The organism is Streptomyces sp. NPDC006309, assembly GCF_040613095.1.
Taxonomy (GTDB): Bacteria; Actinomycetota; Actinomycetes; order Streptomycetales; family Streptomycetaceae; genus Streptomyces.
Genome location: NZ_JBEXRO010000033.1, coordinates 1 through 56,381 on the forward strand (window position 1 = coordinate 1; position 56,381 = coordinate 56,381).

A 56,381-nucleotide genomic window follows, 5' to 3' on the forward strand; every position below is an offset into this window, starting at 1 on the left:
ACTCTCGTACTGGACGTACTCGGGTCGGGGCCCGGTGCGGCGAGAGTGCGTGCATGGCGTCGTGGAGCAGGCGGGAGTTCGACGACACGGCCTAGCCGGGCGCGCCTCCGGCGGCGGACCACTGGTGGCCAGCGACAGAATCGTGTTCACCATCGAGGCCACGGAGGCGAGGGCCGTATCGAGGCACTCGCCCCGGAGGTCCTCCCCGGACCGGGCGGCGCCCGCGCCGGGCCGCTCTCCGGCCGCGGGCTGCGGCAGGTCGTCCCGGGCCGGGCGGACCTCTGCGGCCCAACCCCGGCCGCGGCACGCGCGGCGCGACGGCACTTCGTACCCTCCGTCCTTCCGCCCACCTGAACCGGTCTTCCGTGTCAGCGGCTCCACCATGCCTCCACAGTGCCGAAGTTCGCCTGTACACAGATTCCAACGGGTGACTGGGAACCTTCTGGAGCATCGGTCGCCGTTCGGTCATCGGCAGCGAAGACCGCTGCCGTGACCGGTAATCGGTGACACCGCCGGAGCTGATGGGCCGGACGAATGCGGCCGTCCGCAGAGTCGTGCGGGGCACGCTGCCGCTCGGTGGCGTCCTGGGCGCTCGGCACCCTGATCCGGGTGCGGCCCGCCCGCTGGCTGGCGCTCATCGGTTCCTGGGCGGCCGGCTGGTGCGTGCTCTTCTCCTCGCTCCGTCAGATGCGCGATGGCCACACACACCCGCGTGCCCGTGCCGGTGTCCGTCATCGATGAGCCGCGCGGCGAACTGTGTCATCGACGAGCCGCACGGCGAGCTGATCACGCCGGATACGCATCGGCCCGCTTTGCGCGGTTGCGGAAACATAACCGTCTTCGGGGGCGCGGCGCCCGGCGCGGTGCCGGGCACCCGCAACGGCGGCCGGCTGCCCCTTTGCATCCGAATTCCCTGCTGCCGGTGTGCGAGGAGAAGGAGTGGGTAGGTGGGCCGACCGGATGCTTCCGCCCGTCACCGCAAGGGCTCACATCACGCGATGTTTCCGATCGCGACCCAGAGTGGCGGGCCAGCAAGGAGGAGATCATGAAGTTGACGCGACGGATCGCGGTCGCAGGCGCTTGTGCCGCGATCGCCGGAGGCGCTCTGCTGGCCGGCGGCAGCCCGGCGCTGGCGGCTGCTCCGCGGACGGCCGGGCACCTCCCGGTCCACGGCACCGCTGGGGACACCTGCCGTCACCACACGGCCCGGCAGGCCACCGACCCGTGGATCGCGGACCAGCTGGCCACTTTCTATCCCTCGTCCACCCAGCGGGCAGCCGTGTTCGACCCCTGGGTGAAGGACCAGCTGGCCCTGTTCCCTCCCGCCTCTCGGTAAGTCCCGCCGCATGAGCAGGGTGGTGCTCTCATGGTGACCCTGTGCGGGAGGCGGTACAGCCTGTGACGGTCCGGCGGCGGTCCGGTAGGACGGTGCCCATCTGTCCACGACATCGGCGACTGTCCGAGGCCTTACGGGATATCAGCAGGTCATGACGTTGTTTACCGCAGTGCGTGACATGGACCGTCGTCTGACCAAGCGGGTGGCCGCCTGGCAAGATCCCCGCCTCCACCGGACACTCTCGGCGGTGGAGGAAGCCGCGGAGAGCTCCAAGCTGTGGTGCGGTGCGGCTGTGGTGATGGCCTGCACCGGCGGACGGCGGGGCCGTATGGCCGCGGTCTCGGGTCTGACGGCTCTCGCTCTGGCACAGCTGGTGTCCAACGGTGTGTGCAAGCAGGTGGCCGGCCGGCCGCGTCCGCCCAAGGAGTGGATCCCGCACGACGAGGTCGAGGACCGGCCCGATTCCTCGTCGTTCCCGTCCGGGCACACCGCGGCCGCGGTGGCCTTCACCGCTGCGCTGATCCCCTCGTGGCCACAGGCCGGAGCCGCGTGCGCGGTGCCGGCCGCCGTGGTCGCCGTCGAGCGGGTGCAGTCAGGCGCCCACTACCCCAGCGATGTAGCCGCCGGTGCCGCCATCGGGCTCGGCAGTGCCTGGCTGGTCCGGCGCCTTCCGTGGCTGGCGGTACGCGTGGGGCGGTGACAGGGAGGGGATCGGCTGGGTCGGCGGGGAAGGCTCAGGCGGCATCGGGGCGACGGCCGCCGGGGTCGGCAGCCGTCGTGCTCAGCGTCCGTCCTCTGCCAGGACGGCGGCCAGGAGTCCCGGGAAGCGGGCGTCGAGGTCGGCCCGGCGCAGGGTCATCAGCCGGGCCTTTCCCGCTCGGCGGGTCTGTGTGATCCCGGCCTCGCGCAGGATGCGCCAGTGATTGGACAAGGTCGATCTGGGTACCTCCACGCCGTCCGGGCTGCACGTGCTCTCGCCGGTCTCGGCCATCCGGCGGACCAGCGCCAGCCGGACCGGGTCGCCCAAGGCATGGAGCACTGCTGCCAGGTCCGGATCGGCATGTTCGGACTGTCCCACCGGCTCTCCTCGTCCTCATCCGTGTACTGACCGTAGTATGCAGATCACTTCGACGTTTCGGGAAACACGGAATGATCTAGGAGATGACCGTGCCGGTGCTCGCCACGTTCGCCCGCGTCTACGTCGACGACCTGGACGCGGCTCTGCCGACGTTCGTCGAGCTCACCGGGGAGCAGCCACGGCTGCGGTTCACCTACCGCGGCCTGGACCTCGCGACTGTCGGCGGCTACCTGCTTCTCGCGGGTTCGGAGGAGGCCCTCGCTCCCTACCGCGGCACCCACGCCACCACGGTCGTCGAGTCCGTCGACCACATCCTGCGGATCACCGAGCAGCACGGCGGAGAGATCCTCGACGGGCCCAACGAGGTCCCCACCGGACGCAACCTGACCGTGCGGCATCCCGGAGGCGCGACCATCGAGTACGTGCAGTTCCACCCCACCGCACGATCTACGCTCGCGTGAGTCGGCCGGGAGGCCGGGAGGCCGTGCCGGCCCAGGGCGGCCCGGTCGGCCCAGAACCTCTACACCCGGCGATGCCGTCATGAGCTGTGCCGAGCGATCTACTGCCACGTTCGCGTGATCCGGCCGGGTTCCGCTGACGGTCGCGGGCGGCGGGATGGATGGTGCACTCGTCGGTGAGGTCTCGTGGCGTCGAAGGACGCTCTGGACGGACGGGTGTGGTGTTCGGTGGATGTCGTGCGGCGGTCTGCGGCGGCAGGCCGGGTGGTGGTGTGGGAGGAGTCGGCCCGTGACGGGGCGCAGGCCAAGACGCTCATGACACCTGAGTCCCGGGTGCGGCCGGCCCGCGAGACGGGCCGGGTCTTCGGCGCGGACGGCCCCCGGCACGTGGTGTTCGCCGCCGGCTTCCCCGCGGTCTGCGGTGAGGAGTTCGAGGCCGTACGCCGCGTCGCGGTGGAGGCCGAGGGCGCCGTCGGTGTCGCGACGGTGTGCCGGGGGGCGCGGCCGGATGTGGAGCAGGCCCTCGTGTCGGTGCGGGGCAGCCGGCACGCGCGGGTGATGGTGGTGGTGCCCGCGTCCGATGCGATGGCCCACGCCATGGTTCACCGTACGGCCGCCGAGGCGTTGCAGACCGGCGTGGGCCTGGTGAAACAGGCGCGCGACCAGGACGACGCCGGTGGCGGTCGACGTGTGCCTGAACGGACGCCTCCCGTGCCGATGCCGCCCTCATGGCCCGCTTCGCCCGGACCGCGACGGACGCGGGCGCGGGCCTGATCGTGCTGGCCGACACCGTCGGCGCTCAGTTACCGGACGACTGCGGCCGGATGTTCGCCCAGGTGCGGTCCGCGGCCGGTGAGGACGTGGTGCTCGCCTCCCACCTGCACAACGACCTCGGGCTCGCGCCGGCCAACACCCTCCAGGCGCTGTCCGCCGGAGTCCGGGTGGTCGCGAGCTCGTGGCTCGGCATCGCCGAGCGGGCCGGCATGGTCGCCACCGAACAGCTGCTGTTCCTCCTCGCCCGCCATCCCGACCGGTTCCTCGACGGGGACGCCACACCCTGGTGGACGGCCCCCGGCCTGACCCGTCTGCCGGGCATCGCCCGGATGGTGGCCGCCGCGACCGGGGTTCCGTTGAGCGTCACCACACCCATCGTCGGCACCGGGGTGGGCGCCATCTCCACCGGCACACCCTTCGTCCACCCCGAGTTGTTCCAGCCGTTCGACCCTCACGGCGTCCTGGGCATCGAGCCGCACGTGCTTCTCACCCAGCTGGCCAGCGCCCGTGTCGTGACCGCGGTCGCCGCCCGCCTCGGCCACACCCTCGACGGGGACCAGGCCCGCGCGGCGATGTCCTGGGCGAAGGCCCGTGCCTTCCGCACCGGCCGAGCCGTCATCGAGGACGCCGCGTTCGCCGACTACCTGGACGGCCTCACCCGCGCCACTTCGAGCACCTCGTGACCGCCGCCGGCACCCCGCCGAGGCGCACACCCGTCCCGCTCCAGGAGGCCCGGCGAGCCCTGCGGGACGGGGCGGCGGTCGTCCTGCCCAATCCGGCGCCGCTCACCCACGTCGTCACCGCCTGCCGGGCCCGCGCCGTCAACGAGGCCAAGGGCCGGCCCGCCGGCCAGCCGGCGCCCTGTGGGCCCACCGCCCCGACACCCTGCGCGCCCTCGGCCACGTCTGGGATCTCGGTCCCGGCCAAGGAGCGATGGCGCGGTGGCTGCTCGCCCACGAACACCTCACCGTCCTGGTACGGGTGCGCGACACCGAGGCTGCCCCCGCCTGGACGGGACCTGCTCTGAAAGACGGCTGGATGCTGCTGTTCGGCGCCCGCTGGCAGCCGCTGCGGCCCCTGCTCGACGAGCACCCGGTGCTGTACGTCAGCAGCGCCGACCGCACCGGCCAGCCGCCCGCCGCCACCACGGACGAGGCACTGGACATGTTCCCCGCCGGCGTCCCCGTCCTCGCAACGCCGGAACCGGACGGGCCGCACACGGCGGCGGCCGGGACGGCCCGACGGGCGACGACCACCGTGCGCCTCCATCCCGGGGGCCGCCTGGAGTTGCACCGTCCTGGCGCCCAGGACCAGGGCCGCGCCCGGACGACTACCTGCCGGAGCTGCGTTCGCGTTACGCGGCAGCCCTGGCGAGGGGCGGCGCAGATGAGGCGGCCACCCGGTCTCGCACCGGCGGATCGTGAACGCGGTACGGTCGCGGACGCCGCCGAGCCCGTCGCCAAGGCCCGTAGCCCCGCGCCGACATGCGGGAGCCGCGTGGTCGTTCGCCCCTCCCCGGACACCGGCGTGGTACGGCCGCGGCGGGAACGTCTGTCCTGCGGATCCCCCGATCGGTGATTCGCGCCTCGGCCGGGGCGGACCGTCCTCATCCTGGTAGCGAGACCGGGCCTGACACCCCGGCGGCACCAGCCCGGCCCCCACACCTTCACCGGACCCGCTCGCGCAGGGCGTCTGCGGCCCGAGAGCGTGAGCGGGCGGGCCGAGGGCCACTCCCCCACGACCTCCGGAGTACGACACGTGACCCACCGTACGCGCGCCGCGCTGTCCGCCCTGGCGCTGACGCTGACCGCCTCGCTCACCCCGGCCGCCGCAGCGACGGCCGCACCCGACCACGACCGCCGCACTGCGGCCACGGAGACCCGCCCGGACCCCTGCACCGGCGAGTACCAGGACGACGCCCGCCTGGGTCCGAAGCACCTGCCGCGCCCCTGGGAAGCCCCGGTCGGACCGCTGCTGAGGAACTACCGGCGCACCGGAGGCATTTCCGCCGGGGCGTTCCTGGCCAGGTACTGGAAGGACGAGGACCCGCAGGGGCCGGCCGGGTGGAAGTACCCGCCCGACGACGGATTCGCCGAGACCAACGGCCACGTCGACAAGCACGTGGAGGTGCTGGAGCGCGGGGAGGATCTGGACCGCTTCGGCTCCGAGTACGGCTCCTACCTCGCCCCCGCCGGCGATCCCTACGCCGAGCGGGCCCTGCCTCCGCAGAACCTCAACACCCGCGACCCGGAGTACCCCTGCGACTACCACCGTTACACCGTCGAGGAGCCCTTCCGCGTCTGGCAGGGCCGCATCGCCCCCTGGTTCGGGCAGCCCGGCGGCGGCCGGCAGATCAAGCTGGACCCCGCCCTGCTCAACCCGGGCGAGGGCCGGCGCCTGAACGTCAAATGGCTCCTGGACAACGGCTATCTCGCTCCCGCCGCGGCCTGAACACCGCCGCCGGTGAACCGCCACACCCTGGTGACCGTCCTGCGCGCCCTCGGCGTGCAGGACGGTCACTACTATCTCGAAGACGTCCATGAACCCGTTCCCCCGCCCACCGACTTCCTCTACCTGCGCCGCTCCCCCGCCGACCCCGACCGGTGGGACGTCGGCGCCTGCGAGCGCGGTGCCTGGGAGACGATCAGCCTGCACCTGCGCGAAGAAGACGCCTGCACACACCTGTTGCGCCTCCTGACCGGGAACTGAGCGAGGGGCCAAGGCACTTCGGCGTGGTGCACCGCTTGGCCGGCGCGTGACCGCGGCGCCCTTCGGTGCCTGTTCCTGAACCTTCTTCCGGCCTGGTCAGGGTCAGGGTCCGTCTCGGCTCCCCGGGCGCGAGGGGCTGCCGTTCGGTGGACAGTCACCGTGACCGGTTGCCCGAACGGCTCATCGGTCGCGATGGTCACGAGCTGCCGCCGACGAAGCGGCCGGTCCGAGTAGCCCCGGACCGGCCGCTTCCTGGCGAGGGTCAGCACAGTGGTGGACGCTGTCCTGCTTGCGTGCGGCAGAAGTGTGGCCGCCTCCGCACCAGGCGGATCTCGGCCTCCGGCAGGTCCTGCGCGAAGGCACGCGCGCCGTCAGGGCCGAAGATGAGGTCCTCGACTCCCCATACAGCTGGGAGCGGGACGCGGCTGTCCCGAAAGTACACGTGCACCTGCGGGTAGAGGGCGGGTCGGTGGCGTAGTCACGGAAGAGGGCGGGCTGTACGAGGTGGTTGCCGGGGCGGCTGATGTCACGGTGGTCGGCCGTCCAGGTGTCGGGGTCGACCAGGTGTCGGGGTCGACCAGTTCGGGGCGGTCCACCCCGTGGAGGTACTGCCGGCGGACGGCGTCCGGGCCGAGAGCGGTGCGGACCGCCGGTTCCGTCCCGGGCCCTGAGTCCTTCGCGTAGGCCCACACGGGCGCCCAGAACTCAGGGACGAAGCCATCCTCGTAGGCGTTTCCGTTCTGGCTGATCACCGCGGTGATGGCCTCAGGGTTGCGCAGCGCGAGCCGCCACCCGACGGGAGCGCCGTAGTCCTGTACGTGAATGGAGCAGCTGGTGACACCGAGGCCGGCCAGGAGTGCCTCCGTGGTGTGAACGGCGCGTTTCCGCGGTTCGGTGCCGGGGGTGAGACCACTCCGTTGTGCTGGTGCGGGCCGCACCCATGTGGTTATCTGGCTCCATGACCGTGCTCGTGACCCGCCGCCACGTCGATTACGTGCGTGTCACCACCACGGGTTGTCCCACCGAGAGCTGACGTCCGCGCCTCCGGCCCCGATCAGCCTCCTTCTCACCGCTCCGCCCCCGCCGCTGCTGCCTCACCCGGCTCCAAGAGCCCCGGCGGCGCGGTCCGTTCACCTCCCCGGAGTTTCCGCACCCGGAGCGGCCCGGGCCCCGCACCGCCCCTTTCCCGCACCCGTTTTCCGCAGCCCGCGCATTTTCCTCTTCTGCACACCGAGCACCGCCGCACCCGCGCAAGGGAGAACCATGAGCCAGCCGATCGACTCCGTCACCGCCGGCCACACCCCCGACGACGAACCCGCCGGCCCCGACACGTCGGCGTGGTCGTTCGAGACCAAGCAGATCCACGCCGGTGCCGTGCCGGATCCGACGACCGGCGCCCGGGCCACGCCCATCTACCAGACGACGTCGTTCGTGTTCCGGGACACGCAGCACGCCGCCGACCTGTTCTCGCTGGCCGAGCCGGGCAACATCTACACCCGCATCCACAACCCCACCCAGGACGTCTTCGAGCAGCGCGTCGCCGCTCTGGAGGGCGGTGTCGCGGCCGTGGCACTGTCTTCCGGGCAGGCGGCCGAGACCCTGGCGATCCTCACTCTGGCGGGCTCCGGCGACCACGTCGTGTCGAGCACGTCGCTGTACGGCGGCACGTACAACCTGTTCCGGCACACGCTGCCGAGGCTGGGCATCGAAGTCTCTTTCGTCGACGACCCGGACGACGCCGAGGCATGGCGGGCGGCGGTCCGGCCGAACACGAAGGCGCTGTTCGCGGAGACGCTCGGCAATCCGCGCGGCAACGTGCTCGACGTGCGGGCCGTCGCGGACGTCGCCCACGAGGCGGGCGTGCCGCTGATCGTGGACAACACCGTGCCCACCCCCTATCTCCTGCGGCCCCTGGAGCACGGCGCGGACATCGTCGTCCACTCGGCGACCAAGTTCCTGGGCGGGCACGGCACGGCCGTCGCGGGTGTCGTGGTCGACGGCGGTACGTTCGACTTCGGGGCGCACGCCGACCGGTTCCCCGACTTCACCGAGCCCGATCCGAGCTACCACGGCCTCAGTTACTGGCCCGCGCTCGGCCCGGGCGCCTTCGCGATCAAGCTACGTGTCCAGCTGCTCCGCGACCTCGGGCCCGCCCTCTCGCCGCACTCCGCGTTCCTGCTGCTCCAGGGCGTGGAAACGCTCAGCCTGCGCATCGAACGGCACTCCGCGAACGCCCAGGCCCTGGCCGAATGGCTGGAGCAGCGCGACGAGGTCGCGGCCGTGCACTACCCGGGCCTGCCGTCCAACCGCTGGTACGACGCGGCGCGGCGCTACCTGCCGCGCGGTGCGGGCGCGGTGCTGTCCTTCGAGCTGCGGGACGGCGTCGAGGCCGGCAAACGGTTCGTGGACGGCGTCGAGCTGTTCAGTCACCTCGCCAACATCGGTGACGTGCGCAGCCTGATCATCCATCCGGCGTCCACCACGCACAGCCAGCTCGACGAGCAGCAGCTCGCGGCCACCGGCACCTCCCCCGGCCTGGTGCGGCTGTCGGTCGGCCTCGAGAACCTCGCCGACCTCAAGGCGGACCTGGAGGCCGGGTTCCGCGCGGCGAAGGGCGCGGCCGTGGGCGCTGCCAGGGGCGCGTCCTGAGCACCGTACTGACACCCTCGGAGGTTCCCCTCCCGCCGGCCACCGGAGCCTGGCGGGAGGGGGACCCGCCGGGGCGTCGCCAGTGGTACGTGCGCGGGACGCCCCTTCCCCTGGAGGCGGGCGGCGAACTTCCGGACGTACGGCTCGCGTTCGAGACGTGGGGACGGCTGGCACCGGACCGTTCCAACGCCGTTCTCGTGCTTCACGCCCTCACCGGCGACAGCCATGTCGCCGGCCCCGCCGAGCCCGGGCATCCCGCTCCCGGCTGGTGGGACGGGCTCGTCGGACCCGGGCGCGCGCTCGACACCGACCGCTGGTTCGTCGTCGCGCCGAACGTGCTCGGCGGCTGCCAGGGCAGCACCGGGCCGTCCTCCCCGCGTCCGGACGGGCGGGCCTGGGGCGGTGGCTTCCCGTTCCTGACGCAGCGCGACCAGGTCGCGGCCGAGGCCGGCCTGGCCGACGCGCTGGGCATCGACCGCTGGGCGCTGGTGGCCGGCGGCTCGATGGGCGGCATGCGGGCGCTGGAGTGGGCCGTGACGTATCCGGAGCGGACGGACGCGCTGCTGCTGCTCGCCACGACCGCCGCGGCGAGTGCCGAGCAGATCGCCTGGGCCGGCATCCAGCTCCACGCCATCCGTTCCGACCCGCACTGGCAGGGCGGCCACTATCACGGCACCGGTCACGGACCGCACGCCGGCCTCGGACTGGCCCGCCGGCTCGCCCACGTCACCTACCGCAGCGAGCCGGAGCTCCAGGTCCGCTTCGGCCGTGCCGCACAGGACGCGGAGGACCCGTGGGACGGCGGCCGGTACCGGGTCGAGTCCTACCTGGACCACCACGCGGCCAAGCTGGTACGCCGTTTCGACGCCGGCAGCTACGTCGTGCTGTCCGAGGCGATGAACAGCCATGACGTCGGCCGTGGTCGCGGCGGTGTGCGGGCCGCGCTGCGCCGGGTGACCGCCAGGACCGTCGTCGCCGCGATCGATACCGACCGTCTCTATCCGCCGTCGCAGCAGGCGGAGCTGGCGGCGGGAATCACCGGCGCGGACCGGCTCCGGACGGTCGGATCCCCGTACGGCCACGACGGTTTCCTCATCGAGGCGGAGCAGGTCGCCGCGCTGGTGGGCGAACTCCTGCCGTAGGCCCCGCCGGCCGGCCGGGGGTCGCGGTCCGGGCGGGGCGGGCCGGCGGGGGCGCGGGTGCGCTCGGCGCGGAGGCGGGAGCGGCCGGTGCCGCGGGCCAGGACCGAGTGGGTGCCTTCCGGCGTGCCGAACGGTGTCCTGCCGCCGCCGTACGCGCGCCGCCTCCTAGCCTCGGGCGCATGCTGGGGCTTCCTGCTCACGTCCGTGCCTGCCTGTCCGACCTCGACGGGGTGCTCACCGGGACCGCGAAAGTACACGCGGCGCCCTGGGAACCGTCCGACGGCTGTCTCCGCGAGCGCGCCACCCGTGGGGGGACCGCGTGCGCGCCCTTCGACACGGTGGACGACCATGACGCGTACGTGGCCGGGCTCCGGGAGACGCGGTGATCACCCATCCCAGTTTCACGGTCGAGCCGTGGTGCCTGCGCGAGACCGAGCTGAATCTCGACCTGCTCGCCCAGAGCGAGTCGGTGTTCGCCTTGTCCAACGGGCACCTGGGGTGGCGCGGGAACCTCGACGAGGGCGAACCGCACGGTCTGCCCGGCGCGTATCTCAACGGCGTGTACGAGCGGCATCCGCTGCCGTACGCGGAAGCGGGCTACGGCTATCCCGAGTCCGGCCAGACGATGATCAACGTCACCGACGGCAAGATCATCCGGCTGCTGGTCGACGACCACCCGTGCGATCTGCGGTACGGCCGGCTGGTGGCGCACGAACGGGTCCTGGACTTCCGCTCCGGAGTGCTCAGCCGCACCGCGCGGTGGACCTCGCCCGGCGGTCGCACGGTCCGGATCTCCTCACACCGGCTCGTGTCCTTCACCCAGCGCGCGGTCGCCGCGATCGTGTACGAGGTGGAGCCGGCCGACGGGGCGGCCTCGGTGGCCGTTCAGTCCGAGCTGGTCGCCAACGAGCAGCTGCCCCGCTTCACCGGTGACCCGCGCGTCGCCGCGGTGACCGAGTCACCACTGGTCCCCGAGGAGCATTTCGCACAGGAGACCCGGCTGCGGCTCGTGCACCGCACCACCCACAGCGGGCTGCGGGTGGCGGCGGCGGCCGACCACCTGGTGGAGGGACCCGGGAGCACGCGGTGGACGGCGCAGAGCGAGCCCGACGTCAGCCGTCTGACGGTGACCGCCGACCTGGTGCCCGGCCGGCCGTTGCGGCTGGTCAAGTTCGTGGCCTACGGCTGGTCCGGGGAGCGTTCGCTGCCGGCCGTGCACGATCAGGTGGACGCGGCGGTGGCTGCCGCGGTCAGCACCGGCTGGGACGGGCTGCTCGCCGAGCAACGGGCGTACCTGGACCGCTTCTGGGCCGGTGCGGACGTCGAGGTGGAGGGTGACGCCGAGATCCAGCAGGCGGTGCGGTTCGCCCTCTTCCATGTGCTCCAGGCGGCGGCCCGGGGCGAGAACCGGGCGATCCCGGCGAAGGGTCTGACCGGCACCGGGTACGACGGGCACTCGTTCTGGGACACCGAGTCCTACGTGCTGCCGGTCCTGACGTTCACCGCCCCGGAGGCCGTCGCGCCGGCGCTGAGATGGCGGCACCGGACGCTGCCGGCGGCGCGGGAACGTGCGCGGCAACTGGGGCTGTCCGGGGCGACGTTCCCCTGGCGGACCATCGACGGCGCCGAGTGCTCCGCCTACTGGCCCGCCGGGACTGCCGCCTTCCATGTCAACGCGGACATCGCCATGGCCGTCGTCCGGTACGTGACGGTGACCGGGGACGAGGAGTTCGAGCGTGCCGAGGGACTCGATCTCCTCGTGCACACCGCCCGGTTGTGGCACTCCCTCGGGCACCACGACGCGGAGGGCGTCTTCCACATCGACGGGGTCACCGGCCCGGACGAGTACAGCGCCTTCTCCCGGGACAACCTGTACACCAACCTGATGGCCCGGCGGAATCTGCTCGACGCGGCGGACGCGGCCGTGCGCCATCCGGACCGGGCCGCGGAACTCGAGGTCGACGAGGAGGAGTCCGCGAGGTGGCGGGACGCCGCCGCCCGCATGGCGGTGCCGTACAACGAGTCCCTCGGCGTCCACGAGCAGTCGGCCGGTTTCACCACCTTCCAGCGCTGGGACTTCGAGGCCACCCCGCCCGACGCCTATCCCCTGCTGCTGCACTACCCCTACTTCGACCTGTACCGCAAACAGGTGGTGAAGCAGGCCGACCTGGTGCTGGCGATGATGGAGTGCCCGGACGCCTTCACCAAGGAGCAGAAGGCACGCAACTTCGCCTACTACGAGGCGCTCACCGTCCGCGACTCCTCCCTGTCCGCGAGCTGCCAGGCGGTGCTCGCCGCCGAGACCGGGCACCTGCGGCTGGCCTACGCCTATCTGGGCGAGGCCGCGCTCATGGACCTGGACGATCTGGAGCACAACACCCGTGACGGGCTGCACATCGCCTCGCTCGCCGGGACGTGGATCGCTCTGGTGGGGGGTTTCGGGGGCCTGCGCCGGTACGCCGGCGAGGACGGGAAGCCGGCCCGGCTGGCGTTCACGCCGCGCCTGCCGGAGGCGCTGTCCAGGGTGGCGTTCACCGTGCTGGTACGCGGACGCAGGCTGAAGGTCGACGTCGGCCGGTCGCACACGCGGTACCGGCTGGTGGAAGGGGAACCGCTGGTCGTACTGCACCACGGGGAGCCGGTGACCGTGTCCGCCGACGCGCCGGTGGTCTGCCGGATGCCGCCGGTGCCGGCCCGGCCCGAGCCCCAGCAGCCGCCGGGACGCCGTCCGGTGGGCGTGTCCGCCGGGGAGGAGTCCCGGGCGGGGACGCCCGAGTAGGACGGCGGAGCGTGTCACGCGTGCCGGGAGCGCCCAGCGTCCTGCGCTGTGCGCCCCACTCCTTCGAGACGTCACCGGCGGGACGGGGCCAGCAGATGAGTACGGACGACCGCGCGGCGGTGACGACCGGGACCGCACGGCTGTGCGCGTCACCCGCGCTCGCCGGTCCCGGCCGGCTCCGGCTGGGCCCGGTTCCGCACCCACGTGCGGACCGGGTCGGCCTGATGGTCCCGGCAGGCCGTACGGCACCGGCAACCGGGCCGGCGTCGCCGCCGGTGGTGTCCGGGGGCGTCGGTGGCCCGTGGAGGGAAGGACGGTGCTGTCGATGACCGACCGCACGCCGGGATCCCGGACCGGGATCCGTGGCTTTCGCCCGGGCGACGGCCCGCACCTGGTCGAGGCGTGGCGCCGGAGCGCGCCGGCCGACCCCATCAGTCCCGACCGGTTCCGCTCCCTGGTGCTGCTCGACGCCAACTTCGACCCGGAGGGGCTCCGGGTCGCCGTCGACGGTGACCGTGTCGTCGGCGCCGCCTACGCGGTGCGCCGTCTGACGCCGATGGCCGGCACCGACCTGGAACCGGAGCAGGGCTGGATCCCGTTCTTCTTCGTCGCCCCGGCCGCCCGCGGGCGGGGTCTCGGCCGCCGGCTGCTGACCGACGCCCTCGACTGGCTGCACGGCCACGGCCGCACCCGGGTGGACTTCTCCTCGTACACCCCGAACTACCACCTGCCCGGCCTGGACGCCGAGGCGTATCCGGAAGCGGCCGGACTCCTCGGGTCCCTGGGCTTCCGTACGCTGTACGAGGCGGTGGCGATGGACCGCAGCCTGGTCGGCTATCGCTTCCCGCAGGAGGTCGCGGCCCGTCTCGAGGGGCTGACGGCGCGGGGGTACCGGTTCGCCACCCCGTGCGACGACGACCTGGTGGAACTGGTAGCGCTCGCCGGGAACCACTTCAGCCCGGACTGGGCGCGCGCGATCCGGGAGTGCCTGGCGGCGGGCACACCGCTCGACCGGATCGTGGCCGTCCGGGATCCTTCGGGGCGCATGGTGGGCTGGGCGATGCACGGCGCGTACGAGTCGGTGGACGAGCGGTTCGGCCCGTTCGGTGTGCTGGAGGAGATGCGCGGCACCGGGATCGGCAGGATCCTGCTCCACCTGGTCCTGGAGCGGATGCGGGCGCGCGGCGCGCACGGCGCGTGGTTCCTGTGGACCGGTGAGCGGTCCCCGGCGGGCCACCTGTACCGCGGGACCGGTTTCACCACGAGCCGGGTGTTCCGGGTGATGCGCCGGGAGGCCGCCCGGTGAGGCCGGTACGCCGCACGGGCGGCCCGAGCCGGCGCCGCTTCGCGCTCGCGCTGCCCTCGGCGCTGCTGGCCTGCGGGTGCGCCGCGCCCCGCCGGGGCGCCGGCCGGCCCGGGGACCCGATCGTGCTCACTCTGCTCTCGCACTACGCGAGCGGGGCGCTCAAGGACGCCCTGCAAGGCCCGGTCGACGAGTGGAACGCCACCCACGACCGGGTCAAGGTGCGGACGGAGGCCGTGGAGTTCAGTGATCTGCTGACCACCCTGATGGTCCGGCAGGCCGCAGGCCAGGGGGCCGACATCATCCACCCGTACTGCCTGTGGACCGGCCAGCTCGTCCGGGCCGGCGTGCTGCGGCCCGCGCCGCCCGAGCACGCCGGGGAGATCACGCGCGGCTACGGCGCCGCCGCGGTCGGTGCCGCGTCGGTGGGCGGCACGGTCTACGGTTACCCGACCGAGGTGCAGACGTACGCCCTCTACTACAACAAGCGGCTGCTGCGCGCGGCGGGCGTCGACGGCCCGCCGCGCACCTGGCGGGAGCTGGAGGAGGCGGCCCACCGCACCACCAGGCGTGACCGGTACGGCAACACGCTGGTGCAGGGCTTCGGGCTGTCCACCATCGACGACTCGACCACGGTCGGGCAGACCCTCGCCCTGCTCAGCGCGGCCGGGGGGACGTTCGTCTCCGCGGACGGCCGGGGCACCGCCATCGACTCGCCGGCCGGCCGGGCCGTGTTCGACCTGGAGCGCCGGCTGGTCGCCGCCGGTGCGAGCGCACCCGGAGTCAACGTGTACAAGGCGTTCCCGTCCGGGCAGGCGGCCATGGTGGTCGGCGCGGGCTGGTGGACGGCGGACCTGAAGACCCTGATGGGCGCGGCCTACCGCGATGTCGGAGTCGCACCGCTGCCCCTCCGCGCGCCGCACGACGCGCGCGCCACGCTCGCCACCGGCTTCCTGCTGGGCGTCAACACCGCCAGTGAACACCCGCGTGAGGCCTGGGAGTTCCTGCGCTGGCTCAACACCGGGAAGGTGCGGGTGCCGAGCGCCGGGAAGGACGCGACAGCGACCCGGATGAGCCTGCTCCAGGTGTCCGTCGGCTCCCTGACCGGCCGGGCCGAGGACATGCGGGCGCTCCTGGGCCAGGGCAGCGACCCGAACCTGCGCCCGTTCCGGGAGGCGCTCGCGTACGCGGTGCCGGAGCCGAACGTACCGGGGGCGCAGCAGGCCAAGTCGCTGCTGCGCAAGAACATCGAGGCGTTGTGGACGGGTCAGCTGTCGACCGACGAGGCCCTGCGCGCGATCCGCCGTCAGGTCGGTCAGGAGGTGGCGCGCTCATGGTGAACACCCTGGCGCCGGAGGCGACCGAGCGGCCGGACGGCCCGCGGGCCACCGGGCCCACGCGTGGCGGCCGTGGCCGGACCTGGCACCCGCGCCGCCGCCAGGCCGCCGTCGCCTATCTCTTCCTGGCGCCCGCACTGCTGTTCTTCGCCGTCCTCCTGGTCCTCCCGCTGGGTTTCGCGCTGCTGCTGTCGACGTCCCGGTGGGCGGGATTCGACCTCGGCGACATCCGTCCGGTGGGCCTCGACAACTTCGCCGGCCTCTTCGCGGACGGTTCGACGTTCCTGGTGCCGATCCTCACCAACACGCTGCTGTTCGCCCTGGGCACGGTGGCCCTCGCGCTCGCCGGGTCCGTGCTCGTCGCGACGTGCATCGACAAGCTGCGGTTCCAGGGGCTGTGGCGCACCCTGTACTTCCTGCCGATCGTCACGACCGTCGTCGCCGTGGGCAACGTGTGGAAGTACATGTACGAGCCGGGCGGGCTGGTCAACGGCGTCCTGAACGCCTGCGGGCTCGCTTCGGTGGCGTTCCTCCAGGACCCGGACACCGCGCTGCCCTCGGTCGTGGTCGTACAGGCCTGGGCGTCGGCGGGCTCGGCGATCCTCGTGCTGACCGCCGGGCTGAAGTCGGTTCCCCAGTCGTACTACGAGGCCGCCGCGCTCGACGGCGCCGGGCCGGCCACCGTTTTCTGGCGGATCACCCTGCCGTTGCTGCGGCCGTCCCTGCTGTTCGTGTGCATCACCCAGTTCCTCACCGGTCTCCAGTCGTTCGCGCTGATCATCGTGATGACCAAGGGCGGGCCGGGTGACGCGACGAACGTGGCCGCGCTGGAGATGTACCGGCAGGCCTTCACGTACGGCGACTGGGGCACGGCGAGCGCCGCTGCGTTCGTCCTGTTCCTGGTGGTCCTCGTGGTCACCCTGACCCAGTTGTGGATCTTCCGGCGCAAGGGGGAGGACGCGTGATCCGACGCCGTGTCCCGTGGCTGTCGTATCTGGTGGTCGTGGCCGGTGCCGTGCTGACGGTGGTGCCGTTCCTCGACATGGTGATGACGTCCTTCAAAGGGCCCGGCGAGTCCGGCACCCTGCCGTACCGGTTCCTGCCCGAGGCGTTCGACCTGTCCAACTACCGGGCGGCGGTGGCGCAGCTGGACCTGCCGGTGCTCTTCCGCAACAGCGTCGTCGCCACCGCCCTGATCACCGGATCGGTGCTGCTCACGTCGTCACTCGCCGGCTACGCACTGGCCAAACTCAGCTTTCCCGGGCGGGAGTTCGTCTTTCGCCTGGTGCTGTCGACGATGATGTTCCCGCCCTTCCTCTTCTTCATCCCGCACTTCCTGATCCTGGTGCACTGGCCACTGGCGGGCGGCAACGACCTGTTCGGACGCGGTGGCGCGGGCCTGACCGTCAGCATCGTCGCGCTCGCCGTGCCCTTCCTCGTCAACGGGTTCGGTATCTTCCTGACGCGTCAGTTCATGATCTCGATCCCCGACGAGGTCCTGGAGGCCGCGCGCATCGACGGGGCCGGCGAGTTGGCCGTGTGGTGGCGGATCGTGGTGCCGCAGACCAAACCGGTCCTGGTGACGCTCGGCCTGCTGACCTTCGTCGACGCGTGGAACGAGTACATCTGGGCGCTGCTCGTCTCGACCGCCGACCCGGATGTGATGACCCTGCCCGTCGGTATCCAGCTCCTCCAGGACCACGTCGACCCGGCCCGCACGATGCCCGTCGTCATGGCCGGCCTCGTCCTGAGCATTCTGCCGGTCCTGGTCCTCTTCCTGCTGCTCCAGAAGTACTACATCCGCGGCGTCATGCTCAGCGGGCTGAAGTGACGAGCGGGCGGCCCTTCACCGCCATCGGGCGGAGGAATTCCAGGAGTTCGCGGGAGGCGACAGGCGTCCGTCCGGACCGGGCGGGCAGCGCGGCATCGACGAAGACCGAGTGGGTGACCGGACGGTCGAGGCCCGAGCGGACCGCCGGGACGAACAAGCCGGCGTTGCTGTGTGCCACCAGCGTGACGGGGCTGCCGGCCGGGGTCTGCCGGAGATCGTCGCGGACCGCGTCGACCACGCGCGGCCAGAACGGCGGCGCACCGTCGGCGATGTGCAGCAGGGACGGCACGCGTACCCGGTGTCCGGCCGCTGTCAGGTGCTGGGCCACCGGGTGCCAGGTCGAGGGGCCTACGGACGGGCTGTGCACGAGAACGAAGACCGGATCCATGTGACGATGTCTGCCCCCGTTCCCGCGACGGCGCGACGGCCTTGGCCCACAGCAGAACGCTGCGTGGCGGAAAAATCTTCCGGTGTGTCGTTGCACGGATAACGCGGCGGGTTCGGGGTAGATCCACTGTGGCTCCTGTTGTCGGGAGCCGGAGCGGGCCCGTCCGTAGGGCCTTCTCCCGGGTATGAACGAAGGATCAACTGATGGCCAGCGGTACCGTGAAGTGGTTCAACGCAGAGAAGGGCTTCGGCTTCATCTCCCAGGACGGAGGGGGCCCGGACGTCTTCGCCCACTACTCCGAGATCCAGGGCAGCGGCTACCGGGAGCTCACCGAAGGGGAACACGTCACCTTCGACATCGGGCAGGGGCAGAAGGGTCCGCAGGCTCAGAACATCGTCCGCGGCTGACCGGGCGCAGCGAGCGGGAATGAGGCGGCTGCCGGTACGGGCAGCCGCTTCGTCATGGTGTCAGCGGGGCGCGGGGCGATCGCCCGCGCGGAGCGTGACGTGGGGGCTTCAGACGCGGTGGCCCTGGGCCGCCAGCCATCTGTGGACGCTCTCCTTGTCCGCCGGTGTGATGCGGGCCGGGCCGTCGACCTCCGGTCCCTCGTCGTCGTTGAAACCGGTGTCGGTGATCCGTGCGGTCACCCACGTGGCCAGGTCCTGCGCGGTGTCCTCGGTCAGCGAACCGCCCTCCCAGTCCTTCCGCACCCGCTGGGCGGCACCCGGATCATGGCGTTCCATCTCCTCCAGCCAGACCGGCAGCAGCCGGTCGACGGTCTGCCGGTCGGACCGAGAAGAGTCCTGTCCCTCATGTGCTGTCATGCGAGGCCGGGTTTCCCCGCGGCTTCGTGTGACACCTGTGTGCCGTGAGCACCGGCGTCCGGCGGTCGCCTTACGAGCCGGGGACCCGGTCGGTGCCGGAGTCCTCCTTGTACGTCAGGACGGGTGACCACCCGGTGGCCGGATCGGCCCGCTCCTGCGCGGCCGTGACCGCCGAACCGGCCCCGGCGATGGCGACCAGCCGCTTGTCCAGCGGATCCAGCTGCGAGCTTTAGCCGCGCCCCCGTTTACGCGAAGTAGCTGATGAGGGAGGACTCCTGCGCTGCCTCGCTCAGCGCCGACAGGTCACGGTCGCCCTCGTTCCACTACCGTGCCCCCCTTGTCCCCCTTCGCGGCACCTGTCGGGGCCTGTACGCGAGGGCGCGGACCGGAAGCGTATGGCCAGGGGCGCCTGTCGGGTGGCCGGCCGGGCTCGGTGCCGCGTTCTCAGTCCCAGCCCCCTGCGGCCCGGGGGCCCTTCCGGCCGCGGAAGTGTGCAAGGGTGGAAGGGAACGAACCAGCCTTGTTCTGTCGCTGAGGCTTCGGAGACTCTACGCACGGGCCCGGCACGCCCTACCTGGTGCCACCGCGGCTTCAAGGCCGGACTTCGCACGGCATCTGCCGTGCGCTTGACAGTGATCTCGATCGTTGGCGAGGGCTGCCACCCCTGACATCGGGGTAGGGCCTGTGAACAAGCCGTACAGCACACACCTGGCTGTGTGGGGCGGCACCGCCGTACTCACCGTGTGCCGCGTCCGGCGCGCCTGGGGACCTCACCACTCCGAGCTGGCCCTGCGGTACGCCCTGACCAGCCTGCCCGACGGGGCCGACGTGATCGTGCTCGACCTCGATCACGGCCCCCGCGACACCCACGACTGCGACCGCGTGCTGGGCATCGTGCACGGGTACGCCGTGGAGCATGCCCTGCATCTGGTGTCCATCGGCGCACCACGCCTGACGGAACCGTCGGTCCTGCGTCACACACCACACCTGACCGGGATCGGACACGGGTCGGGCGACAGCGCGGAACTCGCCCTGTCCCAGGCCCTGGCCACCGCCGCACTCGTCCAGCGGGCCGAGGGGATCCGCATGGCCCGCCGGGGTTCCCACCCCTGCCGGCCCTGAGCCCAGCGCGAACCGCCGCGCCCCGGCCGGCCCGGTGACCGGCGTCGCTCAATCTCCGGGGCCCCCATGAGCCGTGATCGCGCCTGTACTCTCGGTGCATGGCTGAAGGCGACACCGGGGGGCGGCCCGAGCCGGACGGCGGCGACGCCCCACAGGACGACGGCACTCCCGCTGACCCCCGGTCGCCCCCGCCCTCCTGGGCCGAGCTGGGCAGAATCGTGGGAGCGTCCATCACCGTTCTGGCGGCCCTGGGCGGTCTGGTCCTCGGGGTCAGGGCGGAGCAGCGGGCCGACCGGGCCGAGCGCCAGGCGACGGAGGCGGGACGGAGAAGTTTCGCCGAGCAGGTCGACTTCTACCAGACCACGTCCGATGTGGTCGTCACGAACGGCGATCCGAACGTCGTGTACGTACGTCTGCTCCTTCCCGGGAGGAAGCTGTGGTGGCGGCTGGGCGGACTGCCGCCGTGCAGACAGGTCTCGGTCCCTCGTGCTTCCCTGCGCGCCGGTATGCGGGCCCGGTTCCCGTCCACGCAGCTCACGGATGCGGACCTGTCGTCACTGGTGCTGGAGTTCACGGACCCTGGCAACAGATCCTGGATCCGCGGCCGCGGGGGCGCCCTGGGTCCGTCCCAGGGGGGACCGGCGGTGCGCGGACCCGGGATGGTGGACCTGGGAGAGTCCTGGAACAGATCGACACAGGCCGCCCCCGTGTGCGGTGCCCCCTGAGCCCGTACACCCCCCGGAAAACGGTTCGACGGTTGTGCGGAGCACTGGCACAGTGGCGCACCATGACGGGCTTCGAGCGGGTGACCGCCGCGGACCTGCGGCTCATGCAGGCCCTGGCGCAGCGGGTCACCGCGATCCGCCCGGACCTGATCAGCGCCGGCGCGTCGTACGGGGAGCTGGCCTGGACCTGGGGTCGGGGACACGCAGCCCACGGCGCGACCTGGCCGCGGCGGCTGTGGTTCTCCGGCGGGGAACCGGTCGCGTGGGGCTGGGCCTGCCTGCCGCACCGGGTGAGGCGCGGCGACGGGACCGTGAAGGACGTCACCGGCACCTCGCTGACGTATCAGGTCCATCCCGGCCATGCCGGGCTGGTCGACGAAGTGATCGACTGGTACGACGGTGTGGCGGCCGGCCCCGAGCACCGGGTGGTACCGAGCGCCGCCGATGGGTTCGCCGTGGAACGATGGGCGGCGCACGGCTATCGGCCCGACCGGGCCTCGCTCGGCGACACCGGCGACTGGACCCAGTTGAACGAGCGGGACCTGACCGATGTGGAGCAGCCGGTGCTGCCGGACGGATTCCGGTTCCGCACCGCCGACGAGGTGGGGCCACAGGCGGCGGTCCGGGCCCATGTGGACGCCTGGGCTCCCTCGTCGTACACGGCACAGGGCTACGAGGGCGTCCGGCGGACGGCGGCCTACCGCGGCGACCTGCACCTCCTGGTGCAGGCACCCGACGGGACAATGGCGTCCTCTACGATCATGTGGCTGGACGAGGTGAACAGGAGCGCCGAGTTCGAGCCGGTCGGGACGCATCCGGACTATCGGCGGCTCGGGCTGGCGAGGGCGATGCTGCTGCACGGGATGCACCGGGCGCGGGCGGCCGGGGCCACGCACGCGACGGTCGCCTGCCTGGGCGCGCCGGGGCATCCCGAGGCGCGCGGGCTCTACTACGGCCTCGGATTCCGGGAGCTTTCGCGGGACGCACCGCTCATCAGGACGAAGGCCGGCACCGCGGGCTGAGGACCGGTCGTCGCGCTCAGGCCGCGCTCCTCTTCCGGCGGCGCCCGCTGTGGGCGAGGGCGTCGATGAGGTCCTGGCGGCTCATCCTCGACCGGCCGGCAACGTCCTGCCGGGTCGCCCGCTGGTACAGCTCCGCCTTGCTCAGCTGCTGCAACCCGCTGCCCGTGCCGCCGTGTCCGCGGGCCCGCGCCGATGCGGCGCCGGCCTTCCTGGGCGGAGCCGAGAGCGACCCGTCGTACACCGCCCCTGCGCACGCCCTCCGGAAGGCCTCGTTCAGGGCCGCGAACGGCTCGCGGGTCGCTGCCGTCCCTGGGCGGCACGAGCGCGGACACCACCACGTCCGCGCCCCTGACCGCATCCGCCACCTGCTCCGGAGCGCTCGCGTCCACGGCCGCGCCCGTGAGCAGGGCATGGTCCAGCGGCGCCGCACCGGAGCGGGAGGCGGCCACCACGTGGTGACCGCGGCGCACGGCCTCGGCGGCGATACGGCGTCCGATCATGGCGGCCGGGAAGGGCGGGCAGCGTTGCGGACACGATCCGGACACGTTTCGGGGTCCGGACAGCGCCCGCACTCGGGCACACGGCCAAGCTATGAGCTGGGAAGACGTCGAGCCGGGTACGGTGACGACCGATGATGGTCAAAAACGGACAGCATGGGAGCGGAACCGGAAGAGAGATTCGTGAGGTTCCCTTCACGGCCCCCGCGGGAGTCCCCTCCGGCGTGGAGGTCATGTCCTTCGCGCTGCTGCGGTCGCGTCTGCCGGCGCGGAGTCTGACCGGGCCGCAACGCCCCTCCTTCCACCATCTGCTCGCCCCCACGCGTGGCGTACTGCGGCACTCGGTCGACTTCACCGGTTATGTGATGAGGCCGGGCACCTGGCTGTGGGTGCGCCCCGGCCAGGTCCAGCAGTGGCACGCCATGGACGCGACCGAGGGCACGGCCGTGCTGTTCGAGGCCTCGTTCCTCGACGCGGCCACGGCCGCCGCCGCCCGCCTGGACGATCCGTACGCGGCGGTCGCCCTCGAGCCCGACGCCCGGGAAGGCCGCCGGCTGGACATGGCCCGCGACCATCTGAGAGTGGAGTTCGAGGCCTTCGGCCGCCTGCCGCTCAGCGTGCACACCGCCGCGCTGCGGCATCTGCTCGCCGTCCTCGTCCTGCGCCTGTCCCACCTCGGCCCGCCGGCGGGCGGCCCGCGGACCGAGCCCGACGAGACGTTCCTGCGCTTCCGTGACGCCGTGGAGGAGGACTTCTCCCGCACCCGGCGGGTGGAGGACTACGCCCGCCGCCTCGGCTACTCGGCGCGCACGCTGACCCGCGCGTCCCTGGCCGCCACCGGCGTCGGCGCCAAGGAGTTCATCGACCGCCGCCTCGTACTGGAGGCCAAACGCCTCCTGGCCCACGGCGATCAGAGCGCCGTACGGATATCCCGGCAGCTGGGGTTCTCCAGCGCCACCAACTTCAGCAAGTACTTCCAGGAGCGGACCGGACAGAGCCCCATCGCTTTCCGCACCACCATCCGCGGCCTCCCGCCCGCAGACGGCTGACGAGCGGCGCCGCTGCCCGTCGCGGTGACGGCTGGCCGGAACGTGTCGTTTCTCCGCCGGCGGCCCCTCGTTGTAGATGCCATGTACGTCCGTCCGCGGCGTCAGGCCGTTCAGGAGGTAGCCGCACCGTGCTGAAGCTCGTGGAACGCGAGGGTGTCCCGCTCGCCCTCACCCGGCGTCCGGGTTCGGGCAGGCCGTTGCTGATCGTGCCGGGTGTCATGGCCGACGCCGCCGCGTGGCAGCCGGTCGTGGACGCACTGGACGTGGCGGGACCGGTCTATGTGCTGAACCGGCGGGGGCGCGAGCCCAGCGGCGCGCTCGGCCCGGGCTACTCGATGCGCACCGAGATCGACGACCTGGTCCGCGTCCTGGAGGAACTGGTCGCCGCCGAGGACGCGGACCGGGGGGTGGATCTGTTCGGCTGGAGCTTCGGTGGACTGCTCGCGCTGGAGGCGGCGGCGCGGCACCCGCGGACCGTCCACTCGCTCGCCCTCTACGAACCGGTCGTACGGCCCTTCGGGCGGGGTGCGCTGGCGGCGTTGCGGAGGGCGGCCGAGGCGAACGATCTGGACCGCGCCGTGGAGATCGTGAACCGGGACGTGTCCGGGTTCTCGGAGGAGTACGTGACGCGACTGCGCCGGAGCACCGCCTGGCAGACCCTCAAACCGCTGGCCGCCCCGTTGGCCAGTGAACTGACCGCTCTCAACGACCACCCTGTCGACCTGTCGGCGTTCGGCGCCCTGGACCTCCCCGTCACGCTGCTGCAGGGAGGCGAGAACGCGGGCGTGCCGCCGTACGGGGACGTGTTCGCCGTGATCGCCTCGGCTCTGCCCCGTGCCCGCGTCGTCACCATGCCGGGTCAGGGCCACCTCGCGCACGCGCAGGATCCGGAGGGTCTGGCCCGTCACATCGAGCAGGCACTCCGGCGGGCCGGCCGCCCCGGCTCGGGAGCCGGTTGGTCGGGAGCCGGTCTGCCGGAGGCCGGTCTACCGAAGACCGGTCTGCCGGAGGCCGGTCCGGCGTGACCGGGCGGATGCCGTGCGCCCGCGGGGACGACGGCGTCGCGCGGCCGGCCCGCGGACGCGGACGCCGCCGTGTCGACCCCGCGGCGTCCGCGCGTACCGCAGCGCCGGAACATCCGTACCGTGTCGTGGAGCGGCGCGCGGAGGTGGCCGGTCTCAGCCCGCCGGGCCGCCCGCTCCCCCGTCGGCCACCAGGGGGCCGCGGGGTGGTGTCGCCGGGGGCCCGGTGGTCAGCGAGGGCAGCGTGGCCTGCCAGAAGCGGTCGAGCACCTGGGGCATGTCCCGTGCCGCACCCGGCTGGCGGGAGAGGATCTGCACGCCGATGGTGACGGCGAGAACGGTGGCGACGATGCCGTCGACTGCGACACCCGGCGCGAGGCTTCCGTCGCTCCGGGCGTCCTCCAGCAGCCGCAGCAGGAGAGCGGCCAGTCGCCGGCGCAGGACCGGAACATCTCCTTCCGCCCGGTCGCAGCTGACCTGGAAACCGGCCCGTACGACCACGTCCCGGCTGAGCAGGCCGGCGAGTTCGCGGGTGGTGTCCACCAGGACCGCCAGCGCCGGGCCGGCCCCGCCCGCCGACGCGGTCGCGAGCCGGTCGAGCGCCCGCTGCGCCTCCTGCTCCAGCGCGGAGGCCAGCGTGTCCTTGTCGGCGAAGTGGAAGTAGACCGCGCCGACGGAGAGGCCGGCCGCCTCGCTCACCTTGGCGAGAGTCGCGGCCTTCAGACCGTGGCGGTCCACCACCAGGGCCGCGGCCCGGATGATGGAGTCGCGTGATCGGATGGCGCGTTGCTGTCGTGGCACGGGAGGTCAGTTTCCTCTCCTGCCGAGCGGACGGTCCGCCGCCTCGGAGGCGAGCGGACCGGGTCGGGTGTCGGACGGAGCCGCCAGCACGGCGGCACCGATGAGCAGTGCGGCTCCGGCCGCGGCCGGAGCCTGGTGGCTCGCCGTCTCCCCCGTCAGCGCGCCCAGGGCGAGCGCGCCCAGCACCTGGCCGGTGATCATCCCGAGCCCCGCGGCCAGAACGCCGATGCGGCGCACGGTGAGCACCGCGGTCAGGACGACCACGCAGCCCAGCAGGCCGCCGGTGTAGTGCCACGGCGGGCCGGGCTGGGGCCGGTGCAGCCGGGACAACACCGCGAGTGCCGCCACGGCGGCCGCCATCAGGGCGGTGCCGGCGGCGAAGCTGAGGAGGACGGCCGGATAGGGGTGCTGCCCCGCGGCTTCGTCCACCCGGCCGTTCACCGCCATCTGCCAGGACAGGGCGCAGCCCGCGAGGAACGGCAGTACGGCGAGCGCGAGCGTGCGGTGCGCGTCCGGGGTGGCCAGCGCCGGAAGGGCGACGGCGCACACGGCGAGCAGACCGCCCGCGAGCCGGCGCGCGCTGGCACGGCGTGGGCCGCCCGGGCCCAGGCCGAGGTGGTCCATCGCCACTCCGCACAGCGTCTGGCCCGAGACGAGCGCGAGCGTGTAGGAGGCGGGGCCCAGCGCGGCGGCGGTCAGCGCCTGCGTGAGGACCATGCTGCCGCCCGCGACGCCGCCCAGGCAGTGCCACGGCCGCAGGGTGCGGGAGCGCAGCGCGGCGAGCAGGGCGGTGAACGCCGGCCGCAGTCCTGACAGGACGCACGCCGCCGCGGCGGCGACGCACAGGCTGAGCGTGTTGGACCAGGCGGCCGCGGCCACGGGCCCGGCGTGCTCCCCGAGCCTGCCGTTGACCACGGACTCCAGCGCGAGCGCACCGCCCCCGGCGACGGCCCCCGCCAGCGGCAGGGCGCCGGTGCGGGCCGCGCTCCGCGGGGGCACGGTCCCCTCGCGCGTCGGGGGCGGGGGTCCCGCGTCGCCGTGGTGGGTCCGGGCGCGCGATGTACTCGATGGCGGCATGGGACTCCCGGTGATGAGGATCGGCGGGTGACTCGCGTTCGGCGTCTGGCGTCGGCCGCCGGAGGTCTCCCCTCGGAGACCTCCGCGCCCGGGGCGCGGGTCAGCCGGGCGGCGGAAAGGCCTCCAGGGCCCGGCCGATGTCGCGGCGCGAGACGTCGCGGTGCGTGATCATGCGGACGCCGTCGTCGGTGGGCACGGTGAGCACACCGCGCCCGGCGAGCACCGAGACGGTGTGCACCGGGTCGTCGGCCGGCAGCATGACGATGTTGGTCTGCGGGGTGTCCGTCTTCCACCCGCGGTCGGCCAGCCCGGCGGCGAGCAGCCGGGCGTGTTCGTGGTCCTCGGCGAGGCGGCCGGCGCGCTCCAGGGCGACGAGGCCGGCCGCCGCCAGGATGCCGCCCTGCCGGACGCCGCCCCCGAACATCTTGCGGACCCTGCGCGCCTCCCGTACGAACTCCGTGCCGCCCGCCAGCACGGAACCCACCGGTGCGCCGAGGCCCTTGCTCAGACAGACCTGGACGGTGTCCGCGCCGGCGGCCAGTTCCGCGGGGGGCACGTCGAGGGCCACCGCGGCGTTCCAGAGGCGGGCGCCGTCGAGGTGGACGAGCAGCCCGGCCTCGTGGGCGGTGTCGGTCAGCCGGCGGTGCTGCGCCGGCGTGGTGACCGTGCCCCCCGCCGCGTTGTGGGTGTTCTCCAGGCACAGCAGCCGGTCCCGCAGGGCGAAGTACGGTCCGCCGCGGCTGACCGCCCGGGTGATGTCGGACGGGCCGGGCACTCCGGGGCCGGCGGTCCAGGGCAGTGCGCGGGGCATGCCTCCGGCGAGCCACGCGGCCGTACCGACCTCCTGGTCCAGGATGTGCGCGCGGTCGGGGGCGAGGAAGCGGTCGCCGCGTTCGAGGTGCACGCACAGCGCGATCAGGTTGCCCATCGAGCCGCTGGGCACCCACAGCGCGTCCTCGGTGTTGAGGATCGCCGCGACCCGCTCCTCCAGGGCCCGCATGGTGGGGTCGCCGTCGAGGACGTCGTCGCCGACCTCGGCGCGGGCCATGGCCTCGCGCATCCGGGCGTCGGGCCGGGTGACGGTGTCGGACCGCAGGTCGACGGGCGGTCCGGCCGGTGATGGTGTCATGGATGCCTCCGGTAGGGGGTGCGGCGGGCACCGGGTCGCGGGCCCCGGCGGCTACTGGGGCCGGGTGACGCGGTACCGGGTCATGAGCAGGGCGGCGCACACGCTGAAGCCGGCGCCGAGGAACATCACCGCGGACGGGCCGGACGCGTCCACGAACCAGCCGCCGGCCAGCGCGCCCAGCGCGATGGAGACGTTGAAGGCGCAGATGTACAGCGAGGTCGCCGCCTCGGGAGCCTTGGGCGCGCTGGCGAAGACGAGGGTCTGGAGGCAGACGGGGAGCGCCGTGTATGCGATGCCCCACACCAGGAGCAGGATCACGGTGCCCGGATGCCACCGGCCGTTGACCACCAGCAGGACGACGGCCGCGGCCAGCAGCAGGATGCAGGTGAGCGTGGTGGCGCGCAGCGCCCGCCCCGCCGCGGCGCCGCCCGCGAAGTTGCCGACGACACCGGCCACGCCGTACAGGAGCAGCAGTGCGCTGACCCAGTGGGAGGGGATGCCGGCGTCCTGTTCGAGGAACGGTGTGACGTAGGTGTAGGCGGCGAAGTGGCCGATCACCATGGCGGCCGTGACGAGGGTGGCGATGCGGAGGTTGCCGTCCCGCAGCAGCCGGGGAAGTTCGGCCAGGCGCACCACGGCGCGCGGCGCGAGGGGCGGCAGGAGGACGGCCGCCGCGGCGAGGATCAGGACACCGATCCCGGAGATCGCCCAGAACGCGGTGCGCCAGCCGGACAGGCTGCCGATGAAGGTGCCGAACGGCACGCCGACCACGGAGGCGATGGAGATGCCGCTGAAGACGACCGCCGTGGCGCGCACGGACTGGGCGGGCGGCACCAGGCGGATGGCGATGCTCGCGGCGATCGACCACATCACACCGTGGGCGAAACCGGTCAGCAGCCGCGAGATCATGAGGACGGCGTACGACGACGACAGCGCGGTGAAGGCGTTGCCGGCGACGAAGACCGCGAGCACCAGCATCAGCAGCAGGCGGCGGTCGAGCCGGCGGGTCGCCACGGTCAGGACGGGTGCGAAGAAGCCGGCGATGGCGCCGTACAGGGTCACCGAGAGGCCGACGGTGCCCTCGGAGACGCTCAGGTCGCGGCTCATCGCGGGGAGCAGTCCGATGGGGACCATCTCGGTGGTGGTGAAGGCGAAGACGCCCATGCCGACGGCCACGACGGCGAGCCAGCTGCGCATCGGGCCGAGGAGGGCGGCGGGCGCGGCCGGCCGGTCGGGGCCGTCGGCGGTGGCGGCGGGGGACGGGGCGTCCGTGTCCTGGCGGGAGGGGGGTGAGGGGGTCACGTGGATCTCCGGGTCAAGCGGTGGTGGGCGGGGTGCCGGCGGACGGCGCGGACAGCAGGCGCGCGGCTTGCCGGAAGGGCTCCAGCGGCGGGTGGAAGAGGACGGCGCCGGCGTGGCCGCCGTCGCGCAGCGTCGCGCCGAGGTGGATCGCGGGGACGATCCCGGTCTCGGCGACACGCGTCACGTCGATGCCGCAGGGCGTGCCGCGGTAGGCGAGGGCGGGGATGCGGTGGTCGGGGTGTTCCCGCAGGGTGATCCGGTACATGCGCTCGGTGAGGCGGAGCATCTCCCGCGGTGTGCCGGCGGAGTGGTCCTGGAGCGGCATGGCGGCCGCGGCCGCCATGCCGCCGAGGCCGACGGTCTCCGTGATCAGGCTCTCGCCGCCGACGTACGCGAGGTCGTCGGTGGTCCAGCCGTCGTAGAGCCGGCCGCGCAGGGTGGACACCGGTGGGAGGGGGGCGGTGAACCAGCGGTCGCCCAGACCGGAGACGCGGAGGCCGAACTCCTTCTCGTTGAGGTTCATCGCGGTGACGAGCGTGCTGCCGGGGACGCCGGAGGCGCTGTCGGCGGCGGCTTTCGCGGCGGCCATCACGAAGTGCAGGAAGAGGTACTCGGCCGAGCGCAGGTAGGCGGCGAGTGCGCGGTGGCGTTCGGTGACGCCGTTGTGGGACAGGTCCAGCACGGCGTCGAGCACCGCGGACCGCAGCATCGCGGCGGCGGCCTTGTGCCGGCTGTGCAGGTCGTCGCCCATGGTCAGGGCCCGGCGGATGAGCGGGCCGAGCGGCAGCCCGCCCATGCGGTCGAGGGCCTCGGCGAGCGCGGGTGACACGACGTCGCGGACGTGTCGCAGACGGGTGTCGACCCCGTCGTCCCAGACGCCGAAGGTGAGCGAGGCCCGGTCGGGGCCCTCGTTCATCCGGCAGAACGCGTACCGGCCGGAGGTCTCGTCGCGGACGACGGCCACCGGCATCGACGCGGTGCAGACGCCGGTGAGCGAGCCGACCGTCGCATGGTCGTGGGAGGGGCGCAGCGCGATCGTGCCGTCGGCGAGCAGGGCGTCCGCCTCGGCCTCGTCCCGGGCCAGTCCCTCGTGGAGCGCGGCTCCGATGACGGCGCGGCGCTGACCGCCCTCGTACCGCTGCCAGGGCATCGGCGGTCCGGAGAGCAGGATGGTCCGGGAGGTCATGCCGGGGACGACCTCGGCGGCGGGGGCGACGGTCTCCAGCACCGGGCGCGCCTCGACGAGGCGCGCCACCGCTCGTGCGTTCGCCGCGTCCCGCGCGGTGCGCGTGCCGGCACCGGCGCCGGGTGCGGTGGCGGGACGGCCGGTCACCGTACGGCCTCCCCGGTGGGCGCCGGGGTCGCGGCGGGCGTGTCGGGCGCGGCGGCGGGCGGCACGGTGTGGATCGTCACTCGTCGGGCGGCCTCGTGCGCGGCGCGGTCGAGGTCGGCGTCGAGGGGGCCGTCCAGTACGACGGAGACGGACCGCCCCTGGGAGTCGGACTGGTCGCCGAGCAGGTCGCCGCGGTGGCGGCTCACCAGGACGGCGTGGTCCCGGGGCGGTGTGCCCTGCGCGGCCGGCGGCAGGTCGGGCCACCGGCCCTGTTCGCCGACCCAGTGGACCGGTGCCGTCTCGGCGGTCACGTCCGCCAGGAGTCCGCGGGGGTGGTCGAGGTAGACCTGCCGGGCCCGGCGCCGGGGCGGTGCGGTGGCCGGCTCGGTGCCGAGCGCGAGGTCGAGCAGGGCGGCGTCCAGGTCCATGCCGGTGGCCAGGCGCCACAGGCGGGTGATGGCGTCGCCGGGCGGACGCGCCGCGGCCTCCATCAGCACGACGCGGTTCCCGGCGGTCAGCCGGAACTCGGTGTGGCTCATGCCGGTGCCGAAGTCGACGGCCCGGAGGAACTCCGTGTTGGCGTCGAGCAGCAGGCTCTCCTGCGCCGGGGTGAGGTGCGGGGCGGGTGAGGTGTGCCCGGTCTCGGTGAAGAAGGACGTGTCGGACTCGTTGGTGTCCTTCGCCGTGATGCCCGCCCAGAGCACGGCGCCGTCGCGCACGAGGCTCTCGACGGAGAACTCGGCGCCGGCGATCCGTTCCTCCAGCAGCAGCAGTTCGCCGGGGCCGTAACCGGGCAGCAGCGGGGGCAGGGCGTGCGGTCCGGTGATCGCGCGGACGCCGGAACTGGACATCCGGGAGGCCGGTTTGAGGACGGCGGGGAAGGTGTCCCAGCCTTCCGGTGCGGTGGTGCGGGCAGGGTCGAGCAGGGTCCAGCGCGGTGCCAGGGCGGGGGCGGCCAGCCGCTGGAGCAGCTTGTTGCGGCAGACGCGCGCGGCATGGGTGCCGGGGCCGGGCAGCCCGAGTGTCCGGGCGAGAGCGCCGGCGGCCTCCACGAAGACCTCTCCGACGTTCAGGACGGCGCGCACCTGCCGGTCGCGCAGCCAGGGCGCGACGCCGTGCAGCAGGGTGTCGAGCGAGGTGTCCGTGACGTGCCGGACCTGGTCGTCGGCGAGGCGGGAGAGCGGGTGGTGCGGGTCGCGGCGGTGCCGGGCCAGTTCGTCGGCGGGGGTCTCGGGTCCGAAGACGAACAGCGGGGTCAGCCCGCGTCGTCCGGCCGCGTCCAGCAGGCGCAGGTGCTTGGCGAGGACGACCAGGTCGGTGATGACGACGACGGCGGGCCGGTGGGTGTCAGCGGCGTCCGCCCCGGGCGGCGGACCACTGTCGCGGAAGGCGGTCATGGTTTCCCTCTGTCGGGTGCGGGGCGCGGGTGTGGCGCGCCCCGCACGGTGGTGGCCTCAGGCGGCGAGGCGCTCGGCGGTGACGGTCAGCTCGTGGACCCGGCTGCCCTCCCGGGTGCGCAGGACGACCCGGGGTTCGGGCCCGTCGGGGAAGACCTGGAGGGTGCGTTCCTCGCTCCAGCCGGCGAGGCGGTACTCGTTGTCGCCGAGATGCACGAGCGCGAAGACGCGGTCGCCGGGCAGCCGGAGCGTCATCTGTTCGCCGTCCTCGGCCAGCGTCGCCGTCTCCTGGGGCTGGTCGGCGGAGAGCGGGGTGTCGGCCTCCCACAGGTGGAAGGTGGCCGGGACGGGGAAGCGGGTGGCGAGCCGGCGCCGTTCGTCCGGGGTCTGGGGGCATTCCTGGCGGTTGAAGAGGATCTCCCCGTCGCGGAAGTACGCCTGCCAGTCCTGCGGGAACAGGGCGGCCAGGCCGGGGGTGACCAGGACGTCGATGACCAGGTGGACGCGGGGTTCGGTGCCGGTGTTCTGCACCCGGTGGGTGCGGCTGAAGTCGCCGAACCAGAACTCCCCCGGCTGCCAGCGGTGCTCCACACCGTCGAGGACGAGCACGGCGTCCGGGTTGGTCGCGACCGGCACGTGCAGCCGCGCGACGCCCCAGCGGGGCCCGTACTTGGGGTCGGTGTGGTCGATGCCGACGGTGTCGGGGCCGAGGGCCATGAACCGTACGGCGTGCAGCGGGGCGGGGATGGAGTCCAGCACCTCGCGGACGTAGGGGATGCGGTCGAGCCACACGGTGTCCGCGAAGTCCTGCGGGCCGGGGCCGCCGGGGTCGGTGCGGTCGCCGTCGCCGCCCGGGCTGCGCAGGGCCAGGCACCGCCAGTCGACCTCGGTGGCGGCGCCGACACCGTCCTCGGTGTAGACGCGCTGCTGTTCCCAGGTGTGCTCGCGTACGGAGGTGAGTTCGCGCAGCAGGCGGCCGGCGTCGAAGGCGGGCTTCAGCCGGACGCCTTCGGCGGGCATGGGCGGGGTGTTCAGGAGTGCGGCAGAGGATGACATGGAGACATTCCTTCGCGGGGGTGGGGGTACGGGTGCGCGCAGGGGGCCGCGGTGGCGTGCCGGGGTCAGACGTGGGCGACGGCGGCCGTCTCGCGGGCCTCGCTGTTCTCGTTCAGCTGGTGCCAGCGCTCCAGCATGTACAGCGTCCACAGCGCGTAGCTGTGCTCCGGGCGGGCCTCGTGGACCAGGGAACGCAGGGCGTCCGGGTCGAAGTAGCCGCGTTCCAGGGAGGCTTCGGACAGCAGGGTGTCGCTGATGGTGGTGCGCAGCTCGGTGCCGAGCCAGCTTTCCAGGGGCACGGCCAGCTCCTGTTTGCGGCGTTCCAGGATCTGCCGGGGCAGGTAGCGGGCCGCCACGCGCTTGAGGGGGGCCTTCTCGTGTGCGCCGATCAGCTTGCGTGCCGCGGGGATGCGGGTGACGTAGTCGATGAGCCGGTGGTCGAGGAGCGGGCTGCGGGGTTCGACGGAGTGGGCCATCGACATCCTGTCGATCTTCACCAGCTGCGCGTCGTACAGCCAGAATCCGCTGTCGACCTGCATGGCGCGGTCCAGGTCCGGGACGGCGGGGTCCGTGCGGCCGAAGCGCGCCCGGAGGTAGTTGTGGGGGTGGCCCGGGATCCGGTCGGCGAAGCCTGCGGCGTACAGCCGGTTCTTGAGCGGCCCGGGTACGCCGTCCACGAGGACGCTCTCGTAGCGGTCCGCGAGGTCACCGCCGCCGCGCAGATCGCGCAGGCGCTGGTAGCGGCCGTACCCGCAGAAGATCTCGTCGGATCCGTCGCCGGTGAGGACCACGGTGACGTGCTGCCGCGCCAGCTTGTACATGCAGGACGCGGCGATCGCGGAGGGGAACGCGTAGGGCTCTCCCATGTGGCTGAGGATGGTGTCGACGGCCTCCTTCGCGTCCGGGGCGCCGATCCGGTAGACGTGGTGCCGGGTGCCGCAGTGCTCGGCGACGGCGCGGGCGTACACGGACTCGTCGAACGCCTCGTTCTCGAAGCCGACGGAGAAGGTGTGGATCGGCCGGCCGAGCTGGCGGGTGGCCATGGCGACCACCAGGCTGGAATCGAGGCCGCCGCTGAGCATGGCGCCGAGCGGCACCTCCGACTCCAGCCGGTCGTGCACCGCCTGCTGGAGCAGGGCGTCGATCCGGTCGTCGATCTCCTGTTCCGGCGTGTCGGTCAGCTCGGCGGTGAAGGCGAACTGCCAGTAGGTGCGGCGGCGTTCGGGGCGGCCCCGCTCCAGGACGAGCACGGTGGCCGGCTCCAGCCTGCGTACCTGCCGGTAGATGGTGTGGGGTGCGGGCACCACCCGGTAGCTGAGGTACTGGTCGACGGCGACGGGGTCGGTGTCCCGGCTGATGCCGGGGTGCAGCATCAGTGCGGGCAGTTCCGAGGCGAACGCGACGCCGCCGCCGTCGGGTACCGCGTAGAACAGGGGTTTCTTGCCGACCCGGTCGGTGGCCAGCAGGAGCCGGCCCGCGCGGGTGTCGTAGAGAGCCACGGCGAACATGCCGTGCAGCCGCTCGACGAACCGTTCGCCCAGTTCCTGGTAGAGGTGCGGGAGTATCTGGGCGTCGCTGCCGCCGCGCACCGGGCGGCCCCGGGCGGCGAGGAACGCGCGCAGCTCCTGGTGGTTGTAGATCTCGCCGTTGAGGACGCACACGACGGTGCCGTCGTCGCTGAAGACGGGCTGGGAGCCGTCGTGGAGGCCGATGACCTTCAGCCGGCACATGGCCAGGGCGGCTTCGGCGGTGGCGAAGGAACCCGTCTCGTCGGGGCCGCGGTGCGCCATGGCGGCGCAGGCGGCCGGCGCGTAGGGAGCGTGGACGGACGTGTGTCCCAGGGACACCGTTCCGGCGATTCCGCACACCGGTCAGCCCTCCTTCAGGTCGAGGCGGCGCTTGGCGTGTCCGGACCGCAGTCCGTCCGGTGGGACGGCCCTCACGCGGACCGGTCCGACCAGCCCCGACGCGATCATCTGGGCGACGTCCGGCGCCTGCCGGTCGATGGCGGTGCGTACGGCGGCGAGCTGTCCTTCGCCGATCGTGTCCGCGACGACCCGGATGACCAGGCCGTCGTCGTCCGCCGCTTCGAAGGGGCGGCCGGGGAAGACCTCGGCCATGATCTGGGTGAGGTCGTGGTTGCTGATCCGTTCGCCGTGCTTGAGGTCGCCGGCGAGGCGTCCGTCGATGCGTTCGAAGGCGAACACCTCGCGGCCCGCGTGGTGGATACGGTGCAGTCCGGTGACGGCGTCGCCGGTCACGTAGCGGACGGCCGGGAAGTAGCTGCGGGCGAAGGAGGTGAGCAGCAGCGCTCCGCTGCCTTCCCGCCGGGACGGCACCCGGTCGTGCTCGGTGAGGCCGGGCAGGTCCTCGGGAGGCAGTACCTCGGGCAGGATGTGGTCGTGGAAGTGGTAGAGGCCGGTGTCCGCGCACGAGTACGCGATGGCGCCGATCTCGATGGAGCCGAACACGTCCAGGACGTCCTCGGGCCGCAGGCCGAAGTGTTCGGCGACGTGCGCGCGCCAGGCCGGCGGGGCGACGTCGCCCACGACCATGATCTTGCGGGGCCGGATGTCCAGGCCGGGACGGGCCTGGAGGAGCCGGTCGAGGATCATCGGCATCGTGAAGAACACCTGCGGCTGCCACGCGTTGAGCTTCTTCACGTGCTCGTCCACCGGCCGGGTGAAGTCGATGTCGTGTGCCTCGAAGCCGAGTTCGAGGAAGACGCGGCGTGCCGACGCCGCGGCGTGGCCGGTGCCGAGGTCGGCGACCGCGACGGCGCCGCGCGGCACGTCCTGGGTGAACTCGTCGAACAGGGCCCGCCGGTGGGCCACGTAGGCGTCGTCGTCGGCGGGTGAGTAGAGGATGCGCTTGCGCTGTCCGCCGGATGTGCCGGAGGTGAGGTAGGCGGAGGCGTCCGGCAGCTGCGGGTGCTCCGCGGTGTAGTAGTGCGCGCCGAGCAGGCCGGTGCCGACGAGGGGGAGGTCGGAGGAGTCGCCGGAGCCCAGGGCGCCGCGGCGCAGGAGCAGGTCGCGGTACCAGGGGAAGCGCTGGGCGTGGCCGGCCGCGAGGGCGGCCAGTTCCGCCTCGCGGGCGGGGGCGGGGGCCCGGAGCGCGGTGGCGGTGATGTGGGGCATGACGGGATGCCTTTCGTCGGGCGGGCGGGTGAGCGCGTGCGTCAGCTCCAGCGCTGTGTCTCGCCGAAGAAGCCCGGCACGCAGACGGCGAGGTCCTTCTCGACGGCCTGCCGGTAGAGGCGGTGTCCGACCGCGAGGTCGAGGACGCCGAGCCCGAAGGGTGAGAAGATCCGCGGCCGGTCGGCTGCCGGGGTGATCTCGCCGCGCAGCACCTGCGCGAGGGTGCCGTCGATGAACTCGCGGTGTCCGTAGAGTTGTTCGGCCAGGTGAGGTGAGGTGTCGGCGGTCAGGCAGTGGTCGACGTCGTCGAGGATGTTCTGCGCGCCGGCGACGAGTTCGGGGCCCAGGTCCCGCAGGGAGATGTTCAGCACGGTCTGTCCGGGGGCGAAGGCGTCGGCCCGGGTGACCCAGGGTTCGGGCGCCGTGGTGGCGAAGACGACGATGTCGGCATCGGCCGTGGCGCGCGCGAAGGAGTCCTCCTGCTCGGCCCGGTAGCCGAGCCCGCTGATGCGCCGGGTGAGGGCGGCGGCGTAGGAGGCCTCCCGGTCGTGGACGACGAAGCGGCCCACGGACCACGACTGGGCGGCGAAGAACTCGGCGATGTTGCGCGCGATGACGCCCGCTCCGACCACGCACACACGGTCCGCCGTGCGTCCGCCGGTGAGTTCCTGGGCGCCCAGGACGGCCGACGCGGCGGTGCGGGCGGAACTGATCTGTGACGCCTCCAGGCAGGCGAAGGGGTAGCCCGTCTCGTAGTCGTTGAGGAGCAGCGTGGCGGAGGCGCGGGGGATGTTCCGTTCGATGTTGCGGGGGTAGCTGGCTATCCACTTGATGCCGGAGACGCTGTGGTCGCCGCCGAGGTGGGCGGGCAGCGCGATGATGCGGGCGTCCGGCTTCTGCGGGAAGCGCAGGAAGTAGCTGTTGGGGTTGACCGAGTCGCCGGCGTCGTGGGTGAGGTAGGCGGCGCGGACCGTCTCGACGATGTCGGGGCGCGAGACGTCGATGAGGGCGCGCAGGGCGGCGCCGCCCACCACATGGAAGTCGAACATGCGGGTCTCTTCTCTCGTTACCGGGTGGGTGGGGGTGTGCCGGCGGCTGGTCAGACGGCCACGGGACGGGTGCGGGTGCTGTCGAGGACGTCGGTGCCGAGGGTGGCGGCGACCCACATGTCGTCGTAGATCGTCTGGGCGTAGCGGTCGCCCATGTCCGGGGAGAGCGCCACGACGCGCGAGTCCGCGGGTATCCGGCCTGCGATCGTCTCCAGTGCCGCGAGCACGGATCCGGTGGATCCTCCGACGGGCAGGCCGTGTTCGCGGGCCAGGCGCCGGCACATGCGGACGGCGTCGGACTCCTCGACGAGGACGACGTCGTCCACCTGGTCGGGCCGGCACAGTTCGGGGCGGCGGCTGGTGCCGAGACCGGGGATGTGGCGCGGGCCGGGGGGACCGCCGAACGTGACCGATCCGGTGGTGTCCACCGCGATGATCCGCGTCCACGGCGAGAACGCCCGGAAGTGCCGTGTGCAGCCCATGAGCGTGCCGGTGGTGCCGGCGCCGACGACCAGGACGTCGACGTGCCCGATGTTCTTCAGGATCGAGGTCGCCGTGCGCCGCGCGTGGGCCCGGGCGTTGGCGGGGTTGGCGTACTGGTTGAGCCACACCAGGCCCGGGTCGGCGTCGGTCATCTCGCGGATGCGGGCGATCCGGGTGCCGAGGTAGCCGCCGTTGCGGTCCCGCCGGGTGACCTGTACGACCTCGGCGCCGAGGGCGCGGATGAGGGCGAGGCTCTGCGGGGAGACGTTCGGGTCGGTGACGCAGGTGAAGTGGTATCCGCGGGCCGCGGCGATGACGGCGAGGGCGATGCCGAGGCTGCCGGAGGAGGATTCCACGATGCGGCCGCCGGGCCACAGCCTGCCCCTGCGTTCGGCGTCCTCCACCATGCCCAGCGCGGACTTGAGTTTCACCGAACCGGCCGGGTTCATCCCCTCCAGCTTGAGGAAGAGGTGGCTGCCGGGGAGGAGGCCGTCGAGTTCCAGGAAGACGTCGTCGGTCACGATGTCGCAGGCGCGCTGGTAGATCATCGGTTCTCCTGCTGTCCGTTCGGCGGGGTGCGGGTCACGCCGCCGCCGGGCCGGTGCGGGTCCGGCCGGGTGGCGGCGAGACGGCGCAGGAAGAGGGCTTCGGCATGGGCCAGGGCGGCGATCTCCGCCGGGCTGACGCTTTCGTCCGTGCCGTGGATGTTCGACGGCGGGTCCTCGACGCCGCAGAGGATGATCTCGGCGTCGGGGTAGAGCGTCCGGAAGGCGGAGCAGACGGCGATGGAGCCGCCGGCCCCGACCTCCAGGGGCTGGGTGCCGAAGGCGTCGCGCAGGGCGTCGCGCATCAGGGCGTGGGCCGTTCCGCCGGTGTCCGCGAGGAAGGACGGGCCGCTGGTGACGCGCCGGATGTCCAGGTGCGCTCCCCAGGGTGTGCGGGCGCGCAGATGGGCGGCGAGCGCCTCGTGGACCCGGGAGACGTCCGCGCCGGGCGGGGTCCGGACGCTGAGCAGTGCCTTCGCGGACGGCAGGAGCGCGGGTACGGCGTCGTCGAGGGGCGGTGACTGCACGGCGAGCACGGTGACGGAGGGCAGGTTCCACAGCCGGTCGGCGATGGTGCCGACGCCCAGGAGGGCGACGCCGTCCAGTACGCCGGCCTCGGCGCGGAAGTCGGCCTCGGTGTACCGCGCGGTGTTCGCCCGCGGGGCCGGCACGGCGGTCTCCGGTCCTGGGAGGCACGGGGTGCCCTGGCTGTCGTGCAGTGTGGCCAGCAGGCTGATCAGGGCGGTCAGCGCGTCGGGGGTGGGCCCGCCGTACTGGCCCGAGTGCAGGGTCCTGGACAGGGTGGAGATCTCGACCTCCACCACGGCCATGCCGCGCAGGGAGGTGGTGACGGTGGGGGTGCCCGAGGCGGCGTTCCCGGTGTCCGCGACGACGACGACGTCCGGTGTGGGCAGGTCCGGGTGCGCGCGCAGCAGTTTCTCCAGGTCGGCGTCGCCGGGCTCCTCGCAGCCGTCGACGAGGACGACGAGGTCGAGGCCGGGGTACGGCTCGCCGGCCAGGGCGTCCTGGAGTGCGCGCAGGGCGGTGAGGTGCATGACGACGTTGCCCTTGCAGTCCGCGCTGCCGCGGCCGTACCAGCGGCCGTCGCGTTCGGTCAGCTCGAACGGGGGTGAGCTCCAGGCGGTTTCGTCCTGCGCGGACACGACGTCGTAGTGGGCGTAGAGCGCCACGGTCGGCGCTCCGGGTGGTCCGGGACGGCGGGCGTAGACCGTCTCGGTGCCGTCCTCGAAGGGGAGCAGCCGGATCTCGGGGAGGCCGGCGTCCGCGAGCAGGGCGGCGATCCGGCGGGCCGCACGGTGGAAGTGGTCCTGGGAGGGGGTGCGGGCGACGGTGCGCAGCGCGACCAGTTCCGCGAGGTCCTCGCGGGCTCTGGGCATCAGTGCGCGCACGGTCGCGGCTGTGGGGGCAGCAGACATGGGGGGCTCCGGCGATGCGGGTGCGGTCGCTCAGGCGGCGGTGGGCGCGGGGCGGAGCAGCGGGTCCAGTTCCGCGAGGACCTTCTGGACGACCTCCCGTCCGGCCCTGAGCTGTGCGTCGTGCGTGCCGGCTCCCAGGTGCGGGGGCCGAGCACGTTCGGCAGGGCGAGCAGCGGTGAGCGGCCCGGGGGTTCGGTGGCGAAGACGTCCAGTGCCGCGCCGGCCGGCCGCCCTTCGCGCAGTGCCCGGGCGAGGGCGTCCTCGTCGACGATGCCGCCGCGGGAGGTGTTGACCAGGAGCGCGGTCGGCTTCATGAGGGCCAGTTCGCGGGCGCCGACGAGTCCTGTGGTCTGCGGGGTCTTCGGCAGGTGGAGGGTGACGACGTCGCTGGAGGCGAGCAGTTCGTCGAGCCCGGTGACGCGCACGTCGCCGCCGGCGGTGTCCGCGTACGGGTCGTGGGCGAGGATGCGCATGTCGAACGCGGCCAGCCGACGGGCGACCTGCCTGCCGACGCGGCCGTAACCGACGATGCCGAGGGTCCGGCCCGCGAGTTCGGCGCCGACGAAGTCGGACCGGCGCCACTCCCCGTCCGTCAGGGAGCGCGTCGCGGCCTTGACGTGGCGCACCGAGGCGACGATGAGGCCCACGGTGAGTTCGGCGACGCTCACGGTGTTGGAGTCGGGGGCGTTGACCACGGTGATGCCGCGGGCCCGGGCGGTGGCGGTGTCCACGTTGTCGAGGCCGACGCCCGCTCGTGCGACGACGCGCAGCCGTGGCGCTCGGTCGAGCACCTCGGCGTCGACCCGGGTACCGCTGCGGATGATCAGGGCATCGGCGTCCGGCAGAGCCGCGAACAGCGCCGGGCGGTCGCGGCCGTCTACGTGCCGTACCTCGCACGTGACCTCTAGGGCGGCGACGGTGTCGCCGGGCAGTGCGTCACTCACGACCACGATCGGTGAGGGCACGGTTCTCTCCTTGGAAGGGGGACAGGATCGCGCGTCTAAGCCAAACGTTTGGTTTGTTTCATAGAAAGCCTAACGTTCGGATTGTTTTTCGAGGAGGTTTCCGGTGTGTGTCCTGCGTCACTCCCCCGGGTCCCCGTGAGCCGGAGCCCGGGTCAGAGCAACCGCTCCCGGTACCACGCGGCGTGGGCCGCCAGGCCCGCGGACAGTCCGGGCCCCGGGGCGCAGCCGCCCACGGTGCGCAGCCGGGTCGCGTCGAACCAGTGGTCGACCCCGAACAGGTCCAGGAGGTGGCCGTCGCACCCGGCGGCGACCAGCTCCTGCCGGGCCCGTTCGAACGGCTGATCGCCGCGTAGCAGCGGGAAGCCGAGGTGCTGGTGCGTCGCCGCGACCAGCTCGCGCAGGCTGACCGGCCGGGGCGGACACGCGTGGAAGACGCCGGCCGCCTGCCGCGCCGGCGCGGTCAGCGCCAGGCGGGTGAGCGCGGCGGCGAGAGTGCCGACCTCCGTGAGCGACAGCAGCGCCGAGCCCTTCTCCGGCAGTCCCGAGCGCAGGGCACGCAGCATCCGCAGCAGGCCCGTCATCACCCACTGGTCGCCCCGGCCGTATACGAGGTAGGGCCGCAGGACCGCGCCGCCCGCCCCGAGCGTGAGCCGCTCACCGGCCAGGCGGGTGCGGCTGGTCGCCGATACGGGCCGCGGTTCCGCCTCGCCCTCGGCCGTCCCGCGGAAGGGCCCGTTGCCGTACACCGCCGCGGTGCTCAGCTGGACGAACCCGCTCACCCCCGCCCGCCGGGCCTCGGCCAGCAGATGGCGTGTGCCGTCGGCGTTCACCGCGAGGCAGCGCTGCTCGTCCTTGCCGATGTACGAGGCGAGGTGCAGCACCCGGTCCACACCGCGGCAGACACCGCGCAGGGACGCCGGGTCCGTCAGGTCGCCGTCCACGACCTCGAGGTGCCGCCCCCGGGACGGGGGGCGCCGGTGGGCCAGTACGCGCACCCGCACTTCCTCGGCTCGCAGGAGCGGCAGGACCGTACCGCCGATGAAACCGGACCCGCCGGTGACGAGGACGCGGGGGCGGTTCACCGGGAGGCGCCGCCCGACGGCGCCGGCGTGCCGTGGACGGCGAGTAAGCACTCGTAGACGAGGGCGCCGTCCTGTTCGGCGGTCACTCGCACCGCGCGGGTGCCGTCGCCGTCGGACAGCCGCGCCCGGACCAGGCAGGGGGCGTCGAACTCCACGTAGGAGTGGAAGTGATTGGTCATCACGGGCAGCAGGGCGGCGCCGGGGCCGGCGAGGCGTTGCGCGGCCTGCCGCGCGGCCTCCATCAGGAGCATCCCGGGTACGTGGTCGGTGGGGTGGTCGAAGAGGGTGGGGTGCGCCCAGTTGACGCGCAGCGGCCAGACTCCCTCGCGCGCGTCCTGCGTGCCGTGGTCCGCCGGCGGCCGGCCGAGCACCACGTCGGCCTCGACGGCCCGGCCGACCTCGTGGGGAGGGACGGGCGCGGGCGGTTCGGGCAGGCTGTCGGGCACCTCGGCGTGCGCGCCCCGCAGCCGCCGGTAGACCGCGGGCCGCAGACAGTTGAGGGTCATCCGGCCGCGGCCCAGGGGGACCTGCCCCCGCGCGAGACCGACGTCCATCGTCATGCCCGCGAGGTGGCCGCCGCGGAAGGTCACGCCGGTGCAGTCGACGGTCAGTTCCACGTCGGCCGGGTGGCCGTCGAGCGCGAGGGCGTCCGCGCGGAGGTCGATGCTCAGCTCCGTCATGAGCGTCGGATGATCGCGGGGCAGGTCGTAGAAGAGGTGGCTGACGAGCGAGGATGTCTGGCGGATACTCTCGGCGGCCAGCAGCGGATCGTGCCAGCGCCCGCCGACGGGCCGGTAGAAGCCGTGGCCGCGCGGCCACTGGGCTCCTATCGCGAAGCGGTTCGCGCCGAGGCGTATCCAGTCGGTGAGCAGCACCTCCCCGATCGCTCTGCGGTGGACGAGGTCGCGGGGTGCCGTCTGCTCGAAGGAGAGGGGGCGTGGGCGTCCGGTGAGCGACGTGGTGCGGGTGGTGAGGGCCAAGGGCTCGGAAAGGTCGACCGACATGTCACGCGGCTCCTGTCTACGCTGCTTCCCAGGGGCACCACTCAGCGGCCCGCCGGGATGCAGATGGTAAGGAACGACTGTTGAGCCATACAATACCCAACGTACGTTTTGTTTTATGGGCATGCAACCAGTCACTTCATGAACCTGACATGTCCGGGAACGAGGTCAGCACACGATGGCGCAACAGGAACGAGCGATCGAAACCAGACGAAGGCTCCTGGTCGGCGCGGCCAAGGTCTTCGACGAACGGGGCTACGCGGCGACCAGCATCAACGAGATCCAGGAGCGCAGTGGCGTCACCAAAGGGGCCATGTACTTCCACTTCAAGTCCAAGGAGGAGATCGCGCGAGGGGTGATGGCCGCCCAGACCGAGGTCCCGGTCGAACCCCGCACGCCGTCGGTGTCCCCCTTGCAGCAGGTCATCGACCTCACCCAGCTCCTGGCCCAACGGCTGCGCACGGACGTCCTGTTCCGGGCGAGCATAAGGCTCACGGTGGAGCGCGGCACCTTCCAGACGAACGACTCCGACCTGTACGACTGGTGGCTGCGGGCCTTCGGCCGGGAACTGGTGCGTGCCCAGGGCGCCGGAGAGCTCCGGGAGGACGTCGTTCCGGAGGATGTGGCGGCGAGCGTGGTCGGTTCCTTCACCGGCATCCAGATGCTCTCCCACGTCAAGTGCGGCCTCAGCGATCTGCACGAGCGCCTGACTTCCTGGTGGCAGCAGATCCTCCCGGGCATCGCGACGCCGGAGGCGGTGCGCAGGGCACTGCCGGCGGGGTCACCGGAACTCGGTCTGACCGGCGACGGGGACTGACGGCCCGACAGAGCGGTAAGGCCGGGGCCGGGACGTGGAGTTCCCGGCCGGGGGAACCGGCCACCGGGCAGCCGCCTCCTCCCCCATCAAGACTTCCCGAAGCGGTCCTCGTGGTGCTCCGAGCGGCCGTGTCCGGCGCCTGTACGTGTCGGCCGGAGCGTCTCCCCCGTACCGGCGTCCCGGCGGCGGCCGAGCCGCGGCGCACCGCCGTTCACCCCGTCGTGGCCGTCGCTCGACCGCCGTTCGCCCGTCGTGGCCGTCGTGGCCGTCGTGGCCGTCGTGGCCGTCGTGGCCGTCGCGCGACCGTCAGGCGGAGCCGAACAGGTCGCTCACCGTCGTCGCGATCTTCCTGCGCCACGCGCCCGTACCGGCGGACCGGAGTGCCGGCTCCGCGGCGCCCCGGTGTCCCGCCGGTTCCGCCCAGTCGGGGGGCATGTCGCCGTCCACCAGGAACTCCAGCAGCATGGGCCCCCTGCCGGCGAGCGCGTCCCGCCAGACGGGGGCTACCTGGCCGGGCCGCTCGCACCGGGTGGCGGGCAGGCCGAGAAGCCCGGCGTAGTCCGTGTAGGACACGGCGGGCACCCCCCCGGTGGCCGGGATCCGCGGATCACCGGCGGCCGTCCGGCGCTCCCAGGTCAGCCGGCTGAGGTCCTCGTTGTTCAGGACACAGAAGAGTGTGGGCGGCAGATCGGCGAGGCGTTCGAGGTGCCGGCGCACGGTGATCAGCTCGTTCATGCCGCCGGCTTGCAGGGCCCCGTCGCCGATCAGGGCGATCACCGGGCGCTCGGGGAAGGCCAGACGGGCCGCCAGGGCGTAGGGCACGGCGGCGCCGGGGGTGCCCAGATGCCGTGAGAGGGCCGCGCGCATGCCGTCGCGCAGCTGGAGGTGCCGCGTCCACCAGTCCAGGGCCGTCCCCGAGTCGGTCACGACGACGGCCCGCTCCGGCAGCCGCGCGGACAGCTCGGCGACCACGGAGCGGGGGCTGACGGCCATGCCGAAGAAGCGCCGCGCCTTGGTCCGCCCCTCGGCATGCCATTCCCGCACCGCCTCCTCGACATCGGCGCGCCACCGGCGGTCGGCCTGGCGCCGGAGCAGGGGACGGAGTGCGTCCAGAGCCGTGGCGACGTGCCCCGTCAGCCGCACGGCGGACGGCACCGCGTCGGCCACGGGGCAGGCACCGGAGTCCGCGTCGACGCAGACGACGTGCCGGGGGCCGGTGTCCGGCAGCAGACAGGTGTCGAAGTCGTGCGCCCCGACCAGGAGCAGGGTGTCGCAGTCGCGGACCAGGGCGGCGGCGGGCGCACTGCCGAGGGTGGCGGCCACTCCCGTGACATGGGGGAGGTCGTCCGGCACGACGTCGCGGCCCAGGGGCGTCTTGGCGAGACCCGCGCCGAGCAGTTCCGCGATGTCCTCGACCCGGCCGGCCCCTTCGGCGGCGTCCGGGCCGACGACGACGGCGACCCGGCGGCCGTCGTTCAGGAGGTCCGCCGCTCGCCGCACCTGCCGGTCCGGCGGCGGCACCGGCGGGCTCAGGTGCAGGGGGGACGCGGTGGCCTCCTGGTCACCGTGCGGCCCGGGCGGCGCCTCGGCCTCCAGCACGGCGCGGGGCAGGATGAGTGTGGCCACTCCCCGGCCGCTCACCGCGGCGCGCAGCACCCGGTCCAGCGCGTCCGCGACGAGAGCCGGGTCGGTGACCCGCTCGGAGTACTCGGACACCTGGGCGAAGAGCTGGGAGGCGGGGACGGCGCGCCGCCGGTCGCTCACGCCCGGGGGCACCGGTTCCTCCCCCACCACCGCCAGCACCGGGCTCCGGTCGAGCGCCGCGTCGTACAGGCCACTGAGCAGGCGCAGTCCGCCGGGTCCGGACCGGGCCAGACAGCAGCCCGTCCTTCCGGTGAGCTTGGCGTGGGCGCAGGCCATCAGCGCGGCCGACTCCTCCTGCCGCGCCTGTACGAACTCGGGCGTCGGCGAGTCACCGGTGAGCACGCTGACCAGGGGGTCCACGGCTCCGCCCGGCACGCCGAACACCCGGTCCACGTCCCAGGCGCGCAGACGCGCCGCGACGAACTGGGCGACGCCGCTCACGTGACCTCCCGCAGCGTTCCGGGCCTAGCGGTCCTGCGGCGCCGGGTAGCCCCGGGAGCGCGCCGCAAACCAGGGCCGGCGTCCACCGCGGGTCCCCCTGCCGCGATTTCGGCCGCGCGTGCCGGGGGCACCCGTGCCAGGCTCGGAACGGGCGGTGAACGGCCGGACGCGGTGCGCAGTCGGCAGGGCCGGGCGGAGGAGGGCGATCGCAGCGTGACGGTGTCTCACGAGGACGGGCCGGCCCGGCCCGCCTCGCGCGGGGAGCGCGTGGTGAGCGCGCTCGACAGGCGGCTGCCGGTCGCCTCGGCGGGCAAGCGGTTCCTGCGCAAGGCGTTCCCCGACCACTGGTCTTTCCTGCTCGGCGAGATCGCCCTCTACAGCCTGCTGGTGCTGGTGGTCACGGGCGTCTTCCTGACCTTCTTCTTCCACCCCGACATGACGGAGCGGCCGTACACCGGCTCCTACCTCCCGCTGGAGGGCGTGATCACGTCGGAGGCGTACGCCTCGGTACTGCACATCAGTTTCGAGGTGCGCGGGGGCCTGCTGATGCGGCAGGTCCACCACTGGGCCGCGCTGGTGTTCGTCGCCGCGATCGGCGTGCACATGCTGCGGATCTTCTTCACCGGCGCTTTCCGGCGTCCCCGTGAGGTGAACTGGACGATCGGCGTCACCCTGTTCATGCTGGCGCTGCTGGAGGGCTTCTGCGGCTACTCGCTCCCCGACGACCTGCTGTCGGGGACCGGCCTGCGCACGGCCCAGGGCATCGTGCTGTCGATCCCGGTCGTCGGCACGTACCTGGCGTTCTTCGTCTTCGGCGGCCGGTTCCCCGGACACGAGATCGTCCCGCGCCTGTACGTGGCCCACATCCTGCTGCTGCCCGGGCTGCTGCTGGCGCTGGTGGTGGTGCACCTGGCGTTCGTCATCCACCACAAGCACACCCAGTGGGCCCAGCCCGGCCGGACCAACCGCAACGTGGTCGGCAAGGCGTTCTTCCCGCAGTACACGGCCAAGTCCGTCGGCCTCTTCTTCGTCGTCGCGGGCGTGCTCACCCTGATGGCCGCGGTGATGCAGATCAACCCGGTGTGGAGCTTCGGCCCCTACCGTGCCGACCAGGTGTCCATCGACGCTCAGCCCGACTGGTACGTGGGTTTCCTGGAGGGCGCTCTGCGCCTGATGCCCGGCGCGGAGACCGACATCGCCGGCCACACGATCGTCTGGGACGTCCTCCTGCCCGCCGTGGTGCTGCCCACGACGCTGTTCCTCGTGCTGTACGCCTATCCGTTCTTCGAGCGGTGGATCACCGGGCCGGGCCCCGAGCAGCATCTGTGCGACCGCCCGCGCAACCAGCCCACCCGCACCGCGCTGGGTGCCGCCGCCGTCTCCGCGTACGCCGTGCTGCTCATGGCGGGCGGGCAGGACGTCATGGTGCACGTCTTCGACGTCCGGCTGGAGGTGCTGACGTACACCTTCCGTACCGCGCTGTTCGTGGTGCCGTTCGTCGTCCACCGCGCCACGAAACGGGCGTGTCTGGGGTTGCAGGCGGCCGACCGGCGGCGTCTGCTGGAGGGACGGGCGACCGGCGAGGTGCGGCGTGGCCCCGAGGGCGGATACCAGGAGGCGCGGACGCTGCTGCCCGCGTCCGAGGCGTACCGCATCCTCGTGCGCGACGTACCACGGCCGCGGGCCCACGGCACGGAGGTGTGGCGCTGGTTCCACAAGCACCGGATCCGCAACGCGCTCAGCCGGTGGTACTTCGGCAAGCGGGTGGAGCTGCCCGCCACCGAGGGACAGCTCCACCGTGTCCAGGTGGTACGCGCCGCGCCGGGGACGACGGAGGAGAGCGACGGGTGAGCGAGGAGGCCGGGGCATGACGGACGACACCGCCGCACGGGCGGCCCGGGAGGACGGGCCCGCGTCGCGGGAGAACCTGCTCACCGGTCCGCAGCCGGACGTGGCACGGGCGGCCGGGTACGCCGACGCCCCGCCCCGCATGGGGTTCTTCACCGACACCTCGGTGTGCATCGGCTGCAAGGCGTGCGAGGTGGCGTGCAAGGAGTGGAACGCCGTCCCCGAGGACGGCCTCGAACTCACCGGCATGTCGTACGACAATACGCAACGTCTCGGCGCCGACACCTGGCGGCACGTCGCCTTCATCGAGCAGCGCAAGCCGTTCGGCGGGCAGGAGCCCGGGGTCGGGCACGAGGACGTCGACGTGTTCGCCGCCGCGTCCGCCCTGGGCACCGGTCCGGCCTCGCCGGGCCCGGGGGCCACCACTCCCCCGCCGGGTGCGGCCCCCGCCGGCGCCCCCGCCGGGGAGATCTCCCCGGTGTCCCCCGACGGCCGCACCGAACTGCGCTGGCTGATGGCCTCGGACGTGTGCAAGCACTGCACGCACGCCGCCTGCCTCGACGTGTGTCCCACCGGCTCGCTGTTCCGCACCGAGTTCGGCACGGTCGTCGTCCAGGAGGACATCTGCAACGGCTGCGGCTACTGCGTCCCCGCCTGCCCGTACGGCGTCATCGACCAGCGCCAGGACGACGGGCGGGCGTGGAAGTGCACCCTGTGCTACGACCGTCTCGGCGTGGGCATGGAGCCGGCCTGCGCCAAGTCCTGTCCGACCGACTCCATCCAGTTCGGCCCGCTGGACGAACTGCGGGACCGGGCCGCCGCCCGGGTCGCCCAGCTGCACGCGGCCGGGGTCACGGACGCGCGGCTGTACGGCGAGGACCCCGGGGACGGCGTCGGCGGCGACGGGGCGTTCTTCCTGCTGCTGGACGAGCCGGAGGTCTACGGTCTGCCGCCCGACCCGGTCGTGACCACCCGTGACCTGCCGGCCATGTGGCGGCACGCGGCGGCGGCGGCCGTCTCGCTCGCCGCGCTGGCCGCCGCCAGCTTCGTCAGGAGGCCGCGATGACCGGTTCCGATGTCACCCGGGACGGTGTGGAGGGCGCACGCCCCGGGCGCGACGCCCTCACCGGCGCGCATACGGGACGCCGACGGCGCGGCGGGCGCGGGCGTGGGCGTGGTGAGCGGGCGATGGTGCCCGACGCCGAGTTCTCCTCGTACTACGGCAAGCCGATCCTGAACAAGCCGACCTGGAAACCCCTGGACATCGCGGGCTACCTCTACCTGGGGGGACTCGCCGGCGCGTCGTCGCTGCTGGGCGCCGGGGCGCACGTCACCGGCCGGCCCGCACTGGCCCGGACGGCGAAGACCGGGGCGGCGGGCGCGATCTCCCTCTCCCTCGTGGCGCTGGTGCACGACCTGGGCCGGCCCGCCCGTTTCCTCAACATGCTCCGGGTGTTCAAGCCGACCTCCCCCATGAGTGTGGGGTCGTGGCTGCTGATGGGCTACGCGCCGCTGGCCCTGGCTGCCGCCGCGACCGACGTCGCCGGCCGGTACCGCCTGGTGGGCGCCGCCGCGACCGCGTCCGCCGCCGTGCTCGGGCCGGCCGTCGCCACGTACACCGCCGTGCTGATCTCCGACACCGCCGTGCCGTCGTGGCACGAGGGGCACCGGGAGATGCCGTTCGTCTTCGCCGGGTCGGGCGCCACCGCGGCGGCCGGGCTGGCGCTGGCCTGCGTGCCGCCGGGGCAGACCGGTCCGGCGCGCCGCCTGGCCGTTCTCGGCGCCGCGCTCGAACTGGGCTCGTTCCAGCTGATGAAGCGGCGGACGGGGCTGGCCGCCGAGCCGCTGGAGCGGGGCAGGCCGCACGCGCTGCTGCGCGCCGCGGAAGCGCTCACCGTCGGGGGTACCGCGCTGGGGGCCTGCGCCGGCGGGCGGAGCCGGGTGTCCGCCGCGGTGGCGGGTGCGGCGCTGCTGGCCGGTTCCGCGGCCCTGCGGTTCGGGATCTTCCACGCGGGAGTGGCCTCGGCCGAGGACCCCAGGTACACGGTCGTGCCCCAGCGGGAACGGCTGGCAGCCCGCTCGCTCCCCGCCTCGACCGGGCCCGGCACGGACGGATCCGGGACCACCGGGTCCGGCACAGGCGAACCCGGGGCCTGACGCGGGAACCCGTTGGCGCGGGATGGGGCGACGCCGGCCGTCGGCCTCGCGACATAGTTGTGGTCCGCCCGTGCCGCCGGGGGTCAGGGGAGGCGCGGTTCGCCTCCGGGGGCAGGTGGCGCCAGGGCGTCGGCCGCCGCGGCCAGCCGCTCCTCCCGCCGTACCCAGGACCAGGTGACGCCGGCGGCGGTGACACTCAGCGGCAGCATGCCGACGATCATGGCGATGCCCTCCGCCGAGTGCCCGGTGGCGATGACGCCGACCGCGGGCAGGTCGAGCAGCGGGGCGGCCAGGAAGAGGTACAGGCACCGGCCCGGGTCGCTGAGGCGGTGCCGGGTGCGGGCCACGACCGGCACCCAGAACAGCACGGCGCCCGCGAGCAGCGGCGGCTCCGTCACGAGAGGTCCCGCGGTGGGCGTCAGGCCCGCCGGGCCGCCGAGGACCGCCCAGGTGTGCAGCAGGACGAGCAACGGCAGGGCGACGCCCGGGGGCAGGCTGATCCACTCCCACAAGGGGCTACGGCGTACCAGCCGCATGACGCCCGGCACCACGGCGGCGAGGGTGAGCCCCGACCAGGCCATGAGCGCCACGGACGACAGCTGCGTCATGTGCCCGGAGTGGTCCATTCCGGTCACGGCGGTCACTCCTCCCGGGCCGTCGTGCCGCGCACGGCGAGGGCCACCGCGACGCCCAGCAGGGGGATGGCGAGGGCCAGCAGCCACGGACCGTAGACGAACGCGAGGGCCACCAGCGCGCAGCCCAGCCCGGCGGGCAGCGCGGCGGCGGCACCGCGGTCCGGCACCCGGTAGCGGACGTGCTGCTCGGGTCCCCAGCGGGACGACAGCAGCACGAGCACGCCGGCCAGTTCGATGCCGAGCACGGCACCGCCCCACAGCCAGTACACCAGCGCGCTCTCGCCGTACACCGCGAGCACCGCCAGCAGCAGTGCGTTGAGCACACCCCAGCCTGCGACGACCACGAACGGCAGGTGGCGCTTCACGACCGGCTCCCCTCCCCCGCCCCCTCCCGCCGCCGGCGCAGGTCCAACAGCGGAGCGAAGCTCGTGATCGGCGGAACGGGGCGCTCGGGGGTGAAGTTGTACCGGGGCGGCGGCGAGGTGGTCGCCCATTCCAGGGAGTGTCCCTCCCACGGGTCGTCCGGGGCCGGTTCGGCGCGGCCGTGTGCGCGCCGGCGCAGGGTCCACAGGATGTTCACGACGAACACGGCCGTACCGGCGGCGAGGAAGGCGGCCCCGATGCTGGAGAGCAGGTTCATCAGGGCGAACCCGTCGAACGCCGCGTACGTCACCACGCGGCGCGGCATGCCCTCGTAGCCGAGGGCGAACATCGGCAGGAACGTCAGGTTGGTGCCGACCCCGAGCAGCCAGAAGTGCAGCCGGCCGCCGCGCTCGTCGAACATCACGCCGGTCACCTTGGGGAACCAGAAGTACACCGCCGCGAACAGCCCGAAGGCACTGCCGGCGAACAGGACGTAGTGCAGGTGGGCGACGACGAAGTAGCTGTCGGTGACGTGGTAGTCGATCACCGGGGTGCCGACCATGATGCCGGTCAGCCCGCCGATCAGGAACTGCGGGACGAAGGCGAGGGCGAACAGCATCGGTGTACGGAACCGAAGGCGTCCGCCGAGGAGGGTGCCCAGCATGCCGAAGTACTCCACACCGGCGGGGACGAGCAGGGCGATGGAGGTCAGCGAGTAGTAGTCGTTGGCCGCCTGGCCGGTGGCGAACATGTGGTGGCCCCACACGCTCATCGACAGCGCGGCGAACACCAGCAGCGACAGGACGGTGCCGGTGTAGCCGAAGAAGCGGCGCCCGGAGAAGACGGCGAGCACCTCCGCTACCGCCGCCAGGTAGGGGAAGAACATCACGTAGACCACGGGGTGGCCGTAGAACCAGAACAGGTGCTGGTAGCCGATGTTCCAGGTGTTCGAGGCGAAGACGGACGGGTCGGCGCGTCCGACGGCGAGCAGGACCAGCGCGGCCAGCAGGGCGGGGAACGCGCCGATCACCATCAGGCAGGTGGCGATCATCGACCAGGAGAACACCGGCAGGCGCAGCATGGTCATGCCCTGCGTGCGCTTGCGCAGCACCGTCCACAGGACCGCCCAGCCCATGACGATGGTTCCGGTGGTCGCGAGGAAGACCCCGGCGATCCACAGGTCGGGGCCGGCGCCGGGCGAGTGGACGCTGTCCGCCATCGGCGGGTAGGAGAACCAGCCGTCGCCGTGGGCGCCGCTCGGGGTGGCGAAGCCCGCCAGCATGACGACCGCGCCGAACACGTAGAGCCAGTAGCCCAGCAGTGTCAGCCGGGGAACGGCGATGCCGGGGGCGCCGATCTGGAGGGGCACCAGGTACACGCCCATCCCGATGGCGAACGGCGTGAGCACCATGTAGATCATGCCGGAACCGTGGATGGTGAACAGCTGGTTGTACGTGTGGGCGTCGACCAGGTGCTGTTCGGGCCGTGCGAGCTGGGTCCGCATGATGAGCGCGAGGATGCCCACCAGCACGAACAGGACGAGCGAGGTGCCGATGGTCAGGAGCCCGATCCGTTTGTGGTCGGTGCTCGTCACCCAGCCCGCCCAGCTGCCGGGCGGAACCGGCTCGCCCGTGGTCTCCCGCACGGTGCCGGGCGGCGCCGATGTCATGCGGCCCCCTGTCCGCCGCCGTGCAGCCAGCGGTCGTACTTCTCGGGCGACACCGCCCTGACCCAGAAGTGCATCTCGTAGTGCCGCTCCCCGCAGAACTCGGCGCACTTGCCCAGCCAGCGGCCCTGCCGGTCCATCGTGAAGGTGAAGGTGTTCACGTGGTGGGGGAAGGCGTCCATCTTGTAGCGCAGGTCCGGGATCCACAGCGAGTGGATCACGTCACGGGAGGTCAGGCGCAGCCGGACGGGGCGGCCGGTAGGCACCACCAGGGTCGGCAGGTGACCGCCCCGGCAGGTGCCGGAGACGCTGGGCCGCTCGGCGGCCCGGGGGTAGGCGAAGGTCCAGCACCACTGGAAGCCGGTGACGTCGACGCGTACGGGCGGGCGGTCGGCGGCCTGGTGCTCGCGGTGGTTCTGCCACGCCGTCCACGCCACCAGGAACACGGCGAAGGCGCCCAGCACGCCGACGTAGTAGGCCTCCAGCCGTGGCCGCTCCGCCCGCTGGGACGCGGTCACCCGCCGGGAGGCACGCCGCCGGGACAGGGCGTAGCCGAACACGGCCAGCACGACGACGAACACCACGCCCGCCACGACCGACTCCAGTGCGAAGACGTCCCCGAAGATGTGACGCTGTCTCACCGCGTCGGCCTGCCCGCCGGGTCAGCGGTCCGGGGCCGCGGGCGGCGCTCGGGATACGACCGCCCTGCCGCTGCGTGAGGACACCTCAGAACCATCCGATCACTCCCGTCTCGCGTCGGGGCCGGGCCATTGGCGGACACTACGGGCGGGCCCGTAGGTTCCGCGAGCAGACACACCGCAGGGCGGAGTGCCCGCGAAGCACCGGCTGACACCCGTCCCGCGCGGATCCTGCGGCTCGGTGACGGGGCGTCGGCCCGGGGGTGAGCATGGCCGGCCGGGTGTGTCGGGAAAGCGCGGGGCGGGCAGTCATGACCTCCGCCGGCCGGGGCCAGCCGCCCCTCGCCGCACCCGCTGCTGCCTCACCCGCTCCTCGTCTCACCCGCCCCTCACCTCACCGTTCGCTGGAGCCCCGATGTGGAAGCTCGGAAGGAGGCGCCGGAAGGACGCGCGGCGCGTCGAGCTGTGCGACCTGTGCGACCTGTGCGCCGCGGTCATCGCCGCCGACGAGGCCGTGCGCGGATACGTACCGGACTCCTCCTCCGCGCACGCCACCCTCGACTGGTTCGACGGCCTCCGCCTCCTGACCGCCTGCGGCGAGGAGCATCTCGAACGTCTGCGGGAGGAGTACCGGCGCCGCCCGTTCGTGCGGGAGGAGCTCTGGGCCGCGAAGATCACCCGGGTTCTGACCAGCGGTCCCCCGGCTCTCGGCCTCGTGGAGCTGGCCTGCCGCACCGGCCTCCACGAGTCGGAGATCCGGCGCGCCCTCGCCTGGCACGACCGGCACCGGCGGGAGGGGGACGGCGGCGCTCCGTGAGGCGGTGTGCGCAGTTCGGGCTCGGTCACGGCGGGTACCCGCTGCCGTGGTGAGGAGGGGAGAAAGGGAACCGGTGCCATGCCCACGCAGGAACAGGTGCGGCGGCTGCTGGCCGACGGTCTCGGCTACGAGGAGGCCGGGCGCCGCCTCGGCATACCGGCGGGACGGGCGTTCCTGATCGCCACCGGGCTGCCCGCGGACGGCGGTGACACGCTCACCACCGAGGAACAGCACCGCCCCGGTATGCCCCGGGAGTCCACCCAGCACCTGGTGAACCCGGCGGCGGAGAACCCGACCGGCAAACCGGCCGTACGCGACTGGCTGCGGACGCGGGCCCACGGCGACGCCCAGATGCGCCGGGCCGCGCGGTCCCACGATGCCTGACCGGCGAGCCTGCCGGGAGGCGGGACGGCCGCCCGGGAGCCGCCGGGCGGCCGTTCCGCCTCCGGATGCCGTGCCCGCCCGCCTGCGGAACAATCGGCACAGGACGGAGGGTGACTGAACGGCGGGCGGACGGGTACCCGCGGCCGCATCGAGTACGACGGGAAAGGCGGGCGTGATGGGTGTACGCACCTGGATCGACTCCTGGCCGGTCTACCGCCAGCTGAAGGGGACGGACCCCCTGGGCCGGGGGGCCGCGGCCAAGAGCGGCGCCAGCGAGCGGCTGCGCCCGCGGGTCGCCTCCGCGGACCGGGTGGTGAAGTCCGTCTGCCCGTACTGCGCGGTCGGCTGCGGCCAGAACGTGTACGTCGAGGAGGGGCGCGTCACCCAGATCGAGGGCGACCCCGACTCCCCCATCTCGCGCGGCCGGCTCTGCCCCAAGGGCGCCGCCAGCCTGCAACTGACCACCGGCGACGCCCGCGAGCACCATGTCCTGTACCGGCGCCCGCACGGCACCGACTGGGAGCGGCTGGACCTCGGCACGGCGATGGACATGATCGCCGACCGGGTGATCGAGTCGCGCCGGACCGGCTGGCAGTGGGAGGTCGACGAGACCCGCACCCGGCGCACCCTGGGCTTCGCGAGCCTGGGCGGGGCCACACTCGACAACGAAGAGAACTACCTGCTCAAGAAGCTGTTCACGGCGCTGGGAGCGATCCAGATCGAGAACCAGGCGCGCATTTGACACTCCTCCACCGTTCCCGGTCTGGGAACCTCGTTCGGACGCGGCGGCGCGACCACCTTCCAGCAGGACCTCCAGCACGCCGACTGCATCGTCATCCAGGGCTCGAACATGGCCGAGTGCCATCCGGTCGGGTTCCAGTGGGTGATGGAGGCCAAGGCGCGGGGCGCGAAGGTGATCCACGTCGACCCGCGGTTCACCCGCACCAGCGCGCTGGCCGACGTGCACGTGCCGCTGCGCGCGGGCACGGACATCGCGTTCCTCGGCGGGATCATCAACTACGTCCTGCGGAACGACAAGTCCTTCCGCGAGTACGTGGTCGCCTACACCAACGGCCCCATGGTGCTGAGCGAGGACTTCCGCGACACCGAGGATCTCGACGGCGTCTTCTCCGGACTGGACCCCGACACCCGGAGCTACGACAACGAGACCTGGCAGTACGCGGGCACGGAGGTCCAGGCCGCCTCCGGCGAGCGTGACCAGGAGTACGAGGAGCGCACCGACGGCGGCAGCACGGTGACCGACGCCGCGCGCGGCGAGTCCCACGGCTCCGGCGGCGCGGCGATCCCCGAGGGCGAGCCCGAGCGGGACGAGACGCTCACCCACCCGCGCTGTGTGTTCCAGGTCCTCAAGCGGCACTACGCCCGGTACACCCCGGAGATGGTCGAGCAGATCTGCGGGGTTCCCGAGGACATCTTCCGCCAGGTGTGCGAACTGGTCACGGACAACTCCGGGCGCGAGCGGACCACCGCGTTCGCCTACGCGGTCGGCTGGACGCAGCACACGACCGGCGTGCAGTACATCCGCGCCGCCTCCGTGCTCCAGAGCCTCCTGGGGAACATCGGCCGGCCCGGCGGCGGCATCCTCGCCCTGCGCGGGCACGCCTCGATCCAGGGCTCGACGGACATCCCCACGCTGTTCAACCTGCTGCCGGGCTACATCCCCATGCGGCACGCCCACCGGCAGGAGACCCTGGACACCTTCGTGGCGGCCGAGGCGGCGCACAAGGGCTACTGGGGCAACATGCGGTCCTACCTGGTCAGCCTGCTCAAGGCGTACTGGGGAGGGGTGGCCACCGAGGAGAACGAGTTCTGCTTCGACTACCTGCCGAGGCTCACGGGTTCGCACTCCACCTACGAGACGGTGATGGCCCAGCTGGACGGGATCTGCAAGGGTTACTTCCTCATCGGCGAGAACCCCGCGGTCGGCTCCGCCGACGCCAAGATGCAGCGCCTCGGCATGGCCGAGCTGGACTGGCTGGTCGTCCGGGACTTCTCGCTGATCGAGTCGGCCACCTGGTGGAAGGACGGCCCGGAGATCGAGACCGGTGAGCTGCGCACCGAGGACATCGGGACCGAGGTGTTCTTCCTGCCGGCCGCCGCGCACACCGAGAAGGACGGCACCTTCACCAACACCCAGCGGCTGCTCCAGTGGCACCACCAGGCGGTCGAGCCGCCCGGCGAGGCGCGCAGCGACCTGTGGTTCGCCTATCACCTGGGCCGGATCATCCGGGAGAAGCTCGCCGCGTCCACCGACGAGATGGACCGGCCGGTGCTGGACCTGACCTGGGACTATCCCACGAAGGGGGAACACGCCGAACCGGAGGCGGAGGCCGTCCTCGCCGAGATCAACGGCTACGACGCGCAGGGAGAGCCGCTCACCTCGTACGAGCAGCTGAAGGACGACGGCTCGACCGCCTGCGGCTGCTGGATCTATTGCGGGGTCTACGCCGACGGCATCAACCAGGCGGCCCGCCGCAAACCCGGCAAGGAACAGAACTGGGTGGCCAACGAGTGGGGCTGGGCCTGGCCCGCCAACCGCCGCATCCTGTACAACCGCGCCTCGGCCGACCCGGACGGCAAGCCGTGGAGCGAGCGCAAGGCACTGGTGTGGTGGGACGAGGAGAAGGGCTCGTGGTCCGGGCACGACATCCCGGACTTCAAGGCCGACAAGTCACCCCGGTACCAGCCGCCTCCGGACGCGACCGGCCCGGAAGCCCTGTCGGGCACCGACGCGTTCGTCATGCAGGCGGACGGCAAGGCGTGGCTGTACGTGCCGTCGGGGCTCACCGACGGCCCGCTGCCCACCCACTACGAACCGCAGGACTCGCCGTACCCGAACCTCCTGTACGGCCGGCAGCGCAACCCGGTACGGCAGTTGCTGCCGCCGCACCCCGACAACCGCTACCAGCCCAGCGGCACCGAACCCGGCTCGGAGGTGTTCCCGTACGTGGCCACCACCTACCGGCTCACCGAGCACCACACCGCGGGCGGCATGTCCCGCTGGCAGCCCTACCTGGCGGAACTGCAACCCGAGTTCTTCTGCGAGGTGTCGCCGGAACTGGCCGCCGAACGCGGACTGGAACACACCGGCTGGGCGACGATCGTGAGCGCG

General features: G+C 72.9%; 53 protein-coding genes and 1 pseudogene (1 of these 54 running past the window's edge). 29 read left to right on the forward strand and 25 right to left on the reverse strand.

Annotated elements, in window-relative coordinates; all coding sequences use genetic code 11:
* Positions 1-1,045 precede the first annotated feature (1,045 nt).
* Together ABZ117_RS30590 and ABZ117_RS30595 are read left to right on the forward strand one after the other, a co-directional pair.
* Positions 1,046-1,336, forward strand: a complete 291-nt coding sequence (locus ABZ117_RS30590; RefSeq protein ID WP_356825386.1) for a hypothetical protein — start codon at positions 1,046-1,048, stop codon at positions 1,334-1,336.
* A gap of 178 nt (positions 1,337-1,514) precedes the next feature.
* Positions 1,515-2,036, forward strand: a complete 522-nt coding sequence (locus ABZ117_RS30595; RefSeq protein WP_356825388.1) for a phosphatase PAP2 family protein — start codon at positions 1,515-1,517, stop codon at positions 2,034-2,036.
* A gap of 81 nt (positions 2,037-2,117) precedes the next feature.
* Here the strand turns inward: ABZ117_RS30595 and ABZ117_RS30600 are convergent, their stop codons facing one another.
* A complete protein-coding gene (locus ABZ117_RS30600; RefSeq protein WP_356825390.1) occupies positions 2,118-2,414 on the reverse strand; it encodes a helix-turn-helix domain-containing protein in 297 nt (98 codons plus the stop codon).
* Positions 2,415-2,497: 83 nt separating this feature from the next.
* Here ABZ117_RS30600 and ABZ117_RS30605 point away from each other — a divergent pair, with 83 nt between their 5' ends.
* From ABZ117_RS30605 to ABZ117_RS30670, 14 genes are all read left to right on the forward strand, one after another.
* The gene (locus ABZ117_RS30605; RefSeq protein WP_356825392.1) at positions 2,498-2,875 is read left to right on the forward strand and encodes a hypothetical protein; all 378 of its coding nucleotides are present in this window, start codon (positions 2,498-2,500) and stop codon (positions 2,873-2,875) included.
* Between the two features lie 183 nt (positions 2,876-3,058).
* Positions 3,059-3,646, forward strand: a complete 588-nt coding sequence (locus ABZ117_RS30610) for a hypothetical protein (RefSeq protein ID WP_356825394.1) — start codon at positions 3,059-3,061, stop codon at positions 3,644-3,646.
* Entirely contained in the window at positions 3,601-4,329 is a 729-nt protein-coding gene (locus ABZ117_RS30615) for a hypothetical protein (RefSeq protein WP_356825396.1), read from the forward strand. The genes ABZ117_RS30610 and ABZ117_RS30615 overlap by 46 nt, the downstream gene beginning before the upstream one ends.
* Before the next feature lie 250 nt (positions 4,330-4,579).
* The gene (locus ABZ117_RS30620) at positions 4,580-5,224 is read left to right on the forward strand and encodes a hypothetical protein (RefSeq protein ID WP_356825398.1); all 645 of its coding nucleotides are present in this window, start codon (positions 4,580-4,582) and stop codon (positions 5,222-5,224) included.
* A 180-nt stretch (positions 5,225-5,404) separates the two neighbouring features.
* Positions 5,405-6,097 carry a TNT domain-containing protein gene (locus ABZ117_RS30625; protein ID WP_356825400.1) on the forward strand — a complete coding sequence of 231 codons (693 nt, stop codon included), beginning with the start codon at positions 5,405-5,407 and terminating at the stop codon, positions 6,095-6,097.
* A gap of 12 nt (positions 6,098-6,109) precedes the next feature.
* Positions 6,110-6,355 (forward strand): hypothetical protein, encoded by a 246-nt coding sequence (locus ABZ117_RS30630; RefSeq protein WP_356825402.1) that lies wholly within the window; start codon positions 6,110-6,112, stop codon positions 6,353-6,355.
* Positions 6,356-7,618: 1,263 nt separating this feature from the next.
* Positions 7,619-9,004: a bifunctional o-acetylhomoserine/o-acetylserine sulfhydrylase gene (locus ABZ117_RS30635; RefSeq protein WP_356825404.1), complete on the forward strand. Its 1,386-nt coding sequence runs from the start codon at positions 7,619-7,621 to the stop codon at positions 9,002-9,004.
* Positions 9,001-10,146 carry a homoserine O-acetyltransferase gene (locus ABZ117_RS30640; protein WP_356825504.1) on the forward strand — a complete coding sequence of 382 codons (1,146 nt, stop codon included), beginning with the start codon at positions 9,001-9,003 and terminating at the stop codon, positions 10,144-10,146. The genes ABZ117_RS30635 and ABZ117_RS30640 overlap by 4 nt, the downstream gene beginning before the upstream one ends.
* Positions 10,147-10,325: 179 nt before the next feature.
* Positions 10,326-10,532, forward strand: a complete 207-nt coding sequence (locus ABZ117_RS30645) for a hypothetical protein (protein ID WP_356825406.1) — start codon at positions 10,326-10,328, stop codon at positions 10,530-10,532.
* The gene (locus ABZ117_RS30650; RefSeq protein ID WP_356825408.1) at positions 10,529-12,925 is read left to right on the forward strand and encodes a glycoside hydrolase family 65 protein; all 2,397 of its coding nucleotides are present in this window, start codon (positions 10,529-10,531) and stop codon (positions 12,923-12,925) included. Before ABZ117_RS30645 ends, ABZ117_RS30650 begins: the two co-directional genes overlap by 4 nt.
* 325 nt (positions 12,926-13,250) lie before the next feature.
* A complete protein-coding gene (locus ABZ117_RS30655) occupies positions 13,251-14,231 on the forward strand; it encodes a GNAT family N-acetyltransferase (RefSeq protein ID WP_356825410.1) in 981 nt (326 codons plus the stop codon).
* Complete coding sequence (locus ABZ117_RS30660) at positions 14,228-15,568, forward strand: ABC transporter substrate-binding protein (protein ID WP_356825412.1); 1,341 nt, start codon at positions 14,228-14,230, stop codon at positions 15,566-15,568. Before ABZ117_RS30655 ends, ABZ117_RS30660 begins: the two co-directional genes overlap by 4 nt.
* Positions 15,562-16,530: a sugar ABC transporter permease gene (locus ABZ117_RS30665; RefSeq protein ID WP_356825414.1), complete on the forward strand. Its 969-nt coding sequence runs from the start codon at positions 15,562-15,564 to the stop codon at positions 16,528-16,530. Before ABZ117_RS30660 ends, ABZ117_RS30665 begins: the two co-directional genes overlap by 7 nt.
* Positions 16,527-17,396: a carbohydrate ABC transporter permease gene (locus ABZ117_RS30670; protein WP_356825416.1), complete on the forward strand. Its 870-nt coding sequence runs from the start codon at positions 16,527-16,529 to the stop codon at positions 17,394-17,396. The genes ABZ117_RS30665 and ABZ117_RS30670 overlap by 4 nt, the downstream gene beginning before the upstream one ends.
* Here ABZ117_RS30670 and ABZ117_RS30675 read toward each other — a convergent pair.
* Complete coding sequence (locus ABZ117_RS30675) at positions 17,380-17,784, reverse strand: hypothetical protein (RefSeq protein ID WP_356825418.1); 405 nt, start codon at positions 17,782-17,784, stop codon at positions 17,380-17,382. The genes ABZ117_RS30670 and ABZ117_RS30675 overlap by 17 nt on opposite strands.
* Positions 17,785-17,987: 203 nt before the next feature.
* On the opposite strand from ABZ117_RS30675, the gene ABZ117_RS30680 reads away from it, so the two are divergent.
* A complete protein-coding gene (locus ABZ117_RS30680) occupies positions 17,988-18,191 on the forward strand; it encodes a cold-shock protein (protein WP_121790526.1) in 204 nt (67 codons plus the stop codon).
* A gap of 108 nt (positions 18,192-18,299) precedes the next feature.
* Here ABZ117_RS30680 and ABZ117_RS30685 read toward each other — a convergent pair whose 3' ends face one another.
* A complete protein-coding gene (locus ABZ117_RS30685; protein WP_356825420.1) occupies positions 18,300-18,608 on the reverse strand; it encodes a hypothetical protein in 309 nt (102 codons plus the stop codon).
* Between the two features lie 684 nt (positions 18,609-19,292).
* Here ABZ117_RS30685 and ABZ117_RS30690 point away from each other — a divergent pair.
* The 3 genes from ABZ117_RS30690 to ABZ117_RS30700 all read left to right on the forward strand — a co-directional run bounded on the left by ABZ117_RS30690 (position 19,293) and on the right by ABZ117_RS30700 (position 21,477).
* Complete coding sequence (locus ABZ117_RS30690; protein WP_356825422.1) at positions 19,293-19,730, forward strand: hypothetical protein; 438 nt, start codon at positions 19,293-19,295, stop codon at positions 19,728-19,730.
* Positions 19,731-19,828: 98 nt separating this feature from the next.
* Complete coding sequence (locus ABZ117_RS30695) at positions 19,829-20,455, forward strand: hypothetical protein (RefSeq protein WP_356825424.1); 627 nt, start codon at positions 19,829-19,831, stop codon at positions 20,453-20,455.
* A 62-nt stretch (positions 20,456-20,517) separates the two neighbouring features.
* Positions 20,518-21,477 carry a GNAT family N-acetyltransferase gene (locus ABZ117_RS30700; protein ID WP_356825426.1) on the forward strand — a complete coding sequence of 320 codons (960 nt, stop codon included), beginning with the start codon at positions 20,518-20,520 and terminating at the stop codon, positions 21,475-21,477.
* 16 nt (positions 21,478-21,493) lie between these two features.
* Here the strand turns inward: ABZ117_RS30700 and ABZ117_RS30705 are convergent, their stop codons facing one another.
* The gene (locus ABZ117_RS30705; protein ID WP_356825514.1) at positions 21,494-21,718 is read right to left on the reverse strand and encodes a Rho termination factor N-terminal domain-containing protein; all 225 of its coding nucleotides are present in this window, start codon (positions 21,716-21,718) and stop codon (positions 21,494-21,496) included.
* 31 nt (positions 21,719-21,749) lie between these two features.
* Positions 21,750-21,977, reverse strand: a pseudogene (locus tag ABZ117_RS30710) (NAD(P)H-binding protein); the annotation flags it as partial.
* A gap of 134 nt (positions 21,978-22,111) precedes the next feature.
* On the opposite strand from ABZ117_RS30710, the gene ABZ117_RS30715 reads away from it, so the two are divergent.
* Complete coding sequence (locus ABZ117_RS30715) at positions 22,112-23,023, forward strand: helix-turn-helix transcriptional regulator (protein ID WP_356825506.1); 912 nt, start codon at positions 22,112-22,114, stop codon at positions 23,021-23,023.
* A gap of 128 nt (positions 23,024-23,151) precedes the next feature.
* A complete protein-coding gene (locus tag ABZ117_RS30720) occupies positions 23,152-24,048 on the forward strand; it encodes an alpha/beta hydrolase (protein WP_356825428.1) in 897 nt (298 codons plus the stop codon).
* A 153-nt stretch (positions 24,049-24,201) separates the two neighbouring features.
* On the opposite strand, the gene ABZ117_RS30725 is transcribed toward ABZ117_RS30720, so the two are convergent.
* The 15 genes from ABZ117_RS30725 to ABZ117_RS30795 form a co-directional block, all read right to left on the reverse strand.
* On the reverse strand, positions 24,202-24,846 hold the full coding sequence (locus tag ABZ117_RS30725) for a ScbR family autoregulator-binding transcription factor (protein WP_356825430.1): 645 nt from the start codon (positions 24,844-24,846) through the stop codon (positions 24,202-24,204).
* 6 nt (positions 24,847-24,852) lie between these two features.
* Positions 24,853-25,845: a DMT family transporter gene (locus tag ABZ117_RS30730; RefSeq protein ID WP_356825432.1), complete on the reverse strand. Its 993-nt coding sequence runs from the start codon at positions 25,843-25,845 to the stop codon at positions 24,853-24,855.
* Between the two features lie 178 nt (positions 25,846-26,023).
* Positions 26,024-27,052: a GntG family PLP-dependent aldolase gene (locus ABZ117_RS30735; protein ID WP_356825434.1), complete on the reverse strand. Its 1,029-nt coding sequence runs from the start codon at positions 27,050-27,052 to the stop codon at positions 26,024-26,026.
* Positions 27,053-27,103: 51 nt separating this feature from the next.
* Positions 27,104-28,354, reverse strand: a complete 1,251-nt coding sequence (locus tag ABZ117_RS30740; protein WP_356825436.1) for an MFS transporter — start codon at positions 28,352-28,354, stop codon at positions 27,104-27,106.
* A gap of 13 nt (positions 28,355-28,367) precedes the next feature.
* A complete protein-coding gene (locus tag ABZ117_RS30745; protein ID WP_356825438.1) occupies positions 28,368-29,687 on the reverse strand; it encodes a DUF1116 domain-containing protein in 1,320 nt (439 codons plus the stop codon).
* Entirely contained in the window at positions 29,684-31,084 is a 1,401-nt protein-coding gene (locus ABZ117_RS30750) for an ATP-grasp domain-containing protein (protein ID WP_356825440.1), read from the reverse strand. Before ABZ117_RS30750 ends, ABZ117_RS30745 begins: the two co-directional genes overlap by 4 nt.
* Positions 31,085-31,141: 57 nt before the next feature.
* Positions 31,142-32,140, reverse strand: a complete 999-nt coding sequence (locus ABZ117_RS30755; RefSeq protein WP_356825442.1) for an aspartyl/asparaginyl beta-hydroxylase domain-containing protein — start codon at positions 32,138-32,140, stop codon at positions 31,142-31,144.
* Between the two features lie 65 nt (positions 32,141-32,205).
* On the reverse strand, positions 32,206-34,008 hold the full coding sequence (gene asnB / locus ABZ117_RS30760; RefSeq protein ID WP_356825444.1) for an asparagine synthase (glutamine-hydrolyzing): 1,803 nt from the start codon (positions 34,006-34,008) through the stop codon (positions 32,206-32,208).
* Positions 34,009-34,011: 3 nt separating this feature from the next.
* The gene (locus tag ABZ117_RS30765) at positions 34,012-35,277 is read right to left on the reverse strand and encodes a hypothetical protein (RefSeq protein ID WP_356825446.1); all 1,266 of its coding nucleotides are present in this window, start codon (positions 35,275-35,277) and stop codon (positions 34,012-34,014) included.
* 41 nt (positions 35,278-35,318) lie between these two features.
* The gene (gene sbnB, locus ABZ117_RS30770) at positions 35,319-36,326 is read right to left on the reverse strand and encodes a 2,3-diaminopropionate biosynthesis protein SbnB (protein ID WP_356825448.1); all 1,008 of its coding nucleotides are present in this window, start codon (positions 36,324-36,326) and stop codon (positions 35,319-35,321) included.
* A gap of 50 nt (positions 36,327-36,376) precedes the next feature.
* Positions 36,377-37,357, reverse strand: coding sequence for a 2,3-diaminopropionate biosynthesis protein SbnA (sbnA, locus tag ABZ117_RS30775; RefSeq protein WP_356825450.1), 981 nt, complete (start codon positions 37,355-37,357; stop codon positions 36,377-36,379).
* A complete protein-coding gene (locus ABZ117_RS30780; protein WP_356825452.1) occupies positions 37,354-38,790 on the reverse strand; it encodes a M20/M25/M40 family metallo-hydrolase in 1,437 nt (478 codons plus the stop codon). Before ABZ117_RS30780 ends, sbnA begins: the two co-directional genes overlap by 4 nt.
* A complete protein-coding gene (locus ABZ117_RS30785; protein WP_356825454.1) occupies positions 38,751-39,755 on the reverse strand; it encodes a hydroxyacid dehydrogenase in 1,005 nt (334 codons plus the stop codon). The genes ABZ117_RS30780 and ABZ117_RS30785 overlap by 40 nt, the downstream gene beginning before the upstream one ends.
* A gap of 152 nt (positions 39,756-39,907) precedes the next feature.
* Positions 39,908-40,837: an NAD-dependent epimerase/dehydratase family protein gene (locus ABZ117_RS30790; protein ID WP_356825456.1), complete on the reverse strand. Its 930-nt coding sequence runs from the start codon at positions 40,835-40,837 to the stop codon at positions 39,908-39,910.
* Positions 40,834-41,841 (reverse strand): ScbA/BarX family gamma-butyrolactone biosynthesis protein, encoded by a 1,008-nt coding sequence (locus tag ABZ117_RS30795; protein ID WP_356825458.1) that lies wholly within the window; start codon positions 41,839-41,841, stop codon positions 40,834-40,836. The genes ABZ117_RS30790 and ABZ117_RS30795 overlap by 4 nt, the downstream gene beginning before the upstream one ends.
* Before the next feature lie 175 nt (positions 41,842-42,016).
* On the opposite strand from ABZ117_RS30795, the gene ABZ117_RS30800 reads away from it, so the two are divergent.
* Entirely contained in the window at positions 42,017-42,655 is a 639-nt protein-coding gene (locus ABZ117_RS30800; protein ID WP_356825460.1) for a ScbR family autoregulator-binding transcription factor, read from the forward strand.
* Between the two features lie 306 nt (positions 42,656-42,961).
* Here the strand turns inward: ABZ117_RS30800 and ABZ117_RS30805 are convergent, their stop codons facing one another.
* Positions 42,962-44,740, reverse strand: coding sequence for a thiamine pyrophosphate-binding protein (locus ABZ117_RS30805; RefSeq protein WP_356825462.1), 1,779 nt, complete (start codon positions 44,738-44,740; stop codon positions 42,962-42,964).
* Positions 44,741-44,959: 219 nt separating this feature from the next.
* Here ABZ117_RS30805 and ABZ117_RS30810 point away from each other — a divergent pair, with 219 nt between their 5' ends.
* From ABZ117_RS30810 to nrfD, 3 genes are read left to right on the forward strand one after another with little or no spacing between them, the layout of a single operon-like run.
* Positions 44,960-46,591 carry a ubiquinol-cytochrome c reductase cytochrome b subunit gene (locus ABZ117_RS30810; RefSeq protein ID WP_356825508.1) on the forward strand — a complete coding sequence of 544 codons (1,632 nt, stop codon included), beginning with the start codon at positions 44,960-44,962 and terminating at the stop codon, positions 46,589-46,591.
* Between the two features lie 16 nt (positions 46,592-46,607).
* On the forward strand, positions 46,608-47,654 hold the full coding sequence (locus ABZ117_RS30815; RefSeq protein WP_356825464.1) for a 4Fe-4S dicluster domain-containing protein: 1,047 nt from the start codon (positions 46,608-46,610) through the stop codon (positions 47,652-47,654).
* Positions 47,651-48,745, forward strand: coding sequence for an NrfD/PsrC family molybdoenzyme membrane anchor subunit (nrfD, locus tag ABZ117_RS30820; RefSeq protein WP_356825466.1), 1,095 nt, complete (start codon positions 47,651-47,653; stop codon positions 48,743-48,745). The genes ABZ117_RS30815 and nrfD overlap by 4 nt, the downstream gene beginning before the upstream one ends.
* Before the next feature lie 83 nt (positions 48,746-48,828).
* On the opposite strand, the gene ABZ117_RS30825 is transcribed toward nrfD, so the two are convergent.
* The 4 genes from ABZ117_RS30825 to coxB are packed head-to-tail and all read right to left on the reverse strand — an operon-like array spanning position 48,829 to position 52,050.
* On the reverse strand, positions 48,829-49,371 hold the full coding sequence (locus ABZ117_RS30825) for a hypothetical protein (RefSeq protein WP_356825510.1): 543 nt from the start codon (positions 49,369-49,371) through the stop codon (positions 48,829-48,831).
* A 14-nt stretch (positions 49,372-49,385) separates the two neighbouring features.
* Positions 49,386-49,745, reverse strand: a complete 360-nt coding sequence (locus tag ABZ117_RS30830; protein ID WP_356825468.1) for a hypothetical protein — start codon at positions 49,743-49,745, stop codon at positions 49,386-49,388.
* Positions 49,742-51,412, reverse strand: coding sequence for a cbb3-type cytochrome c oxidase subunit I (locus ABZ117_RS30835; protein ID WP_356825470.1), 1,671 nt, complete (start codon positions 51,410-51,412; stop codon positions 49,742-49,744). The genes ABZ117_RS30830 and ABZ117_RS30835 overlap by 4 nt, the downstream gene beginning before the upstream one ends.
* A complete protein-coding gene (gene coxB, locus ABZ117_RS30840) occupies positions 51,409-52,050 on the reverse strand; it encodes a cytochrome c oxidase subunit II (RefSeq protein ID WP_356825472.1) in 642 nt (213 codons plus the stop codon). Before coxB ends, ABZ117_RS30835 begins: the two co-directional genes overlap by 4 nt.
* Positions 52,051-52,462: 412 nt before the next feature.
* Here coxB and ABZ117_RS30845 point away from each other — a divergent pair, with 412 nt between their 5' ends.
* The 3 genes from ABZ117_RS30845 to fdh all read left to right on the forward strand — a co-directional run.
* Entirely contained in the window at positions 52,463-52,864 is a 402-nt protein-coding gene (locus tag ABZ117_RS30845) for a hypothetical protein (RefSeq protein ID WP_356825474.1), read from the forward strand.
* Between the two features lie 78 nt (positions 52,865-52,942).
* Complete coding sequence (locus ABZ117_RS30850; RefSeq protein WP_356825476.1) at positions 52,943-53,248, forward strand: hypothetical protein; 306 nt, start codon at positions 52,943-52,945, stop codon at positions 53,246-53,248.
* 175 nt (positions 53,249-53,423) lie between these two features.
* On the forward strand, positions 53,424-56,381 hold the 5' portion of the coding sequence (fdh, locus tag ABZ117_RS30855; protein ID WP_356825478.1) for a formate dehydrogenase. The gene runs 303 nt beyond the window's last position; the window shows 2,958 of its 3,261 coding nt (coding positions 1-2,958); it begins with the start codon at positions 53,424-53,426; its stop codon lies beyond the right edge, outside the window.

Bases quoted from the DNA above. Each gene is read 5' to 3' on its own strand.
- ABZ117_RS30590 (WP_356825386.1), top strand. From the start codon at position 1,046: ATGAAGTTGACGCGACGGATCGCGGTCGCAGGCGCTTGTGCCGCGATC.
- ABZ117_RS30595 (WP_356825388.1), top strand. From the start codon at position 1,515: ATGGACCGTCGTCTGACCAAGCGGGTGGCCGCCTGGCAAGATCCCCGC.
- ABZ117_RS30605 (WP_356825392.1), top strand. From the start codon at position 2,498: ATGACCGTGCCGGTGCTCGCCACGTTCGCCCGCGTCTACGTCGACGAC.
- ABZ117_RS30615 (WP_356825396.1), top strand. From the start codon at position 3,601: ATGGCCCGCTTCGCCCGGACCGCGACGGACGCGGGCGCGGGCCTGATC.
- ABZ117_RS30620 (WP_356825398.1), top strand. From the start codon at position 4,580: ATGGCGCGGTGGCTGCTCGCCCACGAACACCTCACCGTCCTGGTACGG.
- ABZ117_RS30635 (WP_356825404.1), top strand. From the start codon at position 7,619: ATGAGCCAGCCGATCGACTCCGTCACCGCCGGCCACACCCCCGACGAC.
- ABZ117_RS30645 (WP_356825406.1), top strand. From the start codon at position 10,326: ATGCTGGGGCTTCCTGCTCACGTCCGTGCCTGCCTGTCCGACCTCGAC.
- ABZ117_RS30655 (WP_356825410.1), top strand. From the start codon at position 13,251: ATGACCGACCGCACGCCGGGATCCCGGACCGGGATCCGTGGCTTTCGC.
- ABZ117_RS30665 (WP_356825414.1), top strand. From the start codon at position 15,562: ATGGTGAACACCCTGGCGCCGGAGGCGACCGAGCGGCCGGACGGCCCG.
- ABZ117_RS30675 (WP_356825418.1), bottom strand. From the start codon at position 17,784: ATGGATCCGGTCTTCGTTCTCGTGCACAGCCCGTCCGTAGGCCCCTCG.
- ABZ117_RS30680 (WP_121790526.1), top strand. From the start codon at position 17,988: ATGGCCAGCGGTACCGTGAAGTGGTTCAACGCAGAGAAGGGCTTCGGC.
- ABZ117_RS30685 (WP_356825420.1), bottom strand. From the start codon at position 18,608: ATGACAGCACATGAGGGACAGGACTCTTCTCGGTCCGACCGGCAGACC.
- ABZ117_RS30695 (WP_356825424.1), top strand. From the start codon at position 19,829: ATGGCTGAAGGCGACACCGGGGGGCGGCCCGAGCCGGACGGCGGCGAC.
- ABZ117_RS30700 (WP_356825426.1), top strand. From the start codon at position 20,518: ATGACGGGCTTCGAGCGGGTGACCGCCGCGGACCTGCGGCTCATGCAG.
- ABZ117_RS30715 (WP_356825506.1), top strand. From the start codon at position 22,112: ATGGTCAAAAACGGACAGCATGGGAGCGGAACCGGAAGAGAGATTCGT.
- ABZ117_RS30735 (WP_356825434.1), bottom strand. From the start codon at position 27,052: ATGACACCATCACCGGCCGGACCGCCCGTCGACCTGCGGTCCGACACC.
- ABZ117_RS30750 (WP_356825440.1), bottom strand. From the start codon at position 31,084: ATGACCGCCTTCCGCGACAGTGGTCCGCCGCCCGGGGCGGACGCCGCT.
- ABZ117_RS30755 (WP_356825442.1), bottom strand. From the start codon at position 32,140: ATGTCATCCTCTGCCGCACTCCTGAACACCCCGCCCATGCCCGCCGAA.
- ABZ117_RS30765 (WP_356825446.1), bottom strand. From the start codon at position 35,277: ATGCCCCACATCACCGCCACCGCGCTCCGGGCCCCCGCCCCCGCCCGC.
- sbnB (WP_356825448.1), bottom strand. From the start codon at position 36,326: ATGTTCGACTTCCATGTGGTGGGCGGCGCCGCCCTGCGCGCCCTCATC.
- sbnA (WP_356825450.1), bottom strand. From the start codon at position 37,357: ATGATCTACCAGCGCGCCTGCGACATCGTGACCGACGACGTCTTCCTG.
- ABZ117_RS30780 (WP_356825452.1), bottom strand. From the start codon at position 38,790: ATGTCTGCTGCCCCCACAGCCGCGACCGTGCGCGCACTGATGCCCAGA.
- ABZ117_RS30795 (WP_356825458.1), bottom strand. From the start codon at position 41,841: ATGTCGGTCGACCTTTCCGAGCCCTTGGCCCTCACCACCCGCACCACG.
- ABZ117_RS30800 (WP_356825460.1), top strand. From the start codon at position 42,017: ATGGCGCAACAGGAACGAGCGATCGAAACCAGACGAAGGCTCCTGGTC.
- ABZ117_RS30815 (WP_356825464.1), top strand. From the start codon at position 46,608: ATGACGGACGACACCGCCGCACGGGCGGCCCGGGAGGACGGGCCCGCG.
- nrfD (WP_356825466.1), top strand. From the start codon at position 47,651: ATGACCGGTTCCGATGTCACCCGGGACGGTGTGGAGGGCGCACGCCCC.
- ABZ117_RS30825 (WP_356825510.1), bottom strand. From the start codon at position 49,371: ATGGACCACTCCGGGCACATGACGCAGCTGTCGTCCGTGGCGCTCATG.
- ABZ117_RS30835 (WP_356825470.1), bottom strand. From the start codon at position 51,412: ATGACATCGGCGCCGCCCGGCACCGTGCGGGAGACCACGGGCGAGCCG.
- ABZ117_RS30845 (WP_356825474.1), top strand. From the start codon at position 52,463: ATGTGGAAGCTCGGAAGGAGGCGCCGGAAGGACGCGCGGCGCGTCGAG.
- ABZ117_RS30850 (WP_356825476.1), top strand. From the start codon at position 52,943: ATGCCCACGCAGGAACAGGTGCGGCGGCTGCTGGCCGACGGTCTCGGC.